Raw genomic sequence first — 55,697 nt, 5'->3', positions numbered from 1 at the left:
GCGCCGTGCGGCTCAGCGCGGACACGGGCGAGGTGGTCTGGGTGCTCAGCGACGCCCCGCACTACGTCGTACGCGTGGAGTCCGCGGTCTTCAGCGACGGAGGCGCGCTCACGCTGTCGGAGTTCAACCGCGAGGTCCGCGTCGAGGTGCCGGACCGCAAGGACGTCTTCCGCCCGTAGGACGGCCGTCAGCCAGCCAGCCGTCAGTCGGACGGCAGCGGCGGGAAGTCGAGGCGTACGCGGGTGCCGGCGCCGAGCCGGGAGTCCAGCTCCACCGTGCCGCCGTGCCGCTGCATGATCTCCCGGACGATGCCCAGGCCGAGCCCGGTGCCGGGCCTGCGCAGGGCATCCTCGTTGGTCGAGCGGAACAGCGGTGAGAACAGCTCGGCCTGGTCCTCCGCCGAGATCCCGATGCCCTCGTCGCGGCAGGTGAAGGTGACACCGCCGTCGGCCGAGCGCGCCACGCTGAGCCAGACCTGGTCGCCGGCGTCGGAGTACTTCACCGCGTTGTCGACCAGGTTGGTCACTGCTCCGGCGATCTCGCGCGGGTCGCCCAGCACCCAGGCCTCGCCGGCGTCGACCAGCTCGCCGGTGAGGTGGAGCCTCACGCCCGCCCGGTCGGCGACCGCCGCCATCGAGCCGACGGTGCCCGTGACGACCGGTACCAGGTCCACCCGCGTCGTGGTCAGCGCGTGCTGCGGGTCGCTGATCCGCGACAGCAGCGAGAGTCCCTCGAGGAGGCCGCCGAGGCGGTCGGCGCCCCGCAGGATCGCCTCCGCCCGTCGGCGGTCGCGCTCGTCGACCTCGTCGTTGGTCGCGAGCAGCTCGGCGTTGGCGGCGATGACCGTCATCGGGTTGTTGATCTCGTGGGTGAGCACCTGCAGGAACTTGTGGCGCGCCTCCTCCAGCTGCCGCAGCTCGCCGAGCAGCTGCCGCTCGCGCTGGGTGGCGTGCGCGTTCGCGATGGCGCGGCCGAGGTCGTGGCCGAGCTCGAGCGCGGCGACGCCCTCACCGTCGGTCCAGCGCCGCGAGCCGGTCCGGCGGGCGAACAGCATCATCCCGAGGACGTCGTCGTCGACGCCGACCGGCGCGACGACGACCGTCTCGAGGTCGGCCTTGGCCAGCGCGACGGCGAACCAGTCGGCGTACGCCGCTGCGAGCTCGGCATCGCCCCACACGGCCTCCGGCTCGATGACCAGCACGCGCTGTCGGCCCCACGCGCGGGCGGCCGCCTGGTCGAGCGCCGTGCGGACCTCCGGTGCCATGCCCAGGCCGAGGTTGTCCGGGGCGTCGAGCTCGTCTGCCGTGTCGTCGGCCGGGTCGTCGACAGGGCGGTCGACAGGGTCGTCGGCCGGGTCGTCGGCCGGGTCCGCGCCGAAGACGTGGATCTCCAGCTCGTCGACCGACAGCGCGCCGAGCAGGGTGCTGCGCGCCTCGCGCAGCAGGTGGGCGACGTCGTGGCGCGCCGCGTCGGAGCGGGCCAGCCGGCGGGTCACCCGGATGACCCGCATGTGCTCGACGTACTCCTCGCGCTCGACGACGGCGACGACCGAGCGCCGCGTCATCGAGAGCTCGTCGTCGAGCTGCTGCAGGCGGGCCGCGTCGGGGCGGCGGAGGTCGTCGGGGACGTCGAGGTAGAGCAGGGCGCGCAGGTCGCCGCGCTCGTCGGTGATCTGCGCCGCCAGCATGTCGAGGGCGTGCCACGCGCCGGGGTCGTCGGTCTCGGGGACGTCGGGGACGACGACGTACCCCTGGAGCTGCTCGAGCGCGGGCGGGGAGAACCGCTCCTCCGGGATCCACACGAAGCTGCCGTGGGTCTCGCCGTCCGCGAAGGCGCGCAGCATGTCGCCGAGCCGGGACGCGGTGCCGAGTCGTTCCTCGGCGGCCATCTGGTCGCCGTGGATCGCCACGAACTCGAGCAGGCCCTGGGGTCGGACGACCTCGATGGCGCAGATGCCGAAGCCGGCGCGGCGCGCGGCATCACGGGCGAGCGCCTGCATCAGGTCGCGCGCCTCGTCGTCACCCCAGCTCAGGTCGCGGGTGCGACGATCATCTGTCCCTGCCTGCCCCATGGCGTCGTGCCTCCCCATCCGCCTCTTGATCGTAGGCAGCCGTGGGTGGCGGGCGCGGCCTTTCGTGGCCGAACCACCCGGTTGGGCCATCGCGACGGCGCCTCGGTCCTACCGCCCGTTGCGGCTGAAGTGCATGTAGTCCCGCGACCGGCTCCAGGCGCCGCCCCACTCCCAGCCGATCCGTGCGAAGGCAGCCACGACCGGGCCGTCGGCGGTCACCATGCCGGCGCGCACCCGGCGCCGGTCGAGGTAGGAGGAGGCGAGCTCGGGCAGCACGACGCGCCCCTTGGCGTACGGGTTCTGGAAGGTGTTCACGTCGATCGCGAGGCCGTAGGCGTGCTGCGAGAAGTACGTCGCCCCGGTGGAGGCCCGGCACACGAACGCACCGGTCCCGTTGCCGTCGCCGGTGGCCGGCGCGTCGGGGTCCCAGCGCCGCACGATGCCGACCTGCTCCTGGGGGAACCGCTCGCGGTAGAGCACCCCGAAGACGCGGGCGACGTCGCGGGCCACATCACGGTGGACCAGCAGCTCCCCGGTGTGGCGCCGGGCGTCGAAGCCCCAGAAGGTCAGGCGCACCCACGCGAGGTCGGTGGCGGCGACGGGGCAGCCGGGCCGCCAGCTCGACCGGCGCACGACGTGGCGCGGGGCCGGCGACACCACCCGGCTGGCGTACCCCGTGCCCGGCAGCATCGCGACCGTGTCGGGCAGCGTCCAGCGCCGGTGCCGCAGCGCAGGCGGGGTGGGCCGCACCCGCCCGTAGCCGGTCGTCGGGTCCTCGGGGAGCTCGCGCGTGCCGAGCCAGCGCGGGGGCACGCTGCCCCGGCCGGTGGCCGGCGCGGGCTGCGTGCCGTCGGTGCTCGCGACCACGGTCCGCGCCTCGGCAGGCACGGGCGGCACCGGCGCCAGGCTGACCGTCAGCAGCAGGTGCACCAGCGCGACGAGCAGACCGTCGACGGACACCCCCTCAACGTACGTCGGCAGGCGGGTCGAGCGGGAGCCGGACGACGAACGTGGTGCCCTCGCCGAGCACCGAGGAGGCCTCGACCTCGCCGTGGTGCAGCCGGGCCACCTGGTGGACGATCGCCAGGCCCAGGCCGGTGCCGGGCCGACTCCGCGCCTCCGGGTCGGCGGAGCGGAAGAACGGGGTGAAGACGTGGGCCAGCTCGTCCTCGTCGATCCCGATGCCGGTGTCGGCGCAGACCAGCCGAGCGCCCTCGCGCCCGTCCAGCGCGTCCGGCTCGAGCGTGAGGGTGACGCTGCCGCCTGCGGGGGTGTACTTGATCGCGTTGGCGACCAGGTTGACCACCATCCGCTGGATGCCGGAGCCCTCGCCGCGCACGACCAGCCCGTCGGTGACGCGGAGCCGGACGTCGACCTCGCCGGCGGCGGCCAGCGGGGCGAGGAACTCCACGCTCTCGCGCACGCAGGAGGACAGGTCGACCGGGGCGAACGCGGTCGCGCGGGCCGGGTCGCTCGCCGTGGCCAGGGCCATCAGGTCCTCGACCATGTCCTCGATGCGTCGTGCCGCGCGGTCCATCGCCTCGAGCGGACCGACCACCGCCTCGGGCAGGTCCTCCTCGCGGACCAGGTCGAGGTTGGTCCACAGCACGCTGAGCGGGTTGCGCAGCTCGTGGGCGAGCGTGTTGACCATGTCGCGGCGGTAGTCGTCGATGTCGCGCAGCTCGGCGTTGAGGCGCCGCTCGCGCTCCATCAGGCGGGCGTCGAAGACGGCGCCGGCCACGTCGGAGGCGACCGCCACCGCGGCGTTGATCTCGGAGTCGATCCAGCGCGGGCCGCCGGTCCTGCGGCCCAGGCCCATCGTGCCGAGGTACTCCTCCCCCATGCCGATCGGCACGAGGAGCCACGACCCCAGCCCGCGGCGCTCCATGATCGCCGCCATCACCTCGGGCGTGCGGACCGACGTCTCGGTCACGCCCCACGTCAGCATCGGCTCGACGATCAGGTGCCCGCGTCGCAGCCACACCCGACGCATGTGCTCCTCGAGGAAGGACAGGTACGGCTCGAGGGCCGGGGCCGGTGTGCCGACCAGCAGCACGTCGACGGAGTCGACCTCCATCGCTGCGACCATCGCGTCGGACAACTCCCGCAGGTAGTCGCCGACGCCCAGGTCGGGACGCACGCTCTGCAGTGCCGTACGGGCCTGGGCGACCATCCGGACCTGCTCGCCGTAGAGCTCGCTCTCGACGATGCTGACCACGGCGTCGAACATCACCTCGATCTCGGCGTTCATGGCCGTGACCGACTCCAGCGTCGGACGTCGCCCGGACAGCGGCTCGTCGAGGTAGAGGGTCGCGCGGAGCTCGCCGTCGGCGTTCTCTAGGAGCCGGACCATCCGGTCCTCGGCGTGCCAGCCGTCCTCGAGGTCGGTCTCGGGCAGGTCGGGGGTGTGGCCGTACTGGGCCATCCACTCCCGGGCGTCGTCGTCGACCCGCTCCTCGGGGATGTGCAGCCAGCCGTCGATCGGGATGCCGAACGCGACGATGTTGCGCAGCCGCAGCGGGGCCGCCTTGCCGAGCAGCTGGTCGCGGGCCGCCTGGCTCCCGGCGATCGCGACGAACTCGAGGTTGCCGTCCGAGCGCAACGCCTCGATCGCCGCGACCCGGTAGCCAGACCGGCGCGCGACCTCCTCGGCGACGGCGTGCAGGACCGCGCGTTGGGCCTCGCTGCCCCACGCCTCACCTCGTGGACGCGTCCACGTCGATCCGCTTGTCGTCACTCCTGCTCCCGTCCCCCGCAACGAGCCGGCGCGGGCGAGGTTACGTGGCATGTGATGGTCCGCGTGCGGATTCCGCACAACGTCTCGGCCTGTGGTGACTCGCGGGTAACATAGCCGCATGAAGCGTGAGATCTACGACGAGGACCACGAGGCCTTCCGCGCCTCGGTGAAGCAGTTCCTGGACCGCGAGGTCGTCCCGAACCTGGAGACCTACGCCGACAACCACGGGCTCGACCGCGACTTCTGGCTCGCGGCCGGCAAGCAGGGGTTCCTCGGCCTCGAGATCCCGGAGGAGCACGGCGGCTCCGAGGCCGGTGACTACCGCTTCAACGCCGTCCTCACCGAGGAGCTCGCCAAGGTAAACATGACCCTGCCGAGCTGCGTGGGCATCCACGCCGACATCACCGTGCCCTACCTCGTCCACCTCACCGACGACGCGCAGCGGGCGCGGTGGCTCCCGCAGTGCGCCACTGGCGAGATCGTCACCGCGATCGGCATGACCGAGCCGGGCGGCGGCTCCGACCTCGCGAACCTCAGGACCACCGCGGTGCGCGACGGCGACGACTGGATCATCAACGGCTCCAAGACCTTCATCACCAACGGCGGCTCCGCCGACCTCGTGCTGGTCGCCGCGCGCACCAGCCCGGAGAAGAAGGCCAAGGGCATCTCGCTGTTCGCCGTCGACACCTCGCTCGACGGCTTCAGCGTCGGCCGCGTGCTCGACAAGGTCGGTCAGGACGACTCCGACACCGCCGAGCTCTCCTTCGAGGACGTCCGCGTCAGCGGCGACGACCTCGTCGGCCCCCTCGACACCGGCTTCATCTCGATGATGCAGTTCCTGCCGCAGGAGCGCCTCGGCTCGGCCATCACCAACCTGGCCCACGCCAAGCAGATCCTCGAGGAGACCGTCCAGTACGCCAAGGACCGGCAGGCCTTCGGCCAGCCGATCGGCGCCTTCCAGAACACCCAGTTCCTGCTGGCCGACCTCGTCACCCGGGTCGACGTCACCCAGGCGTTCGTCGACCAGTGCGTCCTCGCGCACACCAGGAAGGAGCTGACCCCGGTCGACGCCGCGAAGGCGAAGTGGTGGACCTCGCAGGTCCAGAACGACGTCCTCGACCACTGCGTCCAGGTCCACGGTGGCTACGGCTTCATGAACGAGTACCGCGTGGCCCGCGCCTGGCGCGACGCGCGCGTGACCAAGATCTGGGCCGGGTCCAACGAGATCATGAAGATGCTGATCGGCCGCGACTTGGGCCTCTGACCATCATCCGGTGGTCGAGGTGCGAGGAGCGCCAGCGACATTTCGCTGGTCGAGGTGCGAGGAGCGCCAGCGACATTTCGCTGGTTGAGGTGCGAGGAGCGCCAGCGACGAGCCTCGAAACCACGCAGTCGGTGTGGTTTCGAGGCTCGCTGCGCTCGCACCTCAACCAGCGGAAGAGGGTGCGCTCGCACCTCAACCACCGGATGCAGCAGGCGGGAGGATGAGCCCCATGACGCGGATGTTCGTGGCGGTCGTCCCGCCGCCGGAGGTCGTCGAGCACCTCGACGAGTTCCTCGCCCCGCGCCGGGAGTCGGCGGCCTTCCGCTGGTCCGACCCGGCCCAGTGGCACCTCACGCTGGCCTTCGCCGAGGACGTGCCGGACCGCAGCATCGACGACCTCGACGAGCGGCTGGGTAGGGCGGCCGCCCGACGCCACGCGTTCGCGCTCCAGGTCGCCGGCGGCGGCGCGTTCCCCCACCCGGACCGGGCGAGGGTGCTCTTCGGTCGGCTCGACGCCAACGAGCCCGCCGCGACGGAGCTCGACCGGCTGGCGGCGGCGTGCCGCGCGGCGCTGTCGCGCGCCGGCGTGCGCGTCGACGGCCAGCGCTTCCGCCCGCACCTCACCCTCGGCCGCCTCGGCCACCCGGACAACGTCACCTCGTGGGTGCGGCTCCTCGACGCCTACCGCGGCCCGGAGTGGCTCGTCGACGAGGTCACGCTCGTGGCCTCGCACCTCGGCGAGGGTCCGCGTCGGCGTCCGCGCCACGAGGTGGTGGCGTCGTACGACCTCTCCCCCAGCGCGTCCGGGCCCCGCTGAGCCCAGCCTCACCTTCGTTGCGTGACCCGGACCGGCGGGGAAGTATCGGTGGGGTGAGCCTGGAGATCGGCACGGACGAGGACCCGCAGCACTTCCACGACGAGCTGGGCGACCACGTCGGGACCCGGCTGAACTGGCTGCGCGCCGCGGTGCTCGGCGCCAACGACGGCATCGTGTCCACCGCGGGCGTGGTGATGGGTGTCGCCGGCGCGACCGACGACAGCGGCGCGATCGTGATCGCCGGCATCGCCGCCCTCACCGCCGGCGCGCTCAGCATGGGCGCCGGGGAGTACGTCTCGGTCAGCACGCAGCGCGACTCGGAGAAGTCCCTGCTGCAGCTCGAAGCCATGGAGCTCGACCGCATGCCCCGGACGGAGGAGGGCGAGCTGGCGAAGATGTACGAGGACAAGGGCCTGACGCCCGAGACCGCCGAGAAGGTCGCGCGCGAGCTGACCGAGCACGACGCGCTGCGGGCCCACGCCGACATCGAGTTCGGCATCGACCCCGACAACCTCACCAACCCCTGGCACGCCGCCTGGGCCTCCATGCTCGCCTTCACCGTCGGCGCGCTGCTGCCGCTGCTCATCGTCGCCTTCGTCCCCGACGGCGTGCGGGTGCTCGTCACCGTGCTCACCGTGGCCGCAGCACTGGCGCTGACGGGCTTCGTCAGCGCGCGCATCGGCTACAGCCCTCGCGTCCCCGCCATGGTCCGCAACGTGTCCGGCGGGCTGCTGGCGATGGGCGTCACCTACCTCATCGGCATGCTCGCCGGCACGCAGGTCGGCTGACCGGACGCCGCTTCAGGGACGGCTCGACGCGGGTCCGGTGGACCCGCGCAGCACCAGCTCCGGCGCGAAGAGGTACTCGCGCGACGCCACCGGGTCGCCGCCGATCGCGTCGGCCAGCGCCGACACCGCGGTGCTGCCCATCTGGGCGACCGGCTGCCGCACCGTGGTGAGCGGCGGGTCCAGGAAGGCGACCAGCGGTGAGTCGTCGAAGCCGACCACCGACACGTCGCCCGGCACGCTGAGCCCCTCGGCGCGGGCCGCGCGGATGGCGCCGATCGCCATCATGTCGGAGCCGCAGACGATCGCGGTGGCACCCTGCTCGAGCAGCTGCCGCGTGGCCGCCGCCCCGCCCTCGACGGAGAAGATCGTCTCCGCGATCCAGCGGCGCGCCTCGCGCTCGCCGAGGTCGAGGTGCTGGCCGAGCGCGGCCACGAAGCCCTCGTGCTTGCGGGCCGAGGGCATGAAGCGGGCGGGGCCGATGGCCAGCCCGATGCGGCGGTGGCCCAGGTGGGCGAGGTGGGCGACTGCCAGCTCCATCGCGACCTGGTCGTCGGCGGAGATGAACGGCGCCTCCACCCCGTCGACGTACCCGTTGATGAACACCACGGGCAGCCCGCGCTCGAGCAGCGCCTGGTAGCGGCCGTGGTCGGCGCGGGTGTCGGCGTGCTTGCCGGAGACGAAGATGATGCCGGCGACGCCGTGGTCGAGGAGCGACTCGACGTACTCGTCCTCCGACAGGCTGCCGGGCGACTGCGTGCACAGCACCGGGGTGAACCGGCGGCGCGCCAGCGCGTCCTCGATGACCTGCGCGAAGGCGGGGAAGATGGGGTTCTCCAGCTCGGGCACGACGAGGCCGACGAGGCCGGCGCTGCGCTGCCGCAGCTGGGCGGGGCGCTCGTAGCCCAGCACGTCGAGGGCGGTGATCACCGCCTGGCGCGTGCTGTCGCTGACCCCGGGCTTGGAGTTGAGGACCCGGCTCACCGTGGCCTCGCTGACGCGTGCTTCGGCGGCGATCTGGGCCAGGGTTGCCATGCGCGGAATGAAAGCACCCTTGCAGCAGGGTTGCAAGGTCTTTCATTTCCTGCATGTCCTTGCTACGGTCCGGTGACCACCGTCACTGCGCCTCCCCCCAGGCGCGCACTCACTGGGAGAACCCATGCGTCGACTGAAGACCGGCTCCGCCGGCGTCGCCGTTGCCGCCCTCGCCCTCACGCTCGCCGCGTGCGGGAGCGACAGCGGCGACTCGGACAGCAACACCGACAACAGCGAGTCCAGCGGCTCCACCGACCTCAGCGCCGAGCTGACGTGGTGGGACACCTCGGACCCGGACAACGAGGCGCCGGCCTACGACGAGCTCATCAAGAAGTTCAACGAGGAGTACCCCGACGTCACGATCAAGCACGAGATCGTCCCGTTCGACCAGACGCAGAACAAGTTCAAGACCGCCGCCGAGGCCGACTCGGGCGCGCCCGACATCCTGCGCGCGGAGGTCGCCTGGACCCCCGAGTTCGCCTCACTGGGCTACCTCTACGCCCTCGACGGCACCGCCGCTCTCGAGAACAACTTCCTCGAGACCCCGCTCTCGAGCAACGAGTTCGACGGGAAGACCTACGGCGTCCCGCAGGTCACCGACACCCTCGGCCTGATGTACAACAAGGCCCTGTTCGAGAAGGCAGGACTCGACCCCGAGGCTCCGCCGACCACGTGGGACGAGGTCCGCGACGCCGCCAAGGCGCTCAAGAGCGAGGCCGGCGTCGACGGCATCTACATCAACTCCGGCGGCTACTTCCTGCTGCCGTTCCTCTACGGCGAGGGCGCCGACCTCGTCGACACCGACGCGCAGACGATCACCGTCAACAGCCCCGAGGCCGTCACGGGCATCGAGACCGCGCAGAGCCTCGTCGAGGACGGCTCGGCCGTGAAGCCGACCGCCAACGACCCCTACGGCACGATGATGACCCTGTTCAAGGAGCAGAAGGTCGGCATGATCATCAACGGCCCCTGGGAGGTCGCCGGCATCAGCGACGACCCGAAGTTCGGCGGCATCGAGAACCTCGGCGTCGCGCCCGTTCCCGCCGGCAGCGCCGGCCAGGGTGCCCCCGTCGGCGGCCACAACTACGTCGTCTACTCGGGCATGGACGACACCAAGGCCGAGGCCGCGGCGGCGTTCATCGCCTTCATGAGCTCCGCGGAGTCCGAGGCGTTCATCGCCGACGAGCTCGGCCTGCTGCCCGGCAACGCCGACGCCTACGACATGGTCACCAACGAGCGGGTGGCCCTGTGGGCCGACGCCATGGAGGTCGCCCAGCCGCGTCCGTGGATCCCCGAGGGCGGCCAGTTCTTCGCCGCGCTCGACACCATGGCGACCGAGGTCCTGATCCAGGACAAGCCGGTCCAGGGCGCCCTCGACAAGGCGGCCGACACCTACAAGAGCGACGTGGTCCCCGACTACTCGCTGCAGTGACACCCCGCTGACCCGCGGGGGCCGGGCCGGTCCCACCGGCCCGGTCCCCGCAGGCAGCACCGCTCGGCTCCACCCCCGGCTCCACCCCCGGCTCCACCCGAGCTCCCGGACGCCTCGACGCAAGGACCCCCTGGATGCGCAAGAGCTTCGACAAGCACTGGTACGCGTGGGCGATGGTGCTGCCCACCGTCGTCGTGCTCGGTGTGCTCGTCTTCTACCCGCTCGTGCAGGGCGTGTGGCAGTCGTTCACCAACCTCAACGAGTCCAACCAGCGCGACGAGATCTGCACCAAGGTGCTCGGTGGCGCCGAGACCTGCGAGCCCAACCCCGACGCCGCGAAGTTCGTCGGCCTCGACAACTACGTCGACATCCTCACCGGTGCGCAGGGCCACTTCTGGCTGCAGCTCTCCAACACCCTCGTGTGGACGATCGGCTGCGTGGTGCTGCACTTCGGCATCGGCCTCACGCTCGCGGTGATGCTCAACCGCACGTTCCGCGGCCGCGGGTTCTACCGCGTGGCGCTCATCCTCCCGTGGGCGGTGCCGTCGTTCGTGGCCGCCTTCGCCTGGCGCTTCATCTTCGACGAGCGCTTCGGTCTGGTGAACGGCGTGCTGCGGGCCGTCGGCATCGACCCGGTCTCGTGGTTCGAGCAGCGCTGGACCGCCCTCTTCACCGCCATCGTCGCCAACGTCTGGCTCGGCGTGCCGTTCATGATGGTCGCCCTCCTCGGCGGCCTGCAGTCGATCAACGGCGACCTCTACGAGGCGGCGGAGATGGACGGCGCGACACCCTGGCAGCGCTTCACCAACATCACGCTCCCCGGACTGCGACCGGTCAGCTCGACCGTGATCCTGCTCGGCACGATCTGGACCTTCAACATGTTCCCGATCATCTACTTCGTGACCCGCGGCCAGCCCGCGGGCGAGACCGAGATCCTCGTGACCGGCGCCTACCGTGCCGCCTTCGAGGGGATCCGCGACTACTCGCTCGCCGCGACCTACGGCGTGCTGATCTTGTCGATCCTCGTCGTCTACGCCGGCATCTACCGCCGCATGCTCGCCAAGCAGGGAGAGGTCTTCTGATGTCCGCCATGTCGTCCATGCCGCCCGCCGCCGTCGCCGCCGACCCGGCAGAGAGCGTCGCCACGACGCGCACCCGCCCGCCGCGGCAGCGGTCCCAGCGCTCGGTGCTGGCGAGCATCGGCCTGCACGCGACCTTGATCGTGGCGACCTTCTGCGCCCTGTTCCCGATCCTGTGGGTGGTGCTCAGCTCCATCAAGCCGCCCTCCGAGATCCGCCGGACCGAGATCCAGGTCTTCTCCAGCCCCACCCTGGACAACTACGAGCGGCTGCTGACCAGCACCGACTTCCCGACCTGGTTCCTGAACTCGGTCGTCGTCGCGGCGTTCACGATGGTCTTCGGCATCGCGATGTCGGCCACCGCCGGCTACGCCCTGAGCCGCTTCAACTTCCCGGGCAAGCGGGGCCTGATGTGGGTCTTCCTCCTGACCCAGATGTTCCCCGTCGCCATCCTGATCGTCCCGATCTACACGATCATGGCCAACCTCGGCCTCATCGACACCAAGCCGTCGCTGATCATCGCCTACTGCACCGTGGCGGTGCCGTTCTGTGCATGGATGCTGCGCGGCTACTTCGACACCATCCCCCGCGAGCTCGACGAGGCCGCCGCGCTCGACGGCCTGGGACCCTTCGCGACGTTCTGGCGCGTCGTCCTGCCGCTGGCGCGTCCGGGCATCGCGGTGACGGCGTTCTACACGTTCCTCACCGCGTGGGGCGAGGTGGCGTACGCCATCGCCTTCATGCAGGGCAGCGACCACTACACGCTCGGCGCCGGGCTGCAGACGTTCGTGCCGCAGTTCAGCCCGCGGTGGGACCTGCTCACCGCGGGCGCGGTGCTGATCACCGTGCCGGCCGCACTGGTGTTCTTCTTCGCCCAGAAGCACCTGGTGGCCGGGCTGACGGCCGGCGGCACCAAGGGCTGACCGGTCAGCCGAGGGCGGCGACGATCTCGTTGACCTTGTCCTTGGCGTCGCCGAACAGCATCTGGGTGTTCTCCTTGAAGAACAGCGGGTTCTGCACGCCGGCGTAGCCGGTGGCCATGGACCGCTTGAAGACGATGACCTCGCGGGCCTTCCACACCTCGATCACCGGCATGCCGGCGATCGGGGAGCCGGGCTCCTCCATGGCTGCCGGGTTGACGGTGTCGTTGGCGCCGATGACGAGGACGACGTCGGTGTCGGGGAGGTCGTCGTTGATCTCGTCCATCTCCAGCACGATGTCGTAGGGCACCTTCGCCTCGGCGAGCAGCACGTTCATGTGGCCCGGCAGGCGGCCGGCGACCGGGTGGATGCCGAAGCGGACCTCGACGCCCTTGGCGCGTAGCTTCTTGGTCATCTCCGCGACGGGGTACTGCGCCTGGGCGACCGCCATGCCGTAGCCGGGCGTGATCACGACCGACGAGGCGTGGGCGAGCAGGTCGGCGACGTCGTCGGCCTGGATCTCGCGGTGCTCGCCGTAGTCGCGCGCCTCGCCCGAGACGGCGCCGTCGGAGCCGAAGCCGCCCGCGATGACGCTGACGAAGGAGCGGTTCATCGCCCGGCACATGATGTAGCTGAGAATCGCACCGGACGAGCCCACGAGCGCGCCGGTGACGATCAGCAGGTTGTTGCCGAGCATGAAGCCCGCGGCCGCCGCCGCCCAGCCGGAGTAGCTGTTGAGCATCGAGACGACGACCGGCATGTCGCCACCGCCGATCGCGGCCACGAGGTGGAAGCCGAGCAGCAGCGCCAGCGCCGTCATGATCACCAGCGGCGCGATGGCGGGCCAGCCGTCGGCGACCATGAACCACACCATCAGGATCGCCGAGACGACCAGGATGGCGAGGTTGAGCAGGTGCCGACCCGGCAGCATCATCGGGGCGGACTTCATCCGTGCGCTGAGCTTGAGGTTGGCCACGATCGAGCCGGTGAAGGTGACGGCGCCGATGAAGACGCCGACGAAGATCTCGCCCGCGTGGACGGCGTCGGTGGCGATGCCGTGGAGCGACGCCGTCTCGATGTAGGTGTTGTAGCCGACGAGCACGGCGGCGAGGCCGACGAAGCTGTGCATCATCGCGATCAGCTCGGGCATGCCGGTCATCTCGACCCGCTGCGCGAGTCGGATGCCGATCGCGGCACCGATGCCCATCGTGACGAGGATGATCACCAGGCCGACGGCGACGGACGTGTCGTCGGGGACGTCGCCGAAGCGCTGCAGCACGAGCAGCAGGGTCGAGACCAGGGCGAGCGCCATGCCGGCCATTCCGAAGGCGTTGCCGCGCCGCGCGGTCTCGTGCTTGCTCAGGCCGGCGAGCGCGAGGATGAACAGCAGGGCCGCGAGGATGTAGGCGCCCGTGACGAACGAGACGAGGTTCGACTCCACACCGGTGTCCACGCGGGTCAGCCCTTCTGGAACATGTTGAGCATCCGCCGGGTGACGAGGAAGCCACCGAAGACGTTGATGCTGGCGAACAGGATGGCCACGCCCGCGATCACCTGGACCGCGGTGTCGTCGAGCGGCGCCTGCAGGATCGCGCCGACGACGATGATCCCGCTGATCGCGTTGGTGACGCTCATGAGCGGGGTGTGCAGCGCGTGGTGGACGTTGCCGATGACGTAGAAGCCGATGACGACGGCGAGCACGAAGACCGTGAGGCTCGGCAGGAAGTACGCCGGTGCCGAGGTCGCCAGCGCGAGGAAGAGCACGGCGGCGAGGCCGGCGGCGTACAGGCGGCGCCGGGGGTCGGGCGGCGCCGGGGGCTCCTTCTCCGCGGGCAGCACCTTCGTCTCCTCCGCCGGCGCGGCCGAGACCTGCACGGGCGGCGGCGGCCAGAGGGTCTCGCCCTCCCGGGTGACGGTGATGCCGCGCTGGATGACGTCGTCGAGGTCGAGCGTGAGCACGCCGTCCTTGCCGGGCGTCAGAAGCGTGAGGAGGTTGACGACGTTGGTGCCGTAGAGCTGGCTGGTCTGCGCGGCCAGCCGCCCGGCGAGGTCGGTGTAGCCCAGGACGGTCACCCCGTTGTCGGTGACGACCCGCTCGTCCTTGACGGTGGCCGCGACGTTGCCGCCGTTGGCGGCGGCCATGTCGACGACGACCGAGCCGGGCCGCATCGCGGCGACGGTCTCAGCGGTGACCAGCAGCGGCGCGGGCCGGCCGGGGATCAGCGCGGTCGTGATGACGATGTCGGCGGCGCGCGCCTCCTCGTCGTACATCGCCGCGGTGGCGGCCTCCTGCTCGGCGGTCATCTCCTTGGCGTAGCCGTCGGAGGAGACCTCCTGCTCCATGTCGACGGTGACGAACTCGGCGCCCATCGACTCGACCTGCTCGGCCACCTCGGGGCGTACGTCGAAGGCGCGCACGACCGCGCCCAGCGACCCGGCCGCGCCGATCGCGGCGAGGCCGGCGACGCCCGCGCCGACGACGAAGACCCGGGCGGGCGGCACCTTGCCGGCGGCGGTGACCTGGCCGGTGAAGAGCCGGCCGAACTCGTGGGCGGCCTCGATGACGGCGCGGTAGCCGGCGACGTTGGCCATCGAGGAGAGCACGTCCATCGACTGCGCGCGCGAGATGCGCGGCACGGCGTCCATCGCCAGGGCGGTGACGCCGGCGGCGGCCAGCCGCTCGACGAGCTCGGGGCTGCGGGCCGGGGCCATCAGGCTGACCACCGTCGCGCCACGACGCAGCCGGGCGACCTCGTCGTCGGTGGGAGCGTTGACCTTCACCACGACGTCGCTGCCCCACACCTCGTCGGCCGTGCCGAGCCGGACGCCCGCGTCGGCGAAGGCGGTGTCGGGCTGGTCGGCGGCCGCGCCGGCACCTGCCTCGACCACGACGTCGTACCCGAGTGCGGCGAGCTGGGACGCCGTCTTCGCCGTGGCGGCGACGAGCGTCTCGCCGGGTCGGGACTCGCGTGGGACGCCGATGCGCACTGGTGCCTCCTGGGTGGGCCGGGTGTGGGAATGGACCTCCGACGGCGTGCGGGCCGCGCACAACGTACCGAACGCGACCCCCTCGGCGCCGGTGTCTCAGGTGGCGCGCGTCACACGTGCGGCGCCTCGGAGTTGCGGTCGGGTCGGATGGGGTCGCTCTCGCCCCGTCGCGCCCCCACGGGTCAGTCGACGAGGACCACGTGGAGGGTCCGGGGGCCGTGGACGCCCTCGACCCGGTCGAGCTCGATGTCGCTGGTGGCGGACGGGCCGCTGACCCAGGTCGTGGGGCGGGCGGGGTCGAGCAGCGCGATCGCATCAGGCACGTCGGCCACGACCTGCGCCACGTCGACGATGCAGACGTGCCGGTCGGGCACGAGGCTGATGATCCGGCGGCCCTGCCCCGGGCCGTGGTCGAGCACGATCGTGCCGGTCTCCGCGATGCCCACCGCCGCCCGGGTGACGACAGCGTCGATCCGGTCGAGCTCGGCGGCGGTGAGGCCGTCGTCGACGACGGCGCCGGGCAGGTCGAGGTCGAGGCCCTCGGGCACCACGACCGTCGCCCCGTCCAGCACGCGGGCGACGGTCTCGCCGAGGTCGGCCGAGCCGGTCCGGGTCACGACGGCCCGGTAGTCCTCCACCCGCTCGACGAACAGCGCCACCAGGTCGCCCCGGTCGGGGGACCGAGGGGCCGGAGGTACGTCGACGGCGGGCGACACGCCGTCGAGCGCGGCGCGGACACGCCGCAGGATGTCGTCGCGGGCGCTGGTTTCGGGGTCCCCGCGGCGTTGTTCGACGGAGGAGCGAAGCGGGGGAGGAGAAGAACGTCGTGGGGTGTTACTCACTTCCGGCCCCCGTCGGTCCGCTCCCACCAGGCGCGGAAGGACTCCTCCGGCGGGGCGGGCAGGTCGCGGGCGCCGGTCCAGGCGGCCCCGGGCCCGGGCAGGCGACCGGCGGCCGCGCGCCCTCCGGGGAGCGACGTACGGGAGAAGCGGCCGAGGACCCGGCCGGCCAGCCCCGAGGCGCGCTCGGCGCGGGCCAGCCGCTTCGCGGACGAGAAGGTCCACGCCGCCGCCTTCATCGCCACCGCCTCCGCCAGATGTGGATTGCGCAGTGGGACCCGGTCCCCGCGGTGCGCGTCGACGACGGCCGCGCGCTGGTCGACCAGCACCGACGGGATGTCGATGCGGACCGGGCAGACCTCGAAGCAGGCGCCGCAGAGCGTGGAGGCGTACGGCAGCGACGCCGTCTGCTCGTCCGCGACCCCGCGGAGCAGCGGGTTGAGGATGGCGCCGATCGGACCGGGGTAGACCGAGCCGTAGGCGTGGCCGCCGACGCGCTCGTAGACCGGGCAGACGTTGAGGCAGGCCGAGCAGCGGATGCAGCGCAGCGCCTGACGCCCGACCTCGTCGGCGAGCGCGCGGGTGCGTCCGTTGTCGAGCAGGACCACGTGCACCTCCTGCGGGCCGTCGCCTGGCGTCATCCCCGACCACGTGGAGGTGTAGGGGTTCATCCGCTCGCCGGTCGACGAGCGGGGCAGCAGCCGCAGCATCGGGTCGAGGTCGGACCAGGTGGCCACGACCTTCTCGATGCCGACCACGCTGACGAGGACGTCCGGCAGCGTCAGGCACATCCGGCCGTTGCCCTCGGACTCGACCACGACGAGCGTGCCGGTGTCGGCGACGGCGAAGTTCGCGCCGCTGACGCCGACCTTCGCCCGCAGGAACTTCTCCCGCAGGTGCTCGCGGGCGGCCCCCGCGAGGACCGCGGGCTCGTCGGTCAGGTCGTCGGGTGCAGGTCGGCCGACGGCGGCCATGCGCCGGCGGAAGATCTCGCGCACCTCGGCCCGGTTGCGGTGGATGGCCGGCACGAGGATGTGCGACGGCAGGTCCTCACCGAGCTGCACGATCAGCTCGGCCAGGTCGGTCTCCCACGCCGCGATGCCCTCGGCCTCGAGCGCCTCGTTGAGGCCGATCTCCTGGGTGGCCATCGACTTCACCTTGACCACCTCGTCGGCGCCGTGGCGCTTCGCGACCGCAGCGACGATCGCGCAGGCCTCCTCGGCGTCGCGGGCCCAGTGCACGGTCGCGCCGGCACGGGTGAGCGAGGCCTCGAGGGTCTCGAGGTGCGTGGCGAGGTCGCGCAGCGCGGCCTCCTTCACCCCGGCGCCGGCCAGCCGCAGCTCCTCCCAGTCCTCCACCTCGGCGACCACGCGGGCCCGCTTGTCGCGGATCGTGTGCGTGGCGTGGGCGAGGTTGCGACGCAGCTGGGTGTCGCCGAGCGCCTTGCGCGCGGCGATCGGGAAGGCCGGCATGCCGACGAAGGTGCCGGTCATGGCAGGGTCTCCGCGCGCTCGCCGACCGCGGGTCCGCTGGACTCGCCCTCGGAGTCCTCGGTCGCGGCCAGGACCTCGGCCAGGTGCATCACGCGTACGCCGGCCCGCTGGCGCGACAGCATCCCCCCGATGTGCATCAGGCAGGAGTTGTCCCCCGCCACCAGCACCTCGGCGCCGGTGTCGCGGACGTGCCGCGCCTTGTCGGCACCCATCGCGATGGAGGTGTCGGCGTTCTTGACGGCGAACGTGCCGCCGAAGCCGCAGCACTCCTCGGCGTGCGGCAGGTCGACCAGCTCGATCCCGCGGACCGCCTCCAGCAGCCGCCGGGGCCGGTCACCGACGCCCAGCATGCGCAGGCTGTGGCAGGTCGGGTGGTAGGTCACCCGGTGCGGGAAGTAGGCGCCGACGTCGGTCACGCCGAGCACGTCGACGAGCAGCTCGGTGAGCTCGAACGTCCGCGGTGCGGTCTCCGCGACGGCGGCGACGAGGGCCGGGTCGCCCGAGCGCTCGGCGACGATCGCGTGCTGGTGGCGGGCGGACCCGGCGCACGAGCCGGACGGCGTGACGATCGCGTCGTAGCCGGCGAAGGCGTCGACGAACGTGCGCACGACCGGCACGGCCTCGTCGAGGTAGCCGGTGTTGACCATCGGTTGGCCGCAGCAGGTCTGGGCCGTCGGGAAGTCGACGTCGACGCCGAGCCGGCGCAGCAGCCGCACCACCGCCTTCCCCGTGTCGGGGAACATCGCGTCGTTGACGCAGGTGATCTGGAGGGCGACCTTCATCGATTCGCATCCTGCCACGCGCGCCCGCGCGGCTCGTGCCGGCGCAGGACCTGGGTGCGGGCCACCAGGGCACGCAGCTCGGCCAGCCCGCCGGACACCGCGCCTGCGGCCCGGCCCTGCACGAGCACGTTGCCCAGGGCGGTCGCCTCCACCGGACCGGCGACGACGGGCAGCCCCGAGCGGTCGGCGAGGGCCTGGCAGAGCAGGGCGTTCTGGCTGCCGCCGCCGACGACATGGACCTGGCGCACGGTCCGCCCCGCGAGCGTCGCGGCCGTCGCGAGGGCATCGGCGTACGCCGCGGCGAGGCTCTCCACGATGCTGCGCACCAGCGCGACGTCGTCGACGGGTGCCGCCACGTCGTGCTCGGCGCACCAGGCCGCGATCCGGCCGGGCATGTCGCCCGGCGGCACGAAGCGTGGGTCCTGCACGTCGAAGACCGGGACGGGGCCCGTGACGTCGGCGGCCGCCGCCAGCAGTGCTCCGAGGTCCTCGCGGCCCCACGTGCGGAGGGTCTCGCTGAGCAGCCAGGTGCCCATCACGTTGGTCAGGAACCGGACCGTCCCGTCGACGCCGCCCTCGTGGGTGAAGTTGGCGGTGCGGGCCGCCTCCGTCAGCACGGGCACGTCGAGCTCGAGGCCGACGAGGCCCCAGGTGCCCAGCGATACGTACGCCGACCCGTCCCCCATCATCGGTACGCCGACCACGGCGGAGGCCGTGTCGTGCGAGCCCACCGCCACGACGGGCAGCCCCGGCGCACCGACGGCCTCCTCGACCTCGGGCAGCAGGGTGCCGATCGTCGTGCCCGGGTCGACCAGGTCGGCGAGCAGCCCGCGCGGCAGGCCGAGGGTGGCGATGAGCTCCTCGTCCCAGGCGCCGGTCCGGACGTCGAGCAGGCCCGTCGTCGAGGCGTTGGTCCGCTCGGCGACCTCCGCGCCGGTGAGCCAGAACGCGAGCAGGTCGGGCACCAGCAGCACCCGGTCGGCCTCGGCCAGCCGCTCGTCGGCGGCGAGCTGGTAGACGGTGTTGAACGGGAGGTGCTGCAGGCCAGTGCGCGCATAGAGGTCCGCCTGCGAGATCCGCTCGTGCACGACCCGAGGGCCGACCTCGCCCCGTCGCTCGTCGCGGTAGTGGAACGGCTCCGCGAGGAGCCTGCCGCCGCGGAGCACGCCGTAGTCGACCGCCCACGAGTCGATGCCGACGCTGGCCAGGGCGCCGTCGACCGAGGCCACGGCGGCCCGCAGCCCGTCCAGGGCGTGCCGGTGGAGCGCGGAGACGTCCCAGCGCAGTCCGTCGTCGCCGACCACCGGTCCGTTCGCGAAGCGCGCCGCGGCCGTCAGCCGCAGGCGGTCGGGACCGACCTCGCCCAGCATCACCCGGCCGCTCGACGCCCCGAGGTCGACGGCCGCGACGTGGACGGGGCCGGCGCTCACCGCAGGAACGCCGCGGCCACGCCGGCGTCGACGGGGACGTGCAGGCCGGTGGTGTGGCTGAGCTGGTCGGAGCAGAGCACGAAGACCGCGTTGGCGATGTTGTCCGGGAGCACCTCGCGCTTGAGCAGCGTGCGCTGGGCGTAGAACTTCCCGAGGTCCTTCTCCTCCACGCCGTAGACCGCGGCACGCGACGCACCCCAGCCGCCGGCGAAGATGCCGGAGCCCTGGACGACCCCGTCCGGGTTCACGCCGTTGACCTTGATGCCGTGCTCGCCGAGCTCGGCGGCCAGCAGCCGGACCTGGTGGGCCTGGTCGGCCTTCGCCGCGCCGTACGCGACGTTGTTGGGGCCGGCGAAGATCGAGTTCTTCGAGGAGATGTAGACGATGTCGCCGCCGATGCCCTGCTCGATCATGGCCCTCGCCGCGGCCCTCGACACCAGGAACGAGCCCTTGGCCATCACGTCGTGCTGGAGGTCCCAGTCCTGCTCGGTGGTCTCCAGGAGCGAGCGCGACAGCGAGAGCCCGGCGTTGTTGACGACGAGGTCGACCCCGCCGAAGGCGAGGACCGTGGCGTCGACGGCGGCCTGCACGGCCGCGGCGTCCGAGACGTCGACCTGCACGCCGACCGCGACGTCGCTCGAGCCGATCTCGGCGGCCGCCGCCTGTGCCTTCTCCAGGGAGAGGTCGGCGATGACCACGCAGGCGCCCTCGGCCGCGAGCTTCCTGGCGGTCGCGAGGCCGATGCCCGACGCGGCGCCGGTGACGAGCGCGACCCGGGTGGCGAGCGGCTTGGGCTTCGGCATCCGCTGGAGCTTGGCCTCCTCGAGCGCCCAGTACTCGATGCGGAACTTCTCCGACTCGTCGATCGGGGCGTACGTCGAGAGGCCCTCGGCGCCGCGCATCACGTTGATCGCGTTGACGTAGAACTCGCCGGCGACCCGGGCGGTCTGCTTGTCCTTGCCGTAGCTGAACATGCCGATGCCCGGCACCAGGATGATCAGCGGGTCGGCGCCGCGCATGGCGGGCCACTCGCCGCCCAGCGCCTTCGCGTTGCGCTCGTAGTAGGACGCGTAGTCGGCGCGGTAGGCCTCGTGCAGCTCGGCGACGCGCGCGCGGACCTTGTCGAGCGGGGCGTCCGGGGCGAGGTCGAGCACCATCGGCTTGACCTTGGTCCGCAGGAAGTGGTCGGGGCACGACGTGCCGAGCGCGGCCAGGCGCGGGTGGTTCCTCGAGGCGAGGAAGTCGAGAACGACCCTGTCGTCGGTGAAGTGGCCGACCATCGGGCGGTCGGCGGACGCGACGCCGCGCAGCAGCGGGGCGATCTCCGCCGCACGGGCCCGCCGCCTGGCCGGCGACAGCGGCTCCCACTTCTTCACCCGGGCGCCGAACGGGACCTTCTTCGAGTGCTGCTTGATGTAGCGCTCCGCGGTGCGGATGATCCACAGCGAGTTCTTGCGGCTCTGCTCGCTGGTGTCACCCCAGGCGGTGATGCCGTGCCCGCCGAGGATGCAGCCGATGGCCTGTGGGTTCGCCTCCTTGATCGCGGCGATGTCGAGACCGAGCTGGAAACCCGGCCGGCGCCACGGCACCCACACCACCTTGTCGCCGAACACCTCGTGGGTCAGCTGCTCGCCGTCGGCGGCCGTCGCGATGGCGATGCCGGAGTCCGGGTGGAGGTGGTCGACGTGCGCGGCGTCGACGAGGCCGTGCATCGCGGTGTCGATCGACGGGGCGGCGCCGCCCTTGCCGTGCAGGCAGTAGTCGAACGCGGCGACCATCTCGTCCTCGCGCTCCACGCCGGGGTAGACGTCGACGAGCGACCGCATCCGGTCCAGGCGGAGCACCGCGAGCCCGGCCGGGGTCAAGGTGCCGAGGTCGCCACCGGACCCCTTCACCCACAGCAGCTCGACGTCCTCGCCGGTGACCGGGTCGGTGCCGGTCCCCTTGGCGGAGGTGTTGCCGCCGGCGTAGTTGGTGTTCTTGGGGTCGGCGCCCAGCGCGTTCGACCGGGCGACGAGCTCGGCGACGGTGGGGTGGGGGTCACTCACGGTGCGGGTTCCTTTTCTTCGGTGGTCGAGACGTCAGTTCCAGCCGGCCTGGGAGCCGCCGACGCGGTCGGCCTCGATCTGCTGCTGGTAGCCGGACTCGAGGTAGGCGCGCATCGGGTCGGCCGGCAGGCCACGCTCCTCGCGCCACGCCGCCAGGTCACGGCGTACGTCGGTGTAGAAGGCGTCCATGAAGACCTCGTTGGCGAGGAGCACGTCGCCGGAGGCGCGGGCCTCGTCCAGCGCCGCGGTGTCGAGCAGCAGGGCGCGAGCGGTCATCTCCTGGACGTTGAGCACAGAGCGGATCTGGCCGGGCACCTTGGCCTCGATGTTGTGGCACTGGTCGAGCATCAGGGCCACGTCGGAGCCGGGTCCGAAGCCGCCGCCGCGGACGACCTCGACGAGGATCCGGAACAGCTGGAACGGGTCGGCGGCGCCCACGATCAGGTCGTCGTCGGCGTAGAAGCGGCTGTTGAAGTCGAAGGAGCCGAGCTTCCCGAGCCGCAGCAGCTGGGCGACGATGAACTCGATGTTGGTGCCGGGCGCGTGGTGACCGGTGTCGAGGCAGACCATGGCCTTGTCGCCGAGTGCGGCGCAGTGGGCGTACGACGTGCCCCAGTCCGGCACGTCGGTGTGGTAGAACGCCGGCTCGAAGAACTTGTACTCCAGCACGAGCCGCTGGTCGTCGCCGAGCTGGTCGTAGATCGTGCGCAGCCCCTCGGCGAGCCAGTCCTGGCGGGCGCGGATGTCGCCCTGGCCGGGATAGTTGGTGCCGTCGGCGAGCCAGATCTTCAGGTCGCGCGAGCCGGTCTGGTGCATCACCTCGATGCAGTCGAGGTTGTGCTGCACCGCCTTGGCCCGGACGGCGGGGTCGGCGTGGGTGAGGCTGCCGAGCCGGTAGTCGTCGTCCTGGAAGGTGTTGGAGTTGATCGTGCCGAGCGTGACGCCCAGGTCGGAGGCGTACGACGCCAGCGCGGCGTAGTCGTCGACGAGGTCCCATGGGATGTGCAGGGCGACGGTCGGCGCGAGCCCGGTGAAGCGGTGCACCGCAGCCGCGTCGGCGATCTTCTCCTGCACGGTCCGCGGGGTGCCGGCGGAGCCGAACACCTTGAAGCGGGTGCCGGAGTTGCCATAGGCCCACGACGGCACCTCGATCGCGAGGTCGCCGAGCCGGTCGCTGATGTCGGGGAAGCTGGTGGTCATCACTGGTCCTGCGCAGTCTGGGTGTCGGTGGTGGCGAGGGCCGCGAGCTGGTCCTCGAGGTGGAAGACCTCGGTGAGCTGGCGGAAGCCCTGGTCGGGCGGGAGGTCGAGGTCCTCGAAGAAGTCGGCCATCTCGGCCTGCCAGCGGGCGTTGACCTCGGTGCGGGCCATGCCCTCCCGGGCGGCCGCGAGGTCGTCGGTCTCGAGGTAGCCGACGAGCAGGCCGTCGTCGCGGAGGAAGAGCGAGTAGTGGTGCCAGCCGGTGTCGTGCAGGGCCCGGAGCATGTCGGGCCAGACCGCGGCGTGGCGGCGGGCGTACTCCTCCATCCGGTCCGTGCGGACCTGGAGGGTGAAGCAGACGCGGTGCATCGCGGTCTCCTCCCTGACGGTGGTCTTGGGGTGGGGTCCCGCTGGTCGGGGAGGGTGGTGCGCCTCCCCGACCAGCGGAGCTGGGGGCGTCGATCAGAAGTCGAAGTCGCCGATGTTGTCCGCGTTGAAGGTGAACGGCTCGCCGAGGAGCACGGTGCCGTCGGCACCGACCTCGAACTCGCCGAGCTCGCCGGCCTCGAAGGTGTCACCCTCCTCGCCGGAGATGTCGCCGTTGACCAGCGCGGCCGCGGCGTAGGTCGCCAGGGCGCCGAGGTCACCCGGGTTCCACAGCGCGAAGGCCTCGACCGTGCCGTTCTCGACGTACTCCCGCATCTGGTTGGGGGTACCGAGGCCGGTCAGCGCGACCTTGCCCTTGTACTCGGAGTCCGAGAGGTAGCGCGCCGCGGCAGCGATGCCGACCGTGGTGGGCGAGATGATGCCCTTGAGGTCGGGGTGGTTCTGCAGCAGCGCCTCGGTCTGGTCGAAGGACTTCTGGTCCTCGTCGTCGCCGTAGACGGTGTCGACGAGCTCGATGTCGGCGTAGTCGGGGTTGTCCGCGAGCTCGGTCTCCATCATCTCGATCCACGCGTTCTGGTTGGTCGCGTTGGCCGAGGCGGACAGGATCGCGATCTCGCCGGAGCCGCCGATCTGCTCCGAGATGAGCTCGAGCTGCTTGGCGGCGATGCCCTCGGCAGTGGCCTGGTTGACGAACAGGTCGCGGCACTCCGGGCTCGTGTCCGCGTCGAAGGTGACGACCTTGACGTCGGCGCTGCGGGCCTCCTCGATCGCGTCGCAGAGGGCCTCGGGGTCGTTGGCCGACAGGATCAGCGCGTCCTGGCCCTGCTGCGCGACGGTGTTGATGTAGGACACCTGCGCGTCGGGGCTGGCGGTCTCGGGACCGACCTCCTCGATCGTGGCGCCGATCTCCTCCGCGGCTGCCTCGGCGCCGGCGGTGCTGGTGTCGAAGTAGGGGTTGCCGAGGTTCTTGGGCAGCATCGTGATGCTCAGCTCGCCGCCGCCCCCCTCACTGCCGCTGCCGGAGTCGCCGCCGTCGTCGCCGCCGCAGGCGGTGAGGGCCGCGGAGGCGGTGAGGATGATCGCAGCCAGAGCGATCGGCCGCCGGGTGTGGAACTTCATGCTGGTCTACCTTTCGTGTTCCGAGACGCCGGCGGGTGCGGCGTTCTGGACGGGGCGCGACCCCGGAGGGGTCGCCGTCTTGCGCGGGAGCCTCGAGGAGGTCCAGCCAAGGACGTTGGGGAGGATCACCGAGGCCACGAGCAGCAGGCCGACGATGATGTTGGTGACGTTGACCGTCACGCTCTCCAGGCGCAGCGCGCTGGAGATGACGCCGATCAGCACGACGCCGGCGAGCACGCCGTGCAGCCGGCCGCGGCCGCCGAAGATCGAGACCCCGCCCAGCAGCACGGCGGCGATGACCTGCAGCTCGTAGCCGGTGGCGTTGTCGCCGCGGGCGCTGCCGAACCGGAGGGTGAAGTAGATGCCGGCGAACGCCGAGACGACGCCCGACAGGACGAACAGGACCAGCTTCGTGCGCGCCACGTCGACGCCGGTGAAGTGCGCGGCCTCGTCGTTGAGGCCGATGTCGTAGACGCCGCGGCCGAACGTCGAGAAGTGCAGCAGGACGACGAAGCCCACGGCGAGGACGGCGAAGGGGATCATCACGAGCGGGATGCGGGTCTCGCCGATCGTGTCGGTGGCGAGATCGGCCCACTTCTCGGTGAAGTCGGTGACGGCCTTGGTGCCGAGCAGCCCGACCGCGATGCCACGGAAGAGCGCGAGCGTGCCGATGGTGACGGCGAGGGACGGCAGTCCGACGTAGGCGATGAGGAACCCGTTGAGGGCGCCGCACGCGAGCCCGGCGAGGAGGGCGAGCAGCGCGGCGGCCGGGACCGACATGCCGTTCTCGTGGAGCACGCCCAGCAGCACGCTGCTCAGTCCCATGATGCTGGCGACCGAGAGGTCGATCTCGCCCGTGATGATCACCAGCGTCATCGGCAGGGCGATGAGCAGGATCGGCGCGATGTCCTGCAGCAGGAACTTCAGGGTCAGCGGGCCGTCGAAGTTCGGCACGTTGGCGAGCGAGTAGAGGATCACCGCCACCGTCAGCGCGATGACCGCGGTCTCGCGGGTGAGCAGCACCCGCTGCCACAGCGGCGCGGAGAACGGCGCGTACGACCGGGCGGGGGCCTCGGGGGAGGACGTGGGGCTCATGTGTGGTCCCTCGATTCGGCGAGCTTGCGGGCCTGTCGGGCGGCGAGGACCCGGTCGAGGACGATCGCCCCGAGGATCAGCGCACCGACGACGGCGCGCTGCCAGAAGTCCTCGATGCCGAGGCTGGGCAGCGCCCGGTTGATGGTGACGAGGAGGAAGGCGCCGATCGCGGCCCCCCAGACGGTGCCGCTCCCGCCGAAGATCGCGATGCCGCCGATGACCGCGGCGGCGACGGCCTGGAGCTCGATGCCGCTGCCGACGCTGGAGCTGACGGTGCCGTAGCGGGCGGTGTAGAGGGCGCCGGCGAGCCCTGCCAGCGCGCCGCTGAGCACGAACGCGGCGAGCAGCCGGCGGCGTACGGGCAGTCCGTACAGCACGGCCGCGTCGGGGTCGGAACCGATCGCGTAGAGCTCGCGGCCGCCGCGCGCGGTGTGGAGGTAGTAGCCCACGGCGACGAGCACCACGAGCGCGATGATGGTCAGCACGGGTACGCCGACGACGGTGCGGGTGCCGAGGCGGAGGAACTCCCGCGGCAGGTCGCCGGCGTTGATCCGGTCGCTGCCCGCCCAGGTGAGCATGATGCCGCGGTAGATGTAGAGCGTGCCGAGGGTGATCACGAGCGCCGGGACGTTGCCGTAGGCGACCAGCACGCCGTTGACCAGGCCGAGGACGGCCCCGAGGGCCAGGCAGGCCGCGAGCACTGCGACGATCGGGATGCCCGGCTGCTCGATGAAGAGGCGGCCGGTGAGGTAGGCGGTCAGGGCCATCACCGACCCGACGGACAGGTCGACGTTGCGGGTGATGATGACCGCCGCCTGGCCGACGGCGAGCAGCAGGAGGAGCGAGGGGTTGAGCAGGAAGTTGCGCCACCCGTCGGCACTGAAGAGGAAGCTCTCGTTCTTCGTGGTGGCGAGGGCCACGACCGCGACGAGCACCAGGAAGATGGAGAGCTCGCGCGAGCGGAGCACCGTGGTCACGGCGCGCCGCGTGGGCGAGAGGCGGCTCGGCTCGACGAGGAGTGCCTCGCTGGTCGAGACCTCGGCGTCGGGGGTGTCCAGCTGTGGGGTGCTCATGCTGCGGGCTCCGGGTGGTGGGTGGCGGCGTGCATGACCGCCTCGGGGGTGGCGTCGGCGCGCCCGAGCTCGGCGGTGACCCGGCCCTCGCACAGCACGACGACGCGGTCGGCCATGCCGAGGACCTCGGGCAGCTCCGAGGAGATCATCAGGATGCCGAGGCCCTGGCCGGCGAGCTCGGAGAGCAGCCGGTGCACCTCGGCCTTGGTGCCGATGTCGATCCCGCGGGTGGGCTCGTCGATGATCAGCAGCTTGGGCCCGGTGGCCAGCCACTTGGCGATGACGACCTTCTGCTGGTTGCCACCGCTCATCGTGGTGGCGTGCATGTCGAGGGCGCTGGTCTTCACCTCGAGGCGTGACGCCCAGGGGGCGGTGGCCCGGTTCTCCATCGAGGTGGTGATCAGCCCGGCCCGGGCGATGCCGCGCCGGATGGCGCCGGCGACGTTGCGCGCGACCGAGGAGTCGATGACCAGGCCCTGCTTGCGGCGGTCCTCGGGGATGAACGCCATCCCGGCGCGGATCGCGGCGCGCGGGTCCTTCGCGCGCACCGGCTTGCCGGACACGCTGACCGAGCCGGCGTCGTAGGCGTCGACGCCGAAGACCGCGCGGGCGACCTCGCTCCGGCCGGCGCCGACGAGCCCGGCCAGGCCGACGATCTCGCCGGCGCGGACCTCCAGGTCGACGTCGTGGAAGACGCCGGCACGGCTGAGGCCACGGACCTCGAGGACGGTCTCGCCGATGGTGGCCGGTGTCTTGGGGAACAGCTCGCCGACCTCGCGGCCGACCATGAGGGCCACCAGCTGGTCGACGTCGGTGTCGTCGATGCGGAGGGTGTCGACGTACTCCCCGTCGCGCATCACCGTGACGGTGTCGGCGAGCGCGAAGACCTCGTCGAAGCGGTGGGAGATGAAGACCAGTGCGCGGCCCTCGTCGCGCAGGCTGCGGGCGACGGCGAAGAGGCGCTCGACCTCGACGCCGCTGAGCGCAGCGGTGGGCTCGTCCATGACCAGCAGGCGGGCGTCGAGGGAGATGGCCTTGGCGATCTCGATGATCTGCTGGTCGGCGATGGACAGGCCCTCGGCGGGACGGCGCGGGTCGATCCGCACGCCGAGACGGTCGAAGAGCCGCTCGGCCTCGGCGTACATCGCGTGGCGGTCGATGCGACGCCCGCGGGCCAGCGGCTGGCGCCCCATGAAGATGTTCTCGGTCACCGACAGGTCGGGGAAGAGCGTCGGCTCCTGGTAGATCACCGCGACCCCGGCCTGCTTGGACTCCGCCGTGCTGCCGAAGTCGACGGGCTCGCCGCCGAGGTCGAAGGTGCCCGCGTCGCGCCGGTGCACGCCGGCCACCACCTTCACGAGGGTGGACTTGCCGGCACCGTTCTCCCCGACGAGCGCGTGGATCGAGCCGGCCTCGACGCGCAGGCTGCCGGAGCGCAGGGCGACGACGGGGCCGAACGACTTGGAGACGTCGCGCAGCTCGAGCACCGGTGCGGCGGTGGTCATGTGGCTCCTCGGATTGAAAGGTTTCAACGCAAGGTAGGTGAGGGTCGTCACACGTGTCAACCCCCTGTCCCGGCATGTCGTTCGGTTTTGCAGGGGACCACGAAGGCATGCCGTAGGCTGCCCGCCACATCGTTTCAATCGCCGATCGAGGGAGCTGTGCCGTGCCGCGAGCCGCCTCGGTCAAGGACGTGGCCGCTCGCGCGGGGGTCTCCCTCGGCACGGTGAGCAACGTGCTGAACCGCCCCGACCGCGTCTCACCGGAGACCCGAGCGCGGGTGGAGCAGGCGATGCGCGACCTGGGGTTCGTGCGCAACGAGTCGGCCCGCCAGCTGCGCGCCGGTCGCAGCCGCACGCTGGCCTACGTGGTGCTCGACGTGCGCAACCCGTTCTTCACCGACGTCGCCGAGGGCGCCGAGCGGGCCGCGGAGGAGTCCGGGCTCTCGCTGTTCCTCTGCCACTCCGACAACCGCGCCTCACGCGAGGCCGACTACCTCGCCCACCTCGTCGAGCAGCGCGTGCAGGGCATCCTGGTCACACCGGTCGACCCGGCCGCCCCCGGGCTCGCAGAGGTACGCCGCAACGGCACGCCGCTGGTGATCGTGGACCGCACCCGCGAGGACGACAAGTTCTGCTCGGTGGCCGTCGACGACGTCCTCGGCGGCCGGCTGGCCGTCGAGCACCTCGTCGAGCGGGGCCACACCCGGGTCGCGTTCATCGGCGGTCCCGACAGCATCGGGCAGGTGCGCGACCGCCTCGAGGGCGCGCGCCGCGCCTGGGCCGACGCCGGCCTGCCCGCCGACCAGCTGACCGTGGTGCCCACGGCGGCGCTGACGGTGGTGGAGGGTCGCTCCGCCGGTGAGCGCGTCATGGGGCTGGCGGCGCGGCGCCGGCCGACGGCGGCCTTCTGCGCCAACGACCTGCTCGCGCTGGGGCTGCTCCAGCAGCTGAGCACCGCCGGGCTCGCGGTCCCCGGAGACCTGGCCATCGTCGGCTACGACGACATCGACTACGCCGGCGCCGCCGCCGTACCCCTCACCTCCGTGCGCCAGCCGCGCCAGGAGCTCGGCCGCCGGGCCGCCGAGCTCGTGCTCGACGAGGCGGAGAACCCCGCCCACCTCCACCAGCAGCTGGTCTTCACCCCCGAGCTCGTCGCCCGGCGCTCCACCCTCGGCTGAGGACCGGCCGGTCGGGGGCCTCGCGGGGACTAGTGGGCGACGCCGTAGAGCCGGTCGCCGGCGTCGCCGAGGCCGGGGACGATGTAGCCCTTGTCGTTGAGCTTCTGGTCGAGCGCGGCGGTCACGACGGTGACCGGGACGTCGAGCCCGTCGAGGCCCTTCTCGAGGTTGTCCACGCCCTCCGGCGCGGCCAGGAGGCAGATCGCGGTGATGTCGTCGGCGCCGCGGTCGGTGAGGAACTTGATGGCCGCGGCCAGCGTGCCGCCGGTGGCGAGCATCGGGTCGAGGACGTAGCACTGGCGCCCGGAGAGGTCCTCGGGGAGGCGCTCGGCGTACGTCGACGCCTCGAGGGTCTCCTCGTTGCGCACCATGCCGAGGAAGCCGACCTCGGCCGTCGGCAGCAGGCGCATCATCCCGTCGAGCATTCCGAGGCCGGCACGGAGGATCGGCACCACCATCGGCTTGGGCTGGGCGAGGTAGACGCCCGTGGTCGGGCCGACCGGGGTGGTGATCGGCTTCGGGTCGACGCGGACCTCGCGGGTCGCCTCGTAGGCCAGCAGGGTGACCAGCTCGTCGGTCAGCCGACGGAAGGTCGGGGAGTCGGTGTGCTCGTCGCGGAGGACGGTGAGCTTGTGGGAGACGAGGGGGTGGTTCACCACGTGCAGGCGCATGGGGGTCACCCTAGTGGTGCGCGTTGCCGCCCTACGAGTCCCAACAGGGTTGGCGAACCCCCGCGGTTCTGGGACATTGGTGACAGGCGCAGGTTGTCCGCAGACCGTGGGGAGGTCGCTCCATGTCCGAGCCGAACGGCGAGGTCGACTTCGCGATGGCCGCCTTCCGCGAGGACGGCGAGTGGCAGCTGCAGGACATCGCCTCGCCCGCGTTCGAGTCCATCGACTCCCTCAGCCACGCCCTCCGCCGGCTCTCGGGCGACGCCGGGGCCGTCGGCATGGTCGCGGTCGACGAGGACTTCTTCGTGCTCGTCCGCGTCGACGGCACCGAGACGCGCGTCCTGCTCAGCGACGTGACTGCCGCGGACGAGTGGGAGCTGGCCCAGTCGGCCATCGACTTCCTCGGCCTGCCGCCACCGGAGGACGACGACGTGGAGGTGCCCGCCGGCGACCTCGACCTGCTCGCCGACCTCGGCCTGCACGCGATCGACATGGGCGCCCTGCTCGACGACGTCGAGCTCTACCCCGACGAGATGCTCTCCGAGATCGCCCGCCAGCTCGGGTTCGGCAAGCTCTTCGACGACGCCGTGGGACTCACCTCGGCATGATCTGGGAAGCACCCATGCGCCTGGCCCTCGCCGAGGCGCGGGCCGCGCTCGCCGGTGACGACGTACCCGTGGGCGCGGTCGTCGTCGACGAGGCCGGCACCGTCATCGGCACCGGCCGCAACACCCGCGAGTCCCACGCCGACCCGACCGGCCACGCCGAGGTCGTCGCGCTGCGCGCCGCGGCCGCCGCGCGGGGCGAGTGGCGGCTGTCCGGGTGCACGCTGGTCGTGACCCTCGAGCCGTGCACGATGTGCGCCGGCGCCCTCGTGCTCGCCCGGGTGGACCGCCTGGTCTTCGGGGCGTACGACGACAAGCTCGGCGCGGTCGGCTCGCTCTGGGACGTGGTCCGCGACCGGCGGCTCAACCACCGTCCCGAGGTGGTCGCCGGCGTGCTGGCCGCCGAGTCGACGGCCCTCCTCGACGCCTTCTTCGCCTCCCACCGCGCGGAGCGGGCATGACTGACGTACGCCGCGCCACCGTCGACGACGCCGCGGTGCTCGCCCGGATGCTGTGGGACTTCAACACCGAGTTCGAGACCGAGACCGACGACGCCGACGTGCTGGAGGCACGCTTCGCGCGGCTGCTGCCGATGCCCGAGGTCGTGGCCGTCGTCGCGGAGGACGACGTCCCCGTCGGGTTCGCCCTGCTGACCCTGCGCCCGGCGATCTGGTTCGACGGGCCGGTCGCGCAGCTCGAAGAGCTGTACGTCGTCCCGGCGCTGCGCGACCGCGGGATCGGCACCCGGGTCCTCGACCTGGCGCGGCAGGTGGTCCGCGACGCCGGGGCGCCGGAGATGCACATCAACGTCGACGAGGTGGACACCGACACCCGGCGCTTCTACGAGCGGCACGGCTTCGTGAACATCGAGGAGGGCGAGGACTACCGCATGCTCTGCTACATCGGCCCGACGCTCACTGGGTGAGGTGCGCCGCTGGTTGAGGTGCGAGGAGCCGCCAGCCCCCCGCTGGTTGAGGTGCGAGGAGCGCCAGCCCCCCGCTGGTTGAGGTGCGAGGAGCGCCAGCGACGAGCCTCGAAACCTGCGGCGGATGGAGCGATGTGGTTTCGAGGCTCGCTGCGCTCGCACCTCAACCACCAAACCGCTGCGCTCGCACCTCAACCACCAAGGGGCTGCGCTCGCACCTCAACCACCAAACCGCTGCGCTCGCACCTCAACCACAAGGGGCTGCGCTCGACCACCTAGGTCGTGGTCGTGAACGCCGCGACCTCCTCGGCCAGGCACTCCTCGAGCGCGGCGAGGTCGGCGACCGCGCTGGCGTCGACGTTGACGCCGAGGCAGGCGGTGTCGGCGACGGTGACCAGGCAGGCGGTGAGCGCGGCGCCGGGCAGCGGCCCGAGGACGTACATCCCCCGGACCGCCGCGCCGGCCATGAAGCGTCGTCGGGGCGGACCGGGCAGCGTGAGCACGAAGGCGTCGGGGACCGCGGCGCTGCGCAGCGCGGAGGCACCGACGAAGGACGGCAGCCGGTTGACCACGGGCGCGGCCGCGTCGAGCACCGTCAGCGCCCGCTCGGTGTGCAGCGAGAGGACCTCGCCCCGCACCGCGGCCACCCGGTCGACTGGGTCGTCGATGGAGAGCGGGCCCGAGACGATCGCGCCGGCGAACCGGTTGCCCAGGTCGTCGGCCCGGTCGAGGGAGACGCGGACGCCGACCGGGATCTCGAGGACCGGGCTGTCGCGGCGCGCGTGGTAGCGCTGCAGCCCGCCGAGGACGATCGCGACCGCGGCGTCGTCGAGGGTGCCGCCGCCCAGCCGCGCGACCTCGCGGATCGGCTCGAGCGGCGCGTCGAAGGTGGAGAAGGTCCACGACCGGCCGGTGCGCGGACCGAGCTCCGGCGAGGCGGGCGCGGTCCGGGTGACGAGGCGGCGCACGGACGCGGCGTAGCGCAGCGCCGAGAAGGCGGCGGACTGCGGCCGCGCGGCCGCGTGGCCGAGGTTGCGCAGCGTCGTGGCGGCAGCCTCCGGCAGAGCCGCGAGGTCGGCCTGCAGCCCGGCGACCGCCAGCTGCACGGGATCGGCGGCGACCGCGGCGGCGTCGTCCGCGATCGGCTTGCGCGGGGTGTGGGAGCGCTTGCCGGACTGGAGCATCGAGAGCAGCTGCACCGTGCCGAGCGGGTCGGCGAGCGCGTGGTGGATCTTGAGGACGTACGCCGCCCCCTCCCCCACGCCCTCGAACAGCACGGCCTCCCACAGCGGCCGCGACCGGTCGAAGGGACGCAGCGCGATCTGGGCGGCGTGCGCCAGCACCTCGTCACGGTCGGCGACCCGTTCGCGGCGCAGGTGGTAGCCCAGGTCGAAGGTCGGGTCGTCGGCCCACGTGGGCGGTGCGGTGGGGACGACCGGGTCGACGACCCGCTGGCGCAGGCGGCGTACGAGCCGGGTGCCCCACTCGGTCGCGGCGACGAAGCGCTCCCAGTCGGGCGCGCGGTCGAGGTCGACGACCACCGTCGAGGTGGACGACTGCACGGGGTGCCGCTCGGCGCGCCACAGCAGCGTCTGCATCGGGGTGAGCTCGGACCCGGTGGACCAGGTGGCGGCGTCGCCCCAGCGCCGGAGGTCCTCGCTGGAGGTCATGACGGCCACCGCGCCAGCGTCGCCTCGAACTTCGCGTGCAGGGCCGCGATGCGCTCGCCCATCTGGTCGACCTCCCAGTCGGTCTCCGGCTCGAGGACGCACACGTCGACGACGCCGGGGTTGAGCACCAGCGAGCCGCGGCGCATCAGCTCGCCGGTGTTGCGGAGCACCACCGGCACGACCGGTACGCCGGCCTGCGCGGCCAGGTGGAACGCCCCCTTGCGGAACGGGCCCAGCACCGGCGTCGCCGACCGGGTGCCCTCGGGGAAGATCATCAGCGAGGTGCCGCCGCGGATCCGCTCGACGACGCCGTCGAGGGTGGCGCGGGCCGAGGCGGAGTCGGAGCGGTCGATGTAGGCGGGGTCGATCACGACCGACCCGACGACCGCCCTGGGGTCCCAGCGCGCCTCCTTCTTGGCCACGATGGTGAAGTCGCGCTCGAGCAGCCGGCCGAGCACGGGGATGTCGAGTGAGCTCTGGTGGTTGGCCACGAAGATCGCCGGCCGGTGGGTCCAGAGGCGCTCCTGGTGCAGCACCCGCATCGACACGCCCGCCACGGCCATCGGGACGTGCGTGGCCAGCTTGATCGCGAGGTTGCGTCCCTCGCGCAGGTCGCCGCGGGTCAGGCCGTAGCCGATGCCCGCCGCCACGCCCGCGTTCATCCCGGCGAGCGCGGCGAGCGTGCGGCCGGCGGCGAGCAGCGATCCGCCGACCGGGTCGGACAGGTCGAGCACCGGCCAGCCCAGCCGGTCGGCTGCGGACCGGAGGTCGCGGTGCGGGTTGAGCGCCGTCGGGTGGCCGACGGAGGACAGGAAGGCGACGTCCTCGTAGCCGTTGCCGTAGGCGTAGGACTGGGCGAGGTCGACGCCGTGCTCCCGGGCGAAGCGCCGTACGCCGGTGGCCTTGTGCCGGCCCCACAGCATCGGCCCGTCGGTGGCGCCGGTGAACTGCCCGTCGTCGACGACCAGCCGGGTGCAGACGAGGTGCTCGACGCCGAGGTCGCGGGCGACCGGCCCGATCTGGTAGCGGGTCGCCGCGGAGGCGATCGCGACGGTGTGGCCGGCGCGCTGGTGGGCCGCGACGAGCGCGCGGGACTCGCGGCGGATGGTGCCGGCGATCTTCGAGCGGAACAGCCGCTCGCCCAGGTCGGCGAAGGACTCCTCGGACACCCCGCGCATCGCGGCGAACGCCACGTGCGCGATGGCGGTGGGGTCGCCGCCGAGCTCGCCGTCGACGGCGGTCACCACGGTGCGCAGGAACTCCGCGGGCGAGACCTCGCGGCCACGGAGCCGGTCGCCGTAGAAGGTCGCGGCCGTGTAGCCGGCGACGAGCGTGCCGTCGAGGTCGAAGAAGGCGCCGACCTCTGGGCCCTGCGGCCCCGCCTCGATCGCCGCGACGGCCGCCTCGACGTCCGGCGAGAGTCCACTCATACGGGGTCCCCGTGGCGTCGGGGGGTGCTCACCGGCTCTCCTGCCGCTGCCGTGGCTCGGGCACCGACGGGCTGGGCTCACCGGCGATCTCGCCGATGATGTTGACCTGGCGCACGGAGTCGCGGAGCTCGGCGGCGAAGGCCTCGCGGGCGCTGCCCACGCCCTCGTGGCCCTCGAGCAGGCCACGGTGGCGCGCGAGCGCGAGGGCCGTGCGGAACAGCTCCAGCGACACCGACTCCTCGCTCGCGACCTTGCGCTGCAGCGCCCACTGCCGGCCGACCGCGAGCGAGTCGGCGAGCAGGTCGTCCTCGTCGACCGCGCTGTCGCCGCGGTCGGCGAGGCGGTCGGCGACCACGAGGTAGGCCTCGAGGAACGGCCGCAGGACCAGGTGGGAGAGGTGGGGCCGGGCGGACACCAGCAGCTCGCGCGCCCGGGCGGGCGTCATGCCGCCCCCGTCCTGCCCGACGTCCTCACCGACGAGCAGCTTCAGCTCCGTGCGCAGGTCGTCCTCGAAGCCGGCGCGGCCGGGGAAGAAGAACTCGAACTTGAGGAGGTCGCGCATCCGCTTCGCCTCCTCCCAGCCGACCTGGAGCTCGCCGCCCGGCGGCAGCTCGGCTCCCGGCTCCAGCTCGCTGACGGTCAGCAGGGCGAGCTCGCCGATCGCGCGCTCGACGAGGATGTGGATGACGGTGTTGCGGTAGAACGCGGCGACCAGGTGCTGGTCGTCGCCGATCTTCCAGACCGGCTCGGTCCCCCCGTCGTACGCCGTCAGGACGCCGCTGCGGGCCAGCTCGGCCAGCGCCCGGCGGATCGTCGCGCGGTCGCGCAGGTCGGCGGCCCCGGCCACCGGCCACCGCCGGGACTCGATGTAGGCGGCGAGCGGCTCGACGGTCTCGAGCACCTCGTCCATGGTCATGGCCCGGTCGGCGCCGAGCAGCGCGAGGCTCACGATGGCCGTCACCGTCACCGGTGTGGCCCGGTTGAGGCGGTGGGAGATGTCGAGCGCCACCCGCTCCACCGCCTGGTGGCCGGTGACGCCCTCGGCTGCGAGCTCGGCCATCCGCTCGCGCAGGGAGAACGGCTCGCCGACGGTGAGGTACGCGCGGCCGAGGCGGTTGCGCTGGAGCCGCGCGAAGCGCACCAGCCAGCGCCAGTCCTCCGGCGTCTTGCTGGCGCCGCGCGCCTCCTGGGTCATCAGGGAGACCTCGTGGAGCTGGTCGTAGACGACCGCCATCGGCACGACCTGCACGTCGGGGGCGTCCTCCCCCTCCACCGTGTCGGTCAGGTACTTCAGGATGCCGTGGACCGGCGGCCTGAGCTTGCCCGTGCGGGTGCGGCCGCCCTCGATCGACCACGCGAGGTTGCGCTTGTTGACCACCATCTGGCGGATGTAGGAGCGCAGCGCCAGCCGGTAGACCGGGATCTCCTGGGTCGAGCGGCGGATGAAGATCAGGCCGGTCCGGCTGGCCACGGAGCCGATCACCGGGAGGTTCAGGTTGGCGCCGCCGAAGGTGTAGGTCGGCGAGAACCGCCGCGCCATCAGCGCGTTGGGGATGACCATGCCGTCGAGGTAGGACCGGTGGCTGAACGCCAGCGCCAGGCTGTGGTCGCGGTCGACCCGCCGCAGCTGCTGCATGTCGTCCTCGTCGACCAGGACGTCGTACGCCCGGAGGAACCACTCGCCCATCCGGGCCCATCCCTGGGAGGCGCGGTCGTCGTGGGCGGCGGCCATCTCGTGGAGGTAGCCCTTGACCTCGTCCCAGACCTCCTCCTCCGGGCGGCCCTGCTCCTCGGCCGCCGCGGCGACCGCGCGCTGGAAGCGCTTGTCGTGCAGCAGCTCGGTGACCTCGCGCGGCGGCGCGGCCGGCAGCCGCTCCCCCACGCTCCTCGGCAGGGCGGCGCGGGCGAGGTCCCGGGCACGTCGGACGGCGGCCACAGCACCCTCCTTCCCGCACGCGCCGCGGCGCGAGCACAGGCGTGCGCCGAAAGGTACCGCCGTACGCGCCCGCCCGCCACGGCCAGCGGAGGATTCGCGGGACGCCGCCGGTTTTCGGCTCGCGCCCACCCTCCGGTAACGTTCGGCGCGGTGACGTGTCCGAGCGGCCTAAGGAGAACGCCTCGAAAGCGTTTGTGGGCGCAAGTCCACCGAGGGTTCAAATCCCTCCGTCACCGCCAGCCGATCAGGCCGGCCCCAGCGGGCCGGCCTGATCGCCATTTCGGGCGGTTCGGGTTCGCGGACCGGTCAGGCGGCGCGGCGGCCGAAGCGGCGCACGCGGGCGCGCAGCGCGCTCGGCTGGGTGCCGAAGCGGGGCAGCGGGAGCAGGTGGGTGAGGCCCTCGCGCTCGGCCATCAGCTGGACGGCCTCGTCCTCGTAGGCCTGGGCATAACCCTCGGCGGCGGCGATGTCGTCGGCGGCGATCGCGGCCTCGATCATGCGGGCGTAGTGGGCGTGGAGCTCGTCGAGCTCGTCGATCAGACGCATGTCGCTCTCCTCTGATGGGTGTCGGAAGTGCGTCGGTACGTCCAGTGTCCCGAACTTCTTGGAACGATCCAATCCCTGGCGGGTGTGATCTTCGACCACTGGCCGTACGACGCTCAGGCCGGGTCGGTGACGTCCGCGACCTGCGCGTCGAAGTGGGCGATCACGTCGTCCGCCGCCAGCGTGGCGGCGACGCCGTGCGCACCCGCACCGATGGACACGGTCCGCCCGACGAGGCGCTCGTCAGCGAGGACCGGCAGACCGCCCTCGGCACCGAACGGCGTGATCGTGCCGCGCTCGTAGCCGGTCACCGCGCGGGCCGCCTCCGCGTCGGGCATGGAGATCCGGTTGACGCCGAGCAGCGCGCGCACCTTGGGCCACGAGATCTGGCGGTCTCCCGGCACGAGCACCAGCAGGTGGTCGCCCTCACCACGACGCACGACCATCGTCTTCACCATCGCCGACGGGTCCACCCCGCGCGCGGCCGCCGCCTCGGCCAGCGAGCCGACGCGGCCGTGCCGGGTCACGGTGTGCTCGATCCCGGACGCGGCCAGCGCGCGGGTCGCCGGGGTGTCCTCGTCCATGCCCGCGAGCCTACGACCGTCATGATGTCCCTGTGACCGATCGCCGACCCGTGCTCACCTGGCTGACCGACATGGACGGCGTCCTCGTGCGCGAGGAGGACCCGATCCCGGGCGCCAAGGAGTTCATCGCCGCCCTGCGCGAGCGCGACATCCCGTTCCTGGTGCTCACCAACAACTCGATCTTCACCCCGCGCGACCTGCGGGTCCGGCTGCTGCGCAGCAGCGGCATCGACGTGCCGGAGGACCGCATCTGGACCTCCGCCCTGGCGACCGCGCAGTTCCTCGACGAGCAGCGCCCGGGCGGATCGGCGTACGTCGTCGGCGAGTCGGGGCTCACCCAGGCGATCCACGACGTGGGCTACGTGATGACCGACCAGGACCCCGACTACGTCGTGCTCGGCGAGACCCGGACGTACTCCTTCGAGGCGATCACGCGGGCGATCCGCCTCGTCGGCGCGGGCGCCCGCTTCATCGCGACCAACCCCGACCCCAACGGTCCGAGCGCCGCGGGGATGCTGCCGGCGACCGGGTCGGTGGCGGCGCTGATCAGCACCGCGACGGGGCGCCAGCCGTACTTCATCGGCAAGCCCAACCCGCTCATGATGCGCAGCGCCCTCAACCGGCTCGAGGCCCACTCCGAGACGACGGTGATGATCGGCGACCGGATGGACACCGACATCATCAGCGGGCTCGAGGCCGGCCTGCGCACGATCCTCGTCGCCACCGGGGCCACCGCGTTGCACGAGGTCGAGAACTACCCCTACCGCCCGACCCGCGTCGTCGACTCGATCGCCGACGTGGTGGGGCTGGTGGGCGAGCTGTTCCGCCCCGACGAGGCCTGAGCCCCTCAGGCGGCGAGCGCCAGGCCGATGACGATGCCGGCGAGGGCGCAGGCGCCGAGCGTGCGCAGCACCGACCAGCCGCGCCACATGAGGAGCAGGAAGCCGAGCGCCGCGACCGAGGCGGCGGCCCAGTCGAGCGACACCAGGTGCGGGTACTCCACGTCCAGCCAGCCCGTGGTCCAGCGCCCCGTGTCCTCGAAGAGCGTGTGCAGCGTGAAGAACACCGCGAGGCTCGCGATCACGCCGACGACCGCAGCGGTGATCCCGGCCAGCGCGGCGGCGAGGTCGCGGTTGCCGCGGAGGCGCTCGACGTACGGCGCCCCGAGCAGGATGGCCAGGAAGCACGGGACGAACGTCACCCAGGTCGTCAGCAGCGCGGCGAGCACGGCGGCGACCCACGGGTCGAGGTCACCGGGCGCGCGGTAGGCGCCCACGAAGGCGACAAACTGCACGACCATGATGAGCGGCCCGGGCGTGGTCTCGGCCAGCGCGAGCCCACGCACCATCTCGCCGGGCAGCAGCCAGTGGTGGACCTCCACGGCCTGCTGGGCGACGTAGGCGAGCACGGCGTACGCGCCACCGAACGTCACCACGGCAGCGCCGGAGAAGAACAGCCCCTGGTCGACGAAGATGCTCGACCGGCCCATGAGCAGCGCCGCGGCCGCCACGGGTGCGGCCCAGGCCGTCAGCCCGATCGCGAGGGTCAGCGCCGCCCGACGGCCCGAGGGTCGCTCGGCGTGGAGCGCGTCGTCGCTGATCAGGGGCGGTGGTCCGTCGGCCGCCGCCGTCGCGGGCGGGCGCGTCAGGGTGGGGATCGCGCGGCTCAGCGCCCAGCCGATCGCGGCCGCGGCCAGCACCACGACGGGGAACGGCACCCCGAAGAACGTCAGCGCCACGAACGACAGCACCGCGACCGCGACCAGCGCCGGGTGCCCGAGCCCCTTGCGACCCACCCGGACGACCGCCTGCACGACGATCGCGATGACCGCGGGCGCGATGCCGAGGAACAGGGCCTCGACGACGGTGGTGTCGCCGAAGGCGACGTAGACGCCCGACAGGGCGAGCAGCGCGACCACGCCGGGCAGGACGAAGAGGGTGCCGGCGACGAGCGCACCGCGTACGCCGTTGAGCAACCACCCGACGTACGTCGCGAGCTGCTGCGCCTCGGGGCCGGGGAGCAGGGTGCAGTAGGACAGCGCGAACAGGAACCGCTGCTGCCCGATCCACCGCTTCTCGTCCACGAGGGTGCGCTGCATGACGGCGATCTGGCCCGCAGGACCACCGAAGGTCTGCAGCGAGATCGCGAACCAGGCCCGCGTGGCCTCGCGCAGGGGGATGACGTCGCGCTGCGCGGACGGTGGTGACGACATGGGTGCACCGAAGCGGGTGGGCCGCTTTAAGTCAAGTATCGGACTCGACTTTGGGACCCTTGCGTTCGCCGACCGACCGGTCACCTAGCCTGCGGTGGTGGAGAGGCGACTGCTGGCGGACACCCGCCCGTTGGCCAACCCGCACTTCAAGCGCCTCTGGCTGGCCAACATCGTCACGGTCATCGGCGCCCAACTGACGGTCGTAGCGGTGCCGGCGCAGATCTACGCCATCACCGGCTCGTCGGCGTACGTCGGCCTCACCGGCGTCTTCGGCCTGGTGCCGCTCGTGGTCTTCGGCCTGTGGGGCGGCGCGCTCGCGGATGTCTTCGACCGGCGCACGCTGCTGATGATCACCACGGCGGGACTCATCCTCACCAGCGCCGGCTTCTGGCTGCAGGCGGCCCTCGGCGCCGAGGACGTGTGGCTGCTGCTCGGGCTGTTCTCGGTGCAGCAGGCGTTCTTCGCGGTCAACCAGCCCACGCGCTCGGCCCTGCTGCCGCGCCTGCTGCCCGCCGAGCTGCTGCCGGCGGCCAACTCGCTCAACATGACGGTCATGCAGGCCGGTGGCATCGCCGGCCCGTTGGTCGGCGGTGCGCTGATCCCGCTCATCGGCTTCCAGTGGCTCTACCTCGCCGACACCGTCACCCTGTTCGCGACCCTCTTCGCGGTCGTCGGGCTGCCGGCCCTGCCCGTGGTCGGGGCCACCATGACGCCCGGACTGCGGGCGGTCCTCGACGGCTTCCGCTACCTGCGCACCCAGCCGGTGCTGATGATGTCGTTCGTCGTCGACCTCATCGCGATGGTCTTCGGCATGCCGCGGGCGCTGTTCCCCGAGATGGCGCACCTGGACTTCGGCGGGCCCAGCGAGGGCGGGCTGGCGTTCGCGCTGCTCTTCGCCGCCATCCCGCTCGGCGCCGTCGTCGGCGGCGTGGTCTCGGGGTGGGTGTCCCGGGTCGAGCGGCAGGGACTCGCGGTCGTGGTCGCGATCGTGGTCTGGGGGCTGGCGATGACCGGCTTCGGTGTCGCCGCGATGCTGGCGTCGTACGCCCCCGCTGTGATGCTCGGCGTGGCCGTGCTGATGCTCGCGATCGGTGGTGCCGCCGACATGGCCTCGGCCGCCTTCCGGATGTCGATGCTGCAGGCCGCGGCCGACGACGCGGTCCGCGGTCGCCTGCAGGGCATCTTCATCGTCGTGGTGGCCGGCGGGCCCCGGGTGGCCGACGTGGCGCACGGCGCCACCGCGGCAGCGACCGGAGCGGCCGTCGCCGCCGCCGGCGGTGGCGTGCTGGTCGTGGTCCTCACCGTCCTCGCCGCCCTCGCGGTCCCGGCGTTCGTGCGCTACCGGGTCACCCGCCCGGCGAGCGGCTGAGCACACGTGCGGCGGGCTAGGGTCGCGGGGTGAGCGAGCCGCGGTCGGTGCTGGTCGTCACGGGTGCCGCGGCGACCGGGAAGTCGACGGTCGGTGACCACCTCCGCGGCCGCAGTGGGCTGGTGGTGATCGACGGGGACGTCCTCGGACGCGGGGCGGCCGCGACGGCGCACGGTCGCCGGGACTACGTCGGCTTCTGGCGCCACGCCCTCGCGGTGTGCCGCGAGGTCCGGCGCAACGGCGTGGTGCCGGTCGTGCCGTGCATCTGCCTGCCCGACCAGGTGCTCACCGCCGTGGAGGACGAGGTCGTCCACTTCCTCGCGCTGCTCAGCGACGCGGAGACGGTACGCCGCCGGATCGCCGGCCGGCGCGGCGTGTCCGAGGTGCCGTCACCCGACACCCACGTCGCCTTCGACCAGCGGCTCCGCGAGGTCACGTCGGTGCCCGCCCCGCACACCTGGACGACGTACGACGTCCGCGCGGGCGACGTACGGCAGACGCTGGAGGCCGGCGCGACCTGGGCCGAGCAGGCACGGGCCGGGACGGTCGCCCACTGATCCCACACGTGCGGCGGTTGTGGCCCTCGAATCGACGATCTGAGGGCCACATCCGCCGCACGTGCGCACAGGGCTCAGGCCACGCGGCCCTCGGGGACCTGGGTGAGCCTCGGGTCGCGGATGACGACCGAGCCGATGGCGTCGTCGATGCGCTTCATGACGTCGGCGTCGAGCTTCACACCGGCGGCCTTCACGTTGTCGGCGACCTGCTCGGGGCGGGAGGCGCCGACGAGAGCGGCGGCCACGTTGTCGTTCTGCAGGACCCACGCGACGGCCAGCTGGGCCATGGTCAGGCCGCAGTCGGCCGCGATCGGCTCGAGGTCCTGGACGGCGGTGAGGACGTCGTCCTTCATCCAGCGCGAGATCATGTCGGCGCCACCCTTGGTGTCGGTGGCGCGGGAGCCGGCCGGCGGCTCGGCGCCCGGCTTGTACTTGCCGGTGAGCACGCCCTGCGCGATCGGGCTCCACACGATCTGCGACACCCCCAGCTCGCGAGACGCCGGGACGACCTCGTCCTCGATGACGCGCCAGAGCATGGAGTACTGCGGCTGGCTGGAGATCAGCTGGAAGCCGAGCTCCTTCGACAGCTCCACGCCCGCGCGGATCTGGTCGGCGGTCCACTCGCTGACGCCGATGTAGAGCGCCTTGCCCTGCCGCACGATGTCGGCGAACGCCTGCATCGTCTCCTCGAGCGGGGTCTCCACGTCGTAGCGGTGGGCCTGGTAGAGGTCGACGTAGTCGGTCTGCAGCCGCTGCAGGGAGCCGTTGATCGACTCCATGATGTGCTTGCGCGAGAGCCCGGTGTCGTTCTTGCCCTTGGGGCCGGTCGGCCAGTAGACCTTGGTGAAGATCTCCAGCGACTCGCGGCGCTCGCCCTTCAGCGCCTCACCGAGCACGGTCTCCGCGGCCGTGTTGGCGTAGACGTCCGCGGTGTCGAAGGTCGAGATGCCGGCGTCGAGCGCGGCGCGCACGCACTGGGTGGCGACGTCGTTCTCGACCTGGGAGCCGTGGGTGAGCCAGTTGCCGTAGGTGATCTCGGAGATCTTGAGCCCGCTGTTGCCGAGGTATCGGAATTCCATTCCTCCGACCCTAGCGAGGGGTCGGTGGCCGCCTCAGTCGAGGACGACGAGCACGTCACCGTCCTGCACGACGTCGCCGACGGTGACCTTGACGGCGCTCACCGTGCCGGCGCGCTCGGCCAGCATCGGGATCTCCATCTTCATCGACTCGAGCAGCACGACGGTGTCGCCGGCCTCCACGCGGTCGCCCTCGGCGACCTCGATGGTGAGGACGTTGGCGACCAGCTCGGACACGATCTCGAGCGGTTTGGTGCGGGCCATGCGATCGACGCTAGCGGTTACCCGGGCGTAGCCACCGATCAGCGGGGCCGGGCGCCCTCAGAGCTCGGCGAACCGGCTCGGCTCGGGCCGGTGGGGGCCCGCCTCCTCCGCCCGGCGCCCGCGCCGGCCCTTGGGGCCGGTGAGCGCGAGGTCGGCCCGGATGAGGAGGTAGCCGACCAGCAGGCCGAGCACCAGCGAGTACGCCGCCCGCAGGACCGCCTCGAGGTAGGAGCTGTCGGGCGCCACCAGTCCCGTCGCCAGCGGCACGGTCGCCGCGACGCCGAACGCGCACACCCACCACCCCTGGCGGCGGCGGGCGCGCACGTGGGTGCCCCACACCAGCGCCGGGATGCCGAGCAGCACGACCAGCGGCCGCGGGAACGCACCGATCCGCTCGGACGTGGCGTCGACGAAGTCGAGGACCGAGGACACGAAGGTCTGGGCGCCGTAGCGACGCAGCAGCTCGGCGTACGCCAGCGTGGCGAGCAGCAGGACCAGGCCGATCGCGACGGTGATCATGCCGCGCCGCCCGAGGCCGTGCAGGCCGGCGCCGAGGCGGTAGACGATGGTGAACGCCAGGCCGAGGGCCAGCACGAGGGCTGCGAGGTCGAAGCGCTCGGTGGCCACGGTCGGCTCGAAGCCCAGTGCGGCCAGCGACGTCACGGCAGCGACGAGGGTGGCGACGAGCACCTCCCGGACCGCCTTCCACCAGGTGACCGCGGGGACGGTCACCATGACGGCGTACACGCTGCCGACGACGCACGTCATCACCGCCGCGCCCGTGGGCAGGATCCGGCCCCCGACGAGCACGCTGGCGACTCCGAGGACGAGGGCGAGGCCGGCCGAGACCAACGGCCTGCCGGCCGTGCGCGTGGCCAGGAGCCAGGACAGCGCGGTCGCCACGGCCACGGCGCCGGCGCCGTCGAGCCAGTCGGGGACGGGGAAGAGCTCGCTGAGGCCGTTGCCGCGGGTCAGCGCGCCGTCGACGGCGGCCCAGACGAGTGCGACGGCGCCCAGCGCGAGGAGCGCCAGCCAGAGGGCGACGACCTTCGTGGACGGCCCCGCGGGGCGCGGGGTGGTGTCCGCGACCCGCCCGGCCGGGGCGGCCGTGGACCCTGCCGTGGGCTCCGCCGGGGACGCCGCGGCGGGCCCGGTCGACGGTCGCGGCTCCACCTTCCGGGCGCGGCGCAGGCGCGACGGGGGCCGCTCGGCCGCCCGCTTGCCGCGGGACGACCCGCGCGCACGGTCGGAGGTGGGGGAAGACACGTCGGACGAGGTTACAGCCGGCGGTTGGCCAGGGACGGGTTGGTACGGCGCGCCTCGTCGAGGTCCGCCCGCTCGAGCGTGACGTCGAGGACCGCCTCGTCACCGCCTGCGGCGGCGAGCTCCTGGCCCAGTGGCCCGAACACCGCCGAGTGGCCGACGTAGCGCGGCTCTGGCTGGCCCGCGCCGACGACGAAGCAGGTGTTCTCGATCGCCCGCGCGGCCAGGAGGGTGCGCCAGTGCTCGACCTTGCGCTCGCCGGGCAGCCACGCCGCAGGTACGACGACCACCTCGGCGCCCGCGTCGACCAGCCGGCGGCCCAGCTCGGGGAAGCGCAGGTCGTAGCAGGTCATCAGGCCGACCTGCCAGCCCGCGACCTCCACCACGACCGGCTCGGTCGCGCCCCCGGTCAGCCGATCGGACTCGCGGTAGCCGAAGGAGTCGTAGAGGTGGATCTTGCGGTAGGAGGCGGTGGTCGCGCCGCCGACCACGAGCGTGTTGTAGGGCCGCTGCGGGTCCTCGGCCACCTCGAACATGCCGGCGACGACCGTCGTCGAGGCCGCCGCGGCCGCCCGCGCGACCTCCTGGGCGAACGGCCCGTCGAGGGGCTCGGCGAAGGCGCTGACGTCCGAGCCGGCCTGGCCGAAGTCGCGGGCGAAGGCCTCCGGGAGGACCACCAAATCGGCGCCCGGCGCGACGCCGGCCGCCAGCCGCGCCCGGTTGTCCGCGGGGTCGAGCCCGCTCGCCCACTGGTGGACGCGCACGCGCAGCCGGTCGCTCATATGACAAGCGTAGGCCGCCGCTTCCCGGTGGTTGAGGTGCGAGCCCTTCGATACATCCGCTCGTCCCTCGCGGACACTCAGGAACCACGCAGCGAGCCACGAAACCCCGCGACTGCGACGATGGGCGCGTGGACCTCGACCTCACCGCGGCCGGCTTCAGCGGCGTCGTGCTGGCCGGCGGCACCGCCGCGCGGATGGGCGGCGTCGACAAGGGCAGCGTCGAGCTCGCCGGGCGGACCCTCCTCGAGATCGCGATCGACGCCTTCCTGGACGCCGACGAGGTCGTCGTGGTGGCCCCCGCTGCGGTCCCGACGACGCGACCGGTGACGTTCGTGTGCGAGGACCCGCCGCGGGGCGGGCCGGTCGCCGCGCTGCTGACCGGCGTCGGCGCGCTGCTGCGGCGACCCCGCCTGGTCGGCGTGCTCGCGGTCGACATGCCGCGCACGACGGCGTACACGATGCGGCGGCTGCGCGCGGCCAGCGAGGGCCGCGACGGCGCCTTCCTCGTCGGCCCGGACGGCCGGCGCCAGCTCGCCGGCGTCCTCGACGCCGAGCGGCTCTCCCGGGTGCGGCCCGACCTCGAGGGTCAGCACGGCATGCCGCTGCACCGGCTGCTGGCACCGCTCGACCTCGCCGAGGTGCCCGCCGTGGGCGAGGAGGCGGTCGACGTGGACACGTGGTCGGACCTGCGCGACCTCGCTTCCGACGCCCGGGACACCTGACCGCGCCCGGACCGGCCCGGTCCCGCCCGGTTCCCTTGCCGCGCGCGGGTCGGGTGCGAGACATTGGGGCGGTGAACCTTCACGACTGGATCGACGAGCTCGCCGACGTGCTCGACGTGGAGGCCGAGGTCGACGAGGCGCTGGTCCTCGACCTGGCCCGCACGGCCGCACGCAGCGTGGAGAAGAAGGCCGCGCCCGTCACGGCGTACCTCCTCGGCCTCGCGGCGGGTGCGGGTGACGCCGGCCCCGACGAGGTGGAGCGGCTCGCCGCCCGCGCCCAGCAGCTCGCCGAGAGCTGGGACCGCCCGGCCGACGCGCCCGACCCCGACGACGTCGACGACGACGTGCCCGACGACTCCTCCGTCGACCACACCGACGACGAGTACGAGGACTGACGGGGTGCGCGCAGCGGTCACCTCCGGGACCGGAGGTCCCGACGTCCTGTCGGTCGGCGAGGTCGACGAGCCGACGCCCGCGGCGGGCGAGGTCCTCCTCGACGTGGTCGCGACCGCGGTCAACCGCGCCGACACCCTCCAGCGACAGGGCTTCTACCCGCCGCCGCCCGGCGCGCCCGACACGATCGGGCTCGAGTGCAGCGGCCGGATCGCCGCCCTCGGCGAGGGCGTCGAGGGCTGGTCGGTGGGCGACGAGGTCTGCGCCCTCCTCGCCGGCGGCGGGTACGCCGAGCGCGTGGCGGTGCCGGCCGGCCAGGTCATGCCGGTCCCGGCCGGCGTCTCCCTCCTCGAGGCGGCCGCCCTCCCCGAGGTCGCGGCGACCGTGTGGTCCAACGTCTTCATGACCGCCCACCTCGCGAAGGGCGAGCGGTTCCTCGTGCACGGCGGTGCCGGCGGCATCGGCACGATGGCGATCCAGCTCGCCGCGGCGCGGGGCGCCGAGGTCTACGCCACCGGCGGGTCGGCGGAGAAGCTCGAGCTGTGCCGCTCCCTGGGTGCCTCGCGCGCGATCAGCTACCGCGACGAGGACTTCGTCTCGATCCTCAAGGAGGCCGGCGGCGCCGACGTCATCCTCGACAACATGGGCGCCAGCTACCTCGGCCGCAACGTCGACGCGCTCGCGACCGGGGGGCGGCTGGTGATCATCGGCATGCAGGGCGGGACCAAGGGCGAGCTCGACATCAACGCCCTCCTGCGCAAGCGCGCCTCCGTCACGGCCACCTCGCTGCGGGCCCGGCCGCTGTCGGAGAAGGCGGCGATCTGCTGCGGCGTCGTCGAGAACGTCTGGCCGCTCGTGGCGTCGGGCGCCATCCGGCCCATCGTGGAGAGCACGATGCCGCTCGAGGAGGTCGCCACCGCGCACCAGCTGATGGAGGACGGCGCTCACTCCGGCAAGATCGTCCTCACCCTCTGACCAGCGACCGGCCGGGTCATAGGGTTGCGGGCATGACCGAGCAGCAGCAGTCCGACCAGACCGCCACCCCCGCCGACGGCGCGGAGGACCAGGTCGTCGTCGTCGGACCGGACGGCCAGCCGATCGGCACCATCCCCGCCAGCGCCCTTCCCCCGATGTCGCAGGTCAGCGACACCGACGAGGACGGCGACGGCGAGCGGCACATCACCGAGCTCGTCGAGCAGCCCGCGAAGGTGATGCGGATCGGCAGCATGATCCGCCAGCTGCTCGAGGAGGTGAAGGCGGCCCCGCTCGACGAGGCCAGCCGCCAGCGGCTCAAGGAGATCCACGCCGCCTCCATCAAGGAGCTCGAGACGGGCCTGGCCCCGGAGCTGGTCGAGGAGCTCGAGCGGCTCTCGCTTCCGTTCACCGAGGACGGCACGCCGTCCGAGGGCGAGCTGCGCATCGCGCAGGCCCAGCTGGTGGGCTGGCTGGAGGGCCTCTTCCACGGCATCCAGACCGCGATCTACGCCCAGCAGGTCGCCTCGCGCGCCCAGCTCGAGCAGATCCGACGAGCGTTGCCGGCCGGTGGCCAGCACGCCCCGCACCCGCAGATGGGCGCGCCGGGCATGCAGCAGGGTCGTCCCGGTGGGTCCGACGACGGGCAGGGCACCAGCGGCGGGATGTACCTCTAGGTCGTCAGCGCCGACCGAGGCGGCGTACGAGCACGAGGCCGAGCAGGCCGATGATCGCCGCGGCGGCGCCGGGCGCGGCCACCCGCGCGAAGCCGCGCGGCGGCGAGTCCTCGACCCGGGTGTAGACGGCCTCCGGCGGCGGGGGCGGCTCGACCGAGGTGCCCTCCCCGAGGAGGTCCTCGATCTTCTGCACCTTGGTCGGGTTGGCGACGCTGGTGCCTCCGCAGCTGTCGGCCTGGTAGGGCGCCGCGGCACCGGTCGCGAGGAAGACGTACGTCGTGCCGACGCCGAGCGCACCCAGCCCGCAGGCGTTGCGGCCGCCGGCCGACTCGACCATGGTCGAGCGCTCGGGCTCGCCCTGGTAGGCGCGCGAGGCGGTGATCGAGTAGGTGTGGTCCTGGCCCTCGGTGGCGACCGCGTCGACGGTTCCGAGGAAGACGACGTCGGCCCGCTTGACCTGCTGAGCCAGCTGGCCCTGCTTGCACGTGCACTCCGCGGACGCCGGGGCGCTGACCGTGACCACGAGTCCCAGGCACGCGAGCAGCAGGGCAGCGGCGAGTCGGGCGGTGCGGGTCATGGCGGGCAGCCTAGCGAGACAGGCCGAAGAGGTCGGCCAGCACGGTCGCCACCCCGTCGTCGTCGTTGCTGGGCGCCAGGTGGTCGGCCAGGTCGCGCACGGACGGGTGCGCGTTGGCCATGGCGTACGACGTCCCGGCCCACTCCAGCATCGGCAGGTCGTTGGGCATGTCACCGAAGGCCACGACGTCCGCCGCGCCGAATCCCATCTCCGCCGCCAGCGTCTCGAGCGTGGAGGCCTTCGTCACGCCGGCCGCGCTGATCTCCACGAGGGCGAAGGAGGACGACCAGGTGGTCACGGCACTGTCGCCGACGACGTCCGCCACCCGGGCCCAGAAGTCCTCGGGGTCGAGGTCACGGTGCAGCGCGAGGACCTTCACCACGTCGTCGCGGAAGATGTCCTCCCAGGCACCCTGGGTGCGCTCGGTGAGGTCGTCGGGGTGCTTCGGGAAGGCGGTCTCGCTCGCCCAGCCCTCGGTGTGCTCGATGGCGAAGGTCGTGCCGGGGACCGCCGCGCGCACGGCCTCGGCCAGGGCGAGCCCGACCTCCCGCGTCACCGGCCGGTGCTCACGCACCTCGCGACGCGCGACGTCGTACACGATCGCGCCGTTGCTGCAGATCGCCAGCCCGTGGCCGCCCACGGCGTCCCACAGCTCCTCCATCCAGCGGACCGGACGGCCGGTGGTGAACACGACGGGCACGCCGCCGGCGTCGAGCTCGTCGAGCACCGCGCGGGTGCGCGCCGACACCCGGCCCCCGGAGTCGAGCAGCGTGCCGTCGAGGTCGGTGGCGACCAGGCGCGGCGCGGTCACGGGTGGTCCCGCAGCGACAGGGTCACGGTGAGGTCGTCGCCCTCCTCGACGCCGGCCGCGGCCCTGATCGCCTTCTTGACGGGCAGCACGAAGCTGCCCGACGAGGCGTCGGGGAAGACGCTGGTGTCCCAGGTCCGGCCGGCGGCCTCGACGCGCACCCGCACCGAGCCGAAGCCGCGGGGCTCCCCGGAGCGGTCGCGGACCTCGTCGGCCACGTCGACGGGGAGCGTGACGAAGCTCCACGCGCCGGTGTCGGCCGACTCCTTGCGCGCCGTCCAGCGCCACAGGGGGGCGGTGAAGGTGAAGGAGTCGGGCGCCACGTCAGTCACCGGCGGGCGGGAACCAGCGGGAGATCTCGACGGCCGCGCCGTCCTCGTGGACGGGGGCGGTGACGTCGTCGGCCGCTGCCTTGACCTCGTCGACGGCCTGGCCCATCGCGACGCCTCGACCGGCCCAGCGGAGCATCTCGATGTCGTTGCGCCCGTCGCCGATGGCGAGCACGTGGCTGGCGTCGAGACCGAGCGCCTCGCAGACATGGGCCAGCCCGGACGCCTTCGAGACGCCGACCGGCGACAGGTCGAGCCACGCCGTCCAGCCGACGACGTAGTCGGTGCCGTGCAGGCCGAGGCGCGCGCCGAGCTCCACGAAGTCCTCGGCGGTGGCCTCGGGGTCGCGGATGATGACGCGGCTGACCGGCTCGCCGACGATGTCGTCGACCTCGGTGATGATCTGCTCGCCGGAGATCTCGCCCTCGGGGAACACGCGGTTGACGCGGTAGCCGCCGACCTCGCGCTCCTCCACCGCCACGAGCGCCTTCGGGTGGTGCTCCAGCACGGCCGCGACGGCGGGCGCCGCGTCGAAGGTCTCCTCGTGGACGACCTCCATCGGCGGGTAGCGGAAGACCACGGCGCCGTTCGAGGCGACGATCCAGAGCCGGTCCGAGCCCTCGCGGGGCACGTCGAGCAGGTCGGCGATCCGCGTCATGCCGTGCGGCGAGCGGCCGCTGGACAGCACGATGTGCGCGCCCGCGTCGAGCGCGCGGTGCACGGCGTCGTACACCGCCGGGGTGATGGTCTCGTAGTCCTCGGTCTGCCCGTCGACCCAGGCGAGCAGGGTGCCGTCGATGTCGAGCGCGACGACCTGGGGGGTCCAGTCAGCCAAGGGGCTTGATCACTTCCAGCCCGCCCAGGTAGGGGCGGAGCGCCTGCGGGACCGTGACCGAGCCGTCCTCGTTCTGGTGGGTCTCCAGGACGGCGACGATGGCGCGGGTGATGGCCGTCAGGGTGCCGTTGAGGGTGGCGACGGGGACGGTCTGGCCGTCCTCGCGGGTGCGGATGTCGAGGCGGCGCGACTGGAAGTCGGTGCAGTTGGAGGTCGAGGTGAGCTCGCGGTACTTGCCCTGCGTCGGGATCCATGCCTCGCAGTCGAACTTGCGCTGCGCGCTGAGCCCGAGGTCGCCGGCGGCCACGTCGATGACGCGGTAGGCGAGCTCGAGCTTGTCGAGGAACTCCTTCTCCCACGCCAGCAGCCGCTCGTGCTCGGCGTACGACTCCTCGACCGTGGTGTAGACGAACATCTCCACCTTGTCGAACCAGTGCACCCGGATGATGCCCTTGGTGTCCTTGCCGTGGCTGCCGGCCTCCTTGCGGAAGCACGGGCTGAAGGCGGCGTAGCGGCGCGGGAGGGTGGCGCCGTCGAGGATCTCGTCGGAGTGGTAGGCCGCCATCGCGACCTCGCTGGTGCCGACGAGGTAGAGGTCCTCGCCCTCGATCCGGTAGACGTCGTCGGCGGCCTGGCCGAGGAAGCCGGTGCCCTCCATGGCGCGCGGCTTGACCAGCGACGGGGCGATCACCTGCGTGAAGCCGGCGTTGCGGGCCTGGTCCATCGCCATGTTGACGAGCGCGAGCTCGAGCTGCGCGCCGATGCCGGTGAGGAAGTAGAAGCGCGAGCCGCTGACCTTGGCGCCGCGCTCGAGGTCGATCGCGCCGAGCATCTTGCCGAGCTCGATGTGGTCGCGGGGCTCGAAGTCGAACTCCCGCGGGGTGCCGACGTGCTCCAGCACGACGAAGTCGTCCTCGCCGCCCGCCGGGGCCTCGTCGGCGGCGGGGTTGGGGATCGCCTTGATGGCGTCGTCCCACTCCGCCTCGGCGGCGTTGCGGGCGGCCTCGGCCTCCTTCACGCCCGCGGCGAGCTCCTTGACCTGCGCGAGCAGGGCCTGCTTCTCCTCGCCCTGCGCCTTCGCGACGCGGGCGCCGCTGGCCTTCTGCTCGGCACGCTTGGCCTCGAAGTCGGCGATCGCCTGCCGGCGCGCGGAGTCGGCCGCCAGCGCCCGGTCCACCACGTCGTCGGACAGCCCGCGCTTGGCCTGGGCGGCACGCACGCGGTCGGGGTCGTCACGGAGCAGGCGGGGATCGATCACAACGAAAGGCTATCCGCACGGACGTGGGGGCTGCGATGCGGTTTGGGCATACTGCGCGGGTGACCCCCGCCTCCCGCACCCGCAGCCTCGTCTCGGCCGTGGCCGCGCTCGCCACCTTCGCCGTCCTCGGCTACCTGGTGACCGGCGACCGTGCCCCGCTCGACACCTTCGACGTCGAGGGCAGGCGGCTCGAGGACTGGGCCGACAACTCCTCGTTCGTCATCGACGTGCTGCGCGCGATCGAGATCGCCTTCGACACCATCGGCATGACGATCCTCTCCGTCGTCCTGGTCGTCGCGCTGTTCCTCCGGCGCCACCGGTGGGCGGCGCTGCTGGCGGCCGTGGTGATGCTGGGGACCTCGCTGGCGACCTCGGGGCTCAAGGTGTGGCTGGGTCGCGACCGGCCCGAGTGGCAGGGCGACCTAGGGCTGCTCAACTCGTACAGCTTCCCGTCCGGGCACGCGTCGTCGACGGCGGCGTACGCCTGCTTGCTGGTGATGCTGCTCGTGTTGTTCGTACGCCGCGCCAGCCTCCGTCGCCTCGGCACGGTGCTCGCCGTCGGCTGGTGGCTCGTCGTGTGCCTGGACCGGGTCCTGCTCGGGCGGCACTTCCCCACCGACGTCATCGCGGGCTCGCTGCTCGGCATCGGCATCTTCCTGCTCGCGCTCGCCTTCATCGACCCGCGCCCGCGCTCGACCGCCGCCAAGGCCGAGCCGCTCCCGGAGGTCTACGCCTCGGAGCGCAAGCTCGCGGTGATCCTCAACCCGATCAAGGTCGAGGACGTCGGGCAGTTCCGCGCGATCGTCGGCGCGATGGCCAAGGAGTCCGGCTGGTCCGAGCCGACCTGGCAGTACACCACCGTCGAGGACCCGGGCACCGGCATGGCCGAGCGGGCCGCGGTCTCCGGTGCCGACCTGGTCATGGTGTGCGGGGGCGACGGCACGGTGCGCGAGGTCTGCGCCGAGCTCGCCGGCACCGGCATCCCGGTCGGGATCATCCCGGCCGGCACCGGCAACCTGCTGGCCCGCAACCTCGACATCCCGCTCTACCTCCGCTCCGCCATCGACGTCGCGCTCAACGGCCAGGACCGCGCCATCGACCTGGTCGAGGTCGGCGGGGACAACATCGAGGACACCCACTTCATGGTGATGGCCGGGATGGGCTTCGACGCCGCGATCATGGAGGGCGTCAACGAGGACATCAAGAAGAAGATCGGCTGGGTCGCCTACATCCTGTCCGGCCTCAAGTCGCTGATGTTCCCCGCGGTGAAGGTCGAGATCCAGATCGACGACCAGGAGCCCACAGTCCACCGCGCCCGCACCGTCGTGGTCGGCAACGTCGGCTTCCTGCAGGCCGGCATGCCGTTGCTGCCCGACGCGACCCTCGACGACGGGGTGCTCGACGTGGTGATCATCCACCCGCGCCAGTTCCTGTCGTGGATCACCGTGGCGATGCGCGTGCTGCGCAAGAGCGCGGTGGTCGACGAGACGCTCGACCGGCGCACCGGCTCACGCGTGCGGATCAAGGCCTCGGCCGACACCCCTCGCCAGCTGGACGGCGACTCGATCGGCGAGGGCCGCGAGCTGTGGATGGAGTGCATCCACGGGCGGCTGCTGGTGCGCGTGCCGCGCTGACGGCCCTAGGGGCGGGCGTGCTCGATCGCCTCCTCCTCCTCCGGCGAGAGCTGCTGCTCGCAGGACCAGGAGGCGATCGACTTGGCGTAGGTGCGGGCCTCGCTGCGACCGTGGATCGAGGTCAGGACCACGCCGTGGCCGGCGTCGTCGAGCAGGGCGAGGCTCCAGCTGAGGTGGCCGCCCACGTCGCCGAACGCGTCGTAGCGCACCACGGAGAGGTGCCGGAGGGCGTCGGCGTTCTCGGCCTTGAGGGCCGCGACCTCCTGGCGCAGGCCGTGCACGTCCTCGGGCAGCGCGTCGACGCCGTCACCGGTCGGCCGCGACGTCGTACGACGGAGGGCGAGCGCAGCGAGGGCGCACGCGACGGCGGCGAGGGCGACGGCGACGACATCGAGCATGCGCCGACCCTATGTTCGGCGACTGGTCACGGACGGTCGGACACGGCCGGAGGTGACACACTCGCCGACGTGACCCGCCGCATCGCCTACCAGGGAGAGCCCGGGGCCAACTCCCACCTGGTCTGCCAGCAGGCCTACCCCGACTGGGAGCCGCTGGCCTGCGCGTCGTTCGAGGACGCCTTCGCGGCGGTCGAGAACGGCGACGCCGACCTCGCGATGATCCCGATCGACAACTCGATCGCCGGCCGGGTGGCCGACATCCACCACTTCCTCCCGACCTCGAGCCTGCACATCGTCGGCGAGCGCTTCCTGCGCATCCAGTTCTCCCTGATGGCGCTGCCGGAGGCGAGCATCGAGTCACTGCGCACCGTGCACAGCCACGTGCACGCGCTCGGCCAGTGCCGCGGCGTGATCCGCGAGCTCGGCCTCACCCCCGTCGTGGCGGGCGACACCGCCGGAGCGGCGCGCGAGGTGGCGGAGTCCGGCGACCCGACCCAGGCCGCGATCGCGCCGCCGCTGGCCGCGGAGATCTACGGCCTGCAGGTGCTGCGCGAGGAGATCGAGGACGAGGACCACAACACCACCCGCTTCGTGGTGCTCTCCCGTGACTTCGAGCAGGCGCCCGCCGGCAACGGCCCTGTGGTGACGACCTTCATCTTCAACGTGCGCAACCTCCCGGCCGCCCTCTACAAGGCCCTCGGCGGCTTCGCGACCAACGGCGTGAACATGACCAAGCTGGAGAGCTACATGGTCGACGGGCACTTCACCGCGACCCAGTTCCTCGCCGAGGTCGACGGGCACCCCGACGACGTACCGGTCCGCAACGCGCTCGAGGAGCTGGCGTTCTTCACCACCGAGGTGAAGGTGCTCGGCGTCTACCCGGCCGACGCCTTCCGCGCCGAGTAGGACACACTCGCCCGGTGATCGATCTGCTGGTCGTGGCCCTGGCCTTCGGCGCCATCTTCGTCGTCGAGCTGCCCGACAAGACCTTCATCGCCACGCTCGTCATGTCGACGAAGATGCGCCCGCTCTTCGTCTGGATCGGCGTCGGGCTGGCCTTCCTCGTGCAGACGGGCGTGGCGGTCGGCGTCGGCAAGGCGGCGTCGTTCCTGCCCGAGCAGCTGATCCACACCGTGGCGGCGCTGATGTTCGTCATCGGCGCGGTCATCCTCTTCCGCGAGGCACGCTCCGCCGACGAGGACGAGGCCGGGCAGGAGGAGGAGTACGCCGCCAGGGCCGACGCCACCGCCCACGGCCTCAAGGTCATCGCGACCTCGTTCGTCGTGCTCTTCGCCGCCGAGTGGGGCGACCTGTCGCAGCTGCTGACCATCTCGCTCGTCGCCAAGTACGACGACCCGGTGTCGGTGTTCCTCGGCGCCTGGGGCGCCCTCCTCACGGTCTCCGGCCTCGCCGTCATCGTCGGCCGGCTGCTGCTCCAGCGGGTGCGGCTGTCGGTGCTCCACTACGTGGGTGCGACGGTCTGCGTCCTGATGGCAGGGTTGACCGTGTGGGAGATGACACGCTGATCGACCAGGTCCGCCTGCGCTACCTCGCGGTCAACGGCGACCACCGGATGACCGAGGCGGACGACGCCTACGTCCGCGAGCACTTCGTCGAGGCCACGCCCGAGGCGATGGCGCTGATGCTCGAGGACCGCCTGCCGCTGCCGTCGTACCTCCTCTCCGACGGCACGCCGATGGTGCCGGCCGACCACGGCCTGCTCGCCGAGGTCGCCGGCGGCGTGGACGCCCTGCACGACTGGTTCGTGGCGTTCTGGCCGGACGACCCCGCCACCGGTGAGGCGGAGTGGGGCCACTACCTCTCCGGGCAGTACGTCTGCCTCGATGAGGTCTCGCCGGTCCGGATCCGCCAGAAGACCGAGCGGGTCGCCGAGGCGTCGGCGGCCGTCGAGGTCCTGCGGCGCGACCCGCACG

General features: G+C 72.4%; 56 protein-coding genes and 1 tRNA gene (1 of these 57 running past the window's edge). 23 read left to right on the top strand and 34 right to left on the bottom strand.

All coding sequences use genetic code 11. The features are described 5' to 3' along the window. Positions 1-179 carry the 3' portion of a hypothetical protein gene (locus tag Q9S36_RS42695; protein ID WP_311290838.1) on the top strand. The gene continues 604 nt to the left of window position 1, outside the view, so 179 of the gene's 783 nt are visible here — the last part of the coding sequence; its start codon lies off the left edge, out of view; it ends in the stop codon at positions 177-179. Positions 180-202: 23 nt separating this feature from the next. On the opposite strand, the gene Q9S36_RS42690 is transcribed toward Q9S36_RS42695, so the two are convergent. The 3 genes from Q9S36_RS42690 to Q9S36_RS42680 form a co-directional block, all read right to left on the bottom strand. Then, positions 203-2,071, bottom strand: coding sequence for a HAMP domain-containing sensor histidine kinase (locus Q9S36_RS42690; protein ID WP_311290837.1), 1,869 nt, complete (start codon positions 2,069-2,071; stop codon positions 203-205). A gap of 108 nt (positions 2,072-2,179) precedes the next feature. Continuing rightward, the gene (locus Q9S36_RS42685) at positions 2,180-3,031 is read right to left on the bottom strand and encodes a M15 family metallopeptidase (RefSeq protein ID WP_311290836.1); all 852 of its coding nucleotides are present in this window, start codon (positions 3,029-3,031) and stop codon (positions 2,180-2,182) included. A 4-nt stretch (positions 3,032-3,035) separates the two neighbouring features. Beyond that, a complete protein-coding gene (locus Q9S36_RS42680) occupies positions 3,036-4,859 on the bottom strand; it encodes a HAMP domain-containing sensor histidine kinase (RefSeq protein WP_311290835.1) in 1,824 nt (607 codons plus the stop codon). A gap of 67 nt (positions 4,860-4,926) precedes the next feature. On the opposite strand from Q9S36_RS42680, the gene Q9S36_RS42675 reads away from it, so the two are divergent. From Q9S36_RS42675 to Q9S36_RS42665, 3 genes are all read left to right on the top strand, one after another. Next, on the top strand, positions 4,927-6,072 hold the full coding sequence (locus Q9S36_RS42675; RefSeq protein WP_311290834.1) for an acyl-CoA dehydrogenase family protein: 1,146 nt from the start codon (positions 4,927-4,929) through the stop codon (positions 6,070-6,072). Positions 6,073-6,301: 229 nt separating this feature from the next. Then, entirely contained in the window at positions 6,302-6,889 is a 588-nt protein-coding gene (thpR, locus tag Q9S36_RS42670; protein ID WP_311290833.1) for an RNA 2',3'-cyclic phosphodiesterase, read from the top strand. 53 nt (positions 6,890-6,942) lie between these two features. Then, positions 6,943-7,677 carry a VIT family protein gene (locus Q9S36_RS42665; protein WP_311290832.1) on the top strand — a complete coding sequence of 245 codons (735 nt, stop codon included), beginning with the start codon at positions 6,943-6,945 and terminating at the stop codon, positions 7,675-7,677. 12 nt (positions 7,678-7,689) lie between these two features. Here Q9S36_RS42665 and Q9S36_RS42660 read toward each other — a convergent pair whose 3' ends face one another. Then, positions 7,690-8,709: a LacI family DNA-binding transcriptional regulator gene (locus Q9S36_RS42660; protein ID WP_311290831.1), complete on the bottom strand. Its 1,020-nt coding sequence runs from the start codon at positions 8,707-8,709 to the stop codon at positions 7,690-7,692. Between the two features lie 124 nt (positions 8,710-8,833). On the opposite strand from Q9S36_RS42660, the gene Q9S36_RS42655 reads away from it, so the two are divergent. The 3 genes from Q9S36_RS42655 to Q9S36_RS42645 all read left to right on the top strand — a co-directional run bounded on the left by Q9S36_RS42655 (position 8,834) and on the right by Q9S36_RS42645 (position 12,143). After that, the gene (locus Q9S36_RS42655) at positions 8,834-10,141 is read left to right on the top strand and encodes an extracellular solute-binding protein (RefSeq protein ID WP_311290830.1); all 1,308 of its coding nucleotides are present in this window, start codon (positions 8,834-8,836) and stop codon (positions 10,139-10,141) included. A gap of 134 nt (positions 10,142-10,275) precedes the next feature. Further along, positions 10,276-11,223: a sugar ABC transporter permease gene (locus Q9S36_RS42650; RefSeq protein ID WP_311290829.1), complete on the top strand. Its 948-nt coding sequence runs from the start codon at positions 10,276-10,278 to the stop codon at positions 11,221-11,223. Then, positions 11,223-12,143 (top strand): carbohydrate ABC transporter permease, encoded by a 921-nt coding sequence (locus Q9S36_RS42645; protein WP_311290828.1) that lies wholly within the window; start codon positions 11,223-11,225, stop codon positions 12,141-12,143. The genes Q9S36_RS42650 and Q9S36_RS42645 overlap by 1 nt, the downstream gene beginning before the upstream one ends. 4 nt (positions 12,144-12,147) lie before the next feature. On the opposite strand, the gene pntB is transcribed toward Q9S36_RS42645, so the two are convergent. The 13 genes from pntB to Q9S36_RS42580 all read right to left on the bottom strand — a co-directional run bounded on the left by pntB (position 12,148) and on the right by Q9S36_RS42580 (position 28,098). After that, the gene (gene pntB / locus Q9S36_RS42640) at positions 12,148-13,593 is read right to left on the bottom strand and encodes a Re/Si-specific NAD(P)(+) transhydrogenase subunit beta (RefSeq protein ID WP_311290827.1); all 1,446 of its coding nucleotides are present in this window, start codon (positions 13,591-13,593) and stop codon (positions 12,148-12,150) included. Between the two features lie 5 nt (positions 13,594-13,598). Next, positions 13,599-15,128 carry a Re/Si-specific NAD(P)(+) transhydrogenase subunit alpha gene (locus tag Q9S36_RS42635; RefSeq protein ID WP_311290826.1) on the bottom strand — a complete coding sequence of 510 codons (1,530 nt, stop codon included), beginning with the start codon at positions 15,126-15,128 and terminating at the stop codon, positions 13,599-13,601. A 182-nt stretch (positions 15,129-15,310) separates the two neighbouring features. After that, positions 15,311-15,844: an LUD domain-containing protein gene (locus Q9S36_RS42630; RefSeq protein ID WP_311290825.1), complete on the bottom strand. Its 534-nt coding sequence runs from the start codon at positions 15,842-15,844 to the stop codon at positions 15,311-15,313. Positions 15,845-15,966: 122 nt separating this feature from the next. Further along, a complete protein-coding gene (locus Q9S36_RS42625; protein ID WP_311290824.1) occupies positions 15,967-17,460 on the bottom strand; it encodes a lactate utilization protein B in 1,494 nt (497 codons plus the stop codon). Then, positions 17,457-18,242 carry a (Fe-S)-binding protein gene (locus Q9S36_RS42620; protein ID WP_311290823.1) on the bottom strand — a complete coding sequence of 262 codons (786 nt, stop codon included), beginning with the start codon at positions 18,240-18,242 and terminating at the stop codon, positions 17,457-17,459. Before Q9S36_RS42620 ends, Q9S36_RS42625 begins: the two co-directional genes overlap by 4 nt. Further along, complete coding sequence (locus Q9S36_RS42615; RefSeq protein WP_396653954.1) at positions 18,239-19,672, bottom strand: rhamnulokinase family protein; 1,434 nt, start codon at positions 19,670-19,672, stop codon at positions 18,239-18,241. The genes Q9S36_RS42620 and Q9S36_RS42615 overlap by 4 nt, the downstream gene beginning before the upstream one ends. Further along, entirely contained in the window at positions 19,669-21,720 is a 2,052-nt protein-coding gene (locus Q9S36_RS42610; protein WP_311290822.1) for a bifunctional aldolase/short-chain dehydrogenase, read from the bottom strand. The genes Q9S36_RS42615 and Q9S36_RS42610 overlap by 4 nt, the downstream gene beginning before the upstream one ends. Positions 21,721-21,753: 33 nt before the next feature. After that, positions 21,754-22,920, bottom strand: coding sequence for an L-rhamnose isomerase (rhaI, locus tag Q9S36_RS42605; protein ID WP_311290821.1), 1,167 nt, complete (start codon positions 22,918-22,920; stop codon positions 21,754-21,756). Continuing rightward, a complete protein-coding gene (locus tag Q9S36_RS42600; RefSeq protein WP_311290820.1) occupies positions 22,920-23,288 on the bottom strand; it encodes an L-rhamnose mutarotase in 369 nt (122 codons plus the stop codon). Before Q9S36_RS42600 ends, rhaI begins: the two co-directional genes overlap by 1 nt. Before the next feature lie 93 nt (positions 23,289-23,381). Beyond that, positions 23,382-24,425 (bottom strand): rhamnose ABC transporter substrate-binding protein, encoded by a 1,044-nt coding sequence (gene rhaS / locus Q9S36_RS42595; RefSeq protein WP_311290819.1) that lies wholly within the window; start codon positions 24,423-24,425, stop codon positions 23,382-23,384. A 6-nt stretch (positions 24,426-24,431) separates the two neighbouring features. Then, positions 24,432-25,520: an ABC transporter permease gene (locus tag Q9S36_RS42590; RefSeq protein ID WP_311290818.1), complete on the bottom strand. Its 1,089-nt coding sequence runs from the start codon at positions 25,518-25,520 to the stop codon at positions 24,432-24,434. Next, positions 25,517-26,593, bottom strand: coding sequence for an ABC transporter permease (locus Q9S36_RS42585; protein ID WP_311290817.1), 1,077 nt, complete (start codon positions 26,591-26,593; stop codon positions 25,517-25,519). The genes Q9S36_RS42590 and Q9S36_RS42585 overlap by 4 nt, the downstream gene beginning before the upstream one ends. Next, positions 26,590-28,098: a sugar ABC transporter ATP-binding protein gene (locus Q9S36_RS42580; RefSeq protein ID WP_311290816.1), complete on the bottom strand. Its 1,509-nt coding sequence runs from the start codon at positions 28,096-28,098 to the stop codon at positions 26,590-26,592. Before Q9S36_RS42580 ends, Q9S36_RS42585 begins: the two co-directional genes overlap by 4 nt. Before the next feature lie 161 nt (positions 28,099-28,259). On the opposite strand from Q9S36_RS42580, the gene Q9S36_RS42575 reads away from it, so the two are divergent. After that, the gene (locus Q9S36_RS42575; RefSeq protein ID WP_311290815.1) at positions 28,260-29,273 is read left to right on the top strand and encodes a LacI family DNA-binding transcriptional regulator; all 1,014 of its coding nucleotides are present in this window, start codon (positions 28,260-28,262) and stop codon (positions 29,271-29,273) included. Positions 29,274-29,302: 29 nt separating this feature from the next. Here Q9S36_RS42575 and upp read toward each other — a convergent pair whose 3' ends face one another. Continuing rightward, positions 29,303-29,944 carry a uracil phosphoribosyltransferase gene (gene upp / locus Q9S36_RS42570; protein ID WP_311290814.1) on the bottom strand — a complete coding sequence of 214 codons (642 nt, stop codon included), beginning with the start codon at positions 29,942-29,944 and terminating at the stop codon, positions 29,303-29,305. Positions 29,945-30,066: 122 nt separating this feature from the next. Between upp and Q9S36_RS42565 the strand changes: the two genes are divergently transcribed. Genes Q9S36_RS42565 through Q9S36_RS42555 form a run of 3 tightly spaced genes read left to right on the top strand, consistent with a single transcriptional unit; the run spans position 30,067 to position 31,474 of the window. Then, positions 30,067-30,552 carry a tRNA adenosine deaminase-associated protein gene (locus tag Q9S36_RS42565; protein ID WP_311290813.1) on the top strand — a complete coding sequence of 162 codons (486 nt, stop codon included), beginning with the start codon at positions 30,067-30,069 and terminating at the stop codon, positions 30,550-30,552. 14 nt (positions 30,553-30,566) lie between these two features. Beyond that, a complete protein-coding gene (gene tadA / locus Q9S36_RS42560) occupies positions 30,567-31,010 on the top strand; it encodes a tRNA adenosine(34) deaminase TadA (protein ID WP_396653955.1) in 444 nt (147 codons plus the stop codon). Next, positions 31,007-31,474, top strand: coding sequence for a GNAT family N-acetyltransferase (locus Q9S36_RS42555; RefSeq protein ID WP_311290811.1), 468 nt, complete (start codon positions 31,007-31,009; stop codon positions 31,472-31,474). The genes tadA and Q9S36_RS42555 overlap by 4 nt, the downstream gene beginning before the upstream one ends. Before the next feature lie 275 nt (positions 31,475-31,749). Here the strand turns inward: Q9S36_RS42555 and Q9S36_RS42550 are convergent, their stop codons facing one another. The 3 genes from Q9S36_RS42550 to Q9S36_RS42540 are packed head-to-tail and all read right to left on the bottom strand — an operon-like array spanning position 31,750 to position 36,510. Then, positions 31,750-33,144 (bottom strand): wax ester/triacylglycerol synthase domain-containing protein, encoded by a 1,395-nt coding sequence (locus Q9S36_RS42550; protein ID WP_311290840.1) that lies wholly within the window; start codon positions 33,142-33,144, stop codon positions 31,750-31,752. Then, a complete protein-coding gene (locus tag Q9S36_RS42545) occupies positions 33,141-34,574 on the bottom strand; it encodes an HAD-IB family hydrolase (protein ID WP_311290810.1) in 1,434 nt (477 codons plus the stop codon). Before Q9S36_RS42545 ends, Q9S36_RS42550 begins: the two co-directional genes overlap by 4 nt. A gap of 28 nt (positions 34,575-34,602) precedes the next feature. Continuing rightward, positions 34,603-36,510 carry a lysophospholipid acyltransferase gene (locus Q9S36_RS42540; protein ID WP_311290809.1) on the bottom strand — a complete coding sequence of 636 codons (1,908 nt, stop codon included), beginning with the start codon at positions 36,508-36,510 and terminating at the stop codon, positions 34,603-34,605. A 149-nt stretch (positions 36,511-36,659) separates the two neighbouring features. On the opposite strand from Q9S36_RS42540, the gene Q9S36_RS42535 reads away from it, so the two are divergent. Continuing rightward, positions 36,660-36,749: transfer RNA gene (locus Q9S36_RS42535), tRNA-Ser, on the top strand. 67 nt (positions 36,750-36,816) lie between these two features. On the opposite strand, the gene Q9S36_RS42530 is transcribed toward Q9S36_RS42535, so the two are convergent. After that, positions 36,817-37,056, bottom strand: a complete 240-nt coding sequence (locus Q9S36_RS42530; protein WP_311290808.1) for a hypothetical protein — start codon at positions 37,054-37,056, stop codon at positions 36,817-36,819. Between the two features lie 113 nt (positions 37,057-37,169). Next, complete coding sequence (locus Q9S36_RS42525) at positions 37,170-37,637, bottom strand: YbaK/EbsC family protein (RefSeq protein ID WP_311290807.1); 468 nt, start codon at positions 37,635-37,637, stop codon at positions 37,170-37,172. 71 nt (positions 37,638-37,708) lie between these two features. On the opposite strand from Q9S36_RS42525, the gene Q9S36_RS42520 reads away from it, so the two are divergent. Next, positions 37,709-38,479 (top strand): HAD-IIA family hydrolase, encoded by a 771-nt coding sequence (locus Q9S36_RS42520; protein ID WP_311290839.1) that lies wholly within the window; start codon positions 37,709-37,711, stop codon positions 38,477-38,479. A 5-nt stretch (positions 38,480-38,484) separates the two neighbouring features. Here Q9S36_RS42520 and chrA read toward each other — a convergent pair whose 3' ends face one another. Next, positions 38,485-39,849, bottom strand: a complete 1,365-nt coding sequence (chrA, locus tag Q9S36_RS42515) for a chromate efflux transporter (RefSeq protein WP_311290806.1) — start codon at positions 39,847-39,849, stop codon at positions 38,485-38,487. 97 nt (positions 39,850-39,946) lie between these two features. Here chrA and Q9S36_RS42510 point away from each other — a divergent pair, with 97 nt between their 5' ends. Both Q9S36_RS42510 and Q9S36_RS42505 read left to right on the top strand, forming a co-directional pair. After that, entirely contained in the window at positions 39,947-41,218 is a 1,272-nt protein-coding gene (locus Q9S36_RS42510) for an MFS transporter (RefSeq protein WP_311290805.1), read from the top strand. Positions 41,219-41,247: 29 nt separating this feature from the next. Next, on the top strand, positions 41,248-41,775 hold the full coding sequence (locus tag Q9S36_RS42505) for a hypothetical protein (RefSeq protein ID WP_311290804.1): 528 nt from the start codon (positions 41,248-41,250) through the stop codon (positions 41,773-41,775). 74 nt (positions 41,776-41,849) lie between these two features. Here Q9S36_RS42505 and Q9S36_RS42500 read toward each other — a convergent pair whose 3' ends face one another. The 4 genes from Q9S36_RS42500 to Q9S36_RS42485 are packed head-to-tail and all read right to left on the bottom strand — an operon-like array spanning position 41,850 to position 45,160. Further along, positions 41,850-42,854, bottom strand: coding sequence for an aldo/keto reductase family protein (locus Q9S36_RS42500; protein ID WP_311290803.1), 1,005 nt, complete (start codon positions 42,852-42,854; stop codon positions 41,850-41,852). A 33-nt stretch (positions 42,855-42,887) separates the two neighbouring features. Next, a complete protein-coding gene (locus tag Q9S36_RS42495; protein WP_311290802.1) occupies positions 42,888-43,115 on the bottom strand; it encodes a biotin/lipoyl-binding carrier protein in 228 nt (75 codons plus the stop codon). A 57-nt stretch (positions 43,116-43,172) separates the two neighbouring features. Next, positions 43,173-44,381, bottom strand: a complete 1,209-nt coding sequence (locus tag Q9S36_RS42490; RefSeq protein ID WP_311290801.1) for a hypothetical protein — start codon at positions 44,379-44,381, stop codon at positions 43,173-43,175. An 11-nt stretch (positions 44,382-44,392) separates the two neighbouring features. Continuing rightward, positions 44,393-45,160, bottom strand: coding sequence for a carbon-nitrogen hydrolase family protein (locus Q9S36_RS42485; protein ID WP_311290800.1), 768 nt, complete (start codon positions 45,158-45,160; stop codon positions 44,393-44,395). 128 nt (positions 45,161-45,288) lie between these two features. Between Q9S36_RS42485 and Q9S36_RS42480 the strand changes: the two genes are divergently transcribed. The 4 genes from Q9S36_RS42480 to Q9S36_RS42465 all read left to right on the top strand — a co-directional run bounded on the left by Q9S36_RS42480 (position 45,289) and on the right by Q9S36_RS42465 (position 47,924). Then, on the top strand, positions 45,289-45,882 hold the full coding sequence (locus tag Q9S36_RS42480) for an NTP transferase domain-containing protein (RefSeq protein ID WP_311290799.1): 594 nt from the start codon (positions 45,289-45,291) through the stop codon (positions 45,880-45,882). Positions 45,883-45,953: 71 nt separating this feature from the next. Continuing rightward, a complete protein-coding gene (locus tag Q9S36_RS42475) occupies positions 45,954-46,277 on the top strand; it encodes a DUF6457 domain-containing protein (protein WP_311290798.1) in 324 nt (107 codons plus the stop codon). Positions 46,278-46,281: 4 nt separating this feature from the next. Beyond that, complete coding sequence (locus tag Q9S36_RS42470) at positions 46,282-47,250, top strand: NAD(P)H-quinone oxidoreductase (protein WP_311290797.1); 969 nt, start codon at positions 46,282-46,284, stop codon at positions 47,248-47,250. Positions 47,251-47,282: 32 nt separating this feature from the next. After that, positions 47,283-47,924: a bacterial proteasome activator family protein gene (locus Q9S36_RS42465; RefSeq protein ID WP_311290796.1), complete on the top strand. Its 642-nt coding sequence runs from the start codon at positions 47,283-47,285 to the stop codon at positions 47,922-47,924. A 4-nt stretch (positions 47,925-47,928) separates the two neighbouring features. On the opposite strand, the gene Q9S36_RS42460 is transcribed toward Q9S36_RS42465, so the two are convergent. From Q9S36_RS42460 to serS, 5 genes are read right to left on the bottom strand one after another with little or no spacing between them, the layout of a single operon-like run. After that, on the bottom strand, positions 47,929-48,501 hold the full coding sequence (locus tag Q9S36_RS42460; RefSeq protein ID WP_311290795.1) for a hypothetical protein: 573 nt from the start codon (positions 48,499-48,501) through the stop codon (positions 47,929-47,931). 10 nt (positions 48,502-48,511) lie between these two features. Beyond that, positions 48,512-49,312: an HAD family hydrolase gene (locus Q9S36_RS42455; protein WP_311290794.1), complete on the bottom strand. Its 801-nt coding sequence runs from the start codon at positions 49,310-49,312 to the stop codon at positions 48,512-48,514. Next, positions 49,309-49,641: a DUF1905 domain-containing protein gene (locus Q9S36_RS42450; protein ID WP_311290793.1), complete on the bottom strand. Its 333-nt coding sequence runs from the start codon at positions 49,639-49,641 to the stop codon at positions 49,309-49,311. The genes Q9S36_RS42455 and Q9S36_RS42450 overlap by 4 nt, the downstream gene beginning before the upstream one ends. Continuing rightward, a complete protein-coding gene (locus Q9S36_RS42445; RefSeq protein ID WP_311290792.1) occupies positions 49,634-50,473 on the bottom strand; it encodes an HAD family hydrolase in 840 nt (279 codons plus the stop codon). The genes Q9S36_RS42450 and Q9S36_RS42445 overlap by 8 nt, the downstream gene beginning before the upstream one ends. After that, positions 50,466-51,731 (bottom strand): serine--tRNA ligase, encoded by a 1,266-nt coding sequence (serS, locus tag Q9S36_RS42440; protein ID WP_311290791.1) that lies wholly within the window; start codon positions 51,729-51,731, stop codon positions 50,466-50,468. The genes Q9S36_RS42445 and serS overlap by 8 nt, the downstream gene beginning before the upstream one ends. Positions 51,732-51,790: 59 nt before the next feature. Between serS and Q9S36_RS42435 the strand changes: the two genes are divergently transcribed. Next, positions 51,791-53,365 (top strand): YegS/Rv2252/BmrU family lipid kinase, encoded by a 1,575-nt coding sequence (locus tag Q9S36_RS42435; protein ID WP_311290790.1) that lies wholly within the window; start codon positions 51,791-51,793, stop codon positions 53,363-53,365. A 5-nt stretch (positions 53,366-53,370) separates the two neighbouring features. Here Q9S36_RS42435 and Q9S36_RS42430 read toward each other — a convergent pair whose 3' ends face one another. Next, complete coding sequence (locus tag Q9S36_RS42430) at positions 53,371-53,763, bottom strand: DUF4446 family protein (protein WP_311290789.1); 393 nt, start codon at positions 53,761-53,763, stop codon at positions 53,371-53,373. A gap of 69 nt (positions 53,764-53,832) precedes the next feature. On the opposite strand from Q9S36_RS42430, the gene Q9S36_RS42425 reads away from it, so the two are divergent. From Q9S36_RS42425 to Q9S36_RS42415, 3 genes are all read left to right on the top strand, one after another. After that, positions 53,833-54,669, top strand: a complete 837-nt coding sequence (locus Q9S36_RS42425) for a prephenate dehydratase (RefSeq protein ID WP_311290788.1) — start codon at positions 53,833-53,835, stop codon at positions 54,667-54,669. A gap of 14 nt (positions 54,670-54,683) precedes the next feature. Beyond that, positions 54,684-55,289: a TMEM165/GDT1 family protein gene (locus Q9S36_RS42420; RefSeq protein ID WP_311290787.1), complete on the top strand. Its 606-nt coding sequence runs from the start codon at positions 54,684-54,686 to the stop codon at positions 55,287-55,289. Beyond that, on the top strand, positions 55,271-55,697 hold a 427-nt coding region (locus tag Q9S36_RS42415), incomplete at its 3' end, for a DUF6058 family natural product biosynthesis protein (protein WP_311290786.1). The genes Q9S36_RS42420 and Q9S36_RS42415, both read left to right, overlap by 19 nt.

This window comes from Microbacterium sp. ARD31, assembly GCF_031844425.1.
The sequence above is the reverse complement of the archived record's forward strand: the minus strand, read 5'-3'. Positions and strand labels throughout refer to the sequence as shown.

What these genes read in the sequence shown, in the direction of transcription:
- Q9S36_RS42675 (WP_311290834.1), top strand. Translation starts at nt 4,927, where the DNA reads ATGAAGCGTGAGATCTACGACGAGGACCACGAGGCCTTCCGCGCCTCG.
- Q9S36_RS42585 (WP_311290817.1), bottom strand. Translation starts at nt 26,593, where the DNA reads ATGAGCACCCCACAGCTGGACACCCCCGACGCCGAGGTCTCGACCAGC.
- Q9S36_RS42655 (WP_311290830.1), top strand. Translation starts at nt 8,834, where the DNA reads ATGCGTCGACTGAAGACCGGCTCCGCCGGCGTCGCCGTTGCCGCCCTC.
- Q9S36_RS42430 (WP_311290789.1), bottom strand. Translation starts at nt 53,763, where the DNA reads ATGCTCGATGTCGTCGCCGTCGCCCTCGCCGCCGTCGCGTGCGCCCTC.
- upp (WP_311290814.1), bottom strand. Translation starts at nt 29,944, where the DNA reads ATGCGCCTGCACGTGGTGAACCACCCCCTCGTCTCCCACAAGCTCACC.
- Q9S36_RS42550 (WP_311290840.1), bottom strand. Translation starts at nt 33,144, where the DNA reads ATGACCTCCAGCGAGGACCTCCGGCGCTGGGGCGACGCCGCCACCTGG.
- Q9S36_RS42485 (WP_311290800.1), bottom strand. Translation starts at nt 45,160, where the DNA reads ATGAGCGACCGGCTGCGCGTGCGCGTCCACCAGTGGGCGAGCGGGCTC.
- Q9S36_RS42525 (WP_311290807.1), bottom strand. Translation starts at nt 37,637, where the DNA reads ATGGACGAGGACACCCCGGCGACCCGCGCGCTGGCCGCGTCCGGGATC.
- Q9S36_RS42580 (WP_311290816.1), bottom strand. Translation starts at nt 28,098, where the DNA reads ATGACCACCGCCGCACCGGTGCTCGAGCTGCGCGACGTCTCCAAGTCG.
- Q9S36_RS42660 (WP_311290831.1), bottom strand. Translation starts at nt 8,709, where the DNA reads ATGGCAACCCTGGCCCAGATCGCCGCCGAAGCACGCGTCAGCGAGGCC.
- chrA (WP_311290806.1), bottom strand. Translation starts at nt 39,849, where the DNA reads ATGTCGTCACCACCGTCCGCGCAGCGCGACGTCATCCCCCTGCGCGAG.
- Q9S36_RS42565 (WP_311290813.1), top strand. Translation starts at nt 30,067, where the DNA reads ATGTCCGAGCCGAACGGCGAGGTCGACTTCGCGATGGCCGCCTTCCGC.
- rhaS (WP_311290819.1), bottom strand. Translation starts at nt 24,425, where the DNA reads ATGAAGTTCCACACCCGGCGGCCGATCGCTCTGGCTGCGATCATCCTC.
- Q9S36_RS42650 (WP_311290829.1), top strand. Translation starts at nt 10,276, where the DNA reads ATGCGCAAGAGCTTCGACAAGCACTGGTACGCGTGGGCGATGGTGCTG.
- Q9S36_RS42530 (WP_311290808.1), bottom strand. Translation starts at nt 37,056, where the DNA reads ATGCGTCTGATCGACGAGCTCGACGAGCTCCACGCCCACTACGCCCGC.
- tadA (WP_396653955.1), top strand. Translation starts at nt 30,567, where the DNA reads ATGCGCCTGGCCCTCGCCGAGGCGCGGGCCGCGCTCGCCGGTGACGAC.
- Q9S36_RS42520 (WP_311290839.1), top strand. Translation starts at nt 37,709, where the DNA reads ATGGACGGCGTCCTCGTGCGCGAGGAGGACCCGATCCCGGGCGCCAAG.
- Q9S36_RS42500 (WP_311290803.1), bottom strand. Translation starts at nt 42,854, where the DNA reads ATGGAATTCCGATACCTCGGCAACAGCGGGCTCAAGATCTCCGAGATC.
- Q9S36_RS42600 (WP_311290820.1), bottom strand. Translation starts at nt 23,288, where the DNA reads ATGCACCGCGTCTGCTTCACCCTCCAGGTCCGCACGGACCGGATGGAG.
- thpR (WP_311290833.1), top strand. Translation starts at nt 6,302, where the DNA reads ATGACGCGGATGTTCGTGGCGGTCGTCCCGCCGCCGGAGGTCGTCGAG.
- Q9S36_RS42545 (WP_311290810.1), bottom strand. Translation starts at nt 34,574, where the DNA reads ATGAGTGGACTCTCGCCGGACGTCGAGGCGGCCGTCGCGGCGATCGAG.
- rhaI (WP_311290821.1), bottom strand. Translation starts at nt 22,920, where the DNA reads ATGACCACCAGCTTCCCCGACATCAGCGACCGGCTCGGCGACCTCGCG.
- Q9S36_RS42645 (WP_311290828.1), top strand. Translation starts at nt 11,223, where the DNA reads ATGTCCGCCATGTCGTCCATGCCGCCCGCCGCCGTCGCCGCCGACCCG.
- Q9S36_RS42620 (WP_311290823.1), bottom strand. Translation starts at nt 18,242, where the DNA reads ATGAAGGTCGCCCTCCAGATCACCTGCGTCAACGACGCGATGTTCCCC.
- Q9S36_RS42555 (WP_311290811.1), top strand. Translation starts at nt 31,007, where the DNA reads ATGACTGACGTACGCCGCGCCACCGTCGACGACGCCGCGGTGCTCGCC.
- Q9S36_RS42590 (WP_311290818.1), bottom strand. Translation starts at nt 25,520, where the DNA reads ATGAGCCCCACGTCCTCCCCCGAGGCCCCCGCCCGGTCGTACGCGCCG.
- Q9S36_RS42690 (WP_311290837.1), bottom strand. Translation starts at nt 2,071, where the DNA reads ATGGGGCAGGCAGGGACAGATGATCGTCGCACCCGCGACCTGAGCTGG.
- Q9S36_RS42495 (WP_311290802.1), bottom strand. Translation starts at nt 43,115, where the DNA reads ATGGCCCGCACCAAACCGCTCGAGATCGTGTCCGAGCTGGTCGCCAAC.
- Q9S36_RS42460 (WP_311290795.1), bottom strand. Translation starts at nt 48,501, where the DNA reads ATGACCCGCACCGCCCGACTCGCCGCTGCCCTGCTGCTCGCGTGCCTG.
- Q9S36_RS42625 (WP_311290824.1), bottom strand. Translation starts at nt 17,460, where the DNA reads ATGACCGGCACCTTCGTCGGCATGCCGGCCTTCCCGATCGCCGCGCGC.
- Q9S36_RS42465 (WP_311290796.1), top strand. Translation starts at nt 47,283, where the DNA reads ATGACCGAGCAGCAGCAGTCCGACCAGACCGCCACCCCCGCCGACGGC.
- Q9S36_RS42680 (WP_311290835.1), bottom strand. Translation starts at nt 4,859, where the DNA reads ATGCCACGTAACCTCGCCCGCGCCGGCTCGTTGCGGGGGACGGGAGCA.